The organism is Niastella yeongjuensis (assembly GCF_900110245.1).
GTDB classification, from domain to species: Bacteria; Bacteroidota; Bacteroidia; order Chitinophagales; family Chitinophagaceae; genus Niastella; species Niastella yeongjuensis.
This window is the reverse complement of the sequence record NZ_FOCZ01000002.1, coordinates 230,687-288,357: the sequence shown is the minus strand read 5'-3', so window position 1 is coordinate 288,357 and position 57,671 is coordinate 230,687. Positions and strand designations below refer to the sequence as shown.

The following is a 57,671-nucleotide window of genomic DNA, read 5'->3' as shown; positions in this document are numbered from 1 at the left end:
TGAAACTGGGCGCTATGGCCTTGTTTGGCGAAAAGTATGGTGATGTGGTGCGCGTAGTGATCATGGACCCCGCCTATTCGGTTGAACTGTGCGGTGGTACCCACGTAGGCGCTACCGGCGAACTGGGTCTGTTCAAAATAAAACACGAAACAGCGGTAGCCGCCGGTGTGCGTCGTATTGAAGCCATTAGCGGACTGGCAGCTGAGCAATACGTTAATGAACAATTAACCCAGCTGCACCAGGTGAAAGATGAGCTGAAAAGCCCGGCCGATCTGTTAAAGGCCGTGCAGAACCTGGCAGCTGATAACAGCGACCTGAAGAAAAAGCTGGAACACCTGGAAAACCGGATACTGGTAGGCGTGCGCAATGAATTATTGCATAAAGATGAGATCATCAATGGCGTTACGTTCGTTGGCGATGTTGTAGAAGTAAGCAATGCCGACGCCTTAAAGAAACTGGTTTTTGATATGAAGAACCACCTGAACGATCATGTGGTGGTATTATGCGCTAACATTGGCGGCAAACCCTTTGTTGCCGTTGGTATTGCGGATACGGTAGCAGCGGCCCGTTCGCTCGATGCCGGCAAGATCATTAAAGAGCACATTGCTCCCCTGATCAAAGGCGGCGGCGGTGGACAAAAAACCCTGGCTACAGCCGGCGGACAGGATGCCAGCAATCTGCAACAGGTGATCGATAAAGTCAAAAGCTTGTTGTAAATTAGGGCATGTGTCCTGGTTATACACGGCTATTCCTTATCGCTATCTTATCCTGGAATGTTACTATATGTACAGCCCAGACAGCAAGTATTGATTCTATTATAACGCCTTCGTCCCTGAAAGTCCTGGTGCAAACACTGGCGGCAGACAGCTTTCAGGGACGCCTTACAGGCACGATACAGGCTTCCAAAGCCGCCCTGCTCATCAGCGACGCCTTCAAAAATGCCGGTTCTTTAACTATAGCCGGTACCGATGGCTACATTATTCCGTTCAATGCATCTGATAAAGTAACCGCATTTAATGTGGTAGCCGCCTTACCGGGCCGTTCGAAAGGAAAGGAGTCGGTTATTTTCAGCGCACACTACGATCACATAGGCACCACAGACCAAACTATACTCACCCGGTTACCGGAACGGGGCAAACCCGAAAAAAAAGATAAGATCTATAATGGTGCCAATGACAACGCATCCGGCGTTAGTGCACTCATTCATTTAGCCAGGTATTTTGCCCAATACCCTAACCGGGAACGCACCCTGATTTTCATCGCTTTTTCAGGAGAGGAGGAAGGCCTGTTAGGCTCAAAAAACCTGGCAGAAGCTTTTGACCCCAAAGCGGTGACCGCCATGATCAATATGGATATGGTTGGCCGGCCTTTTTCCAACGATCATAAATATCCATTTATAACTGGCAGTGAGTGGTCAGATCTTCAGCAACTGATGAATAAAAAGCTGTTTGAGCTGGCCCCCCAATATGGCGGAAATTATTTCCATAGCGGCGTCTTTAAAGATGAACACCTTTACGCCCGCTCAGATAATTACCCCTTTTCCCGGCGTGGCATAATCGCTCATACCGTATTGACCACCTCCCCTTACGATATATACTATCATTCCCTAAATGATGAATGGGAAACCCTGGATTACCCTTTTATGGCCGATGTAGTTAAAGCCATTGCCCTTGCGTCTTCGGGGCTGGTAGATGGGTCAGACAAGCCAAAATAACTCCCCCAATCTTAACATTTCCGAAAATTTTCGTATTTCAATTAAATCCCTATATTTGATGTACGAAAGTCGACGTAGTAAATTATAAATACTTAAAAACACTCAATACAATGAGACGATTTCTGATTTCCTGCACCGCCATTGCAGCCGTATCCCTGCTGTGGTGCCAACCACTGGCAGCCCAGGACACAAAAGACAAAGACAAGGATAAGGACAAATCCAAAATGGAGGATAATGAAGAGATCATTATCAAAAGAAAAAGCGATAAAGACACCAAGGTCACCATTGAAATAAAAGGCGACGAAGTAACTGTGAACGGAAAACCGCTGGACGATTTTGATGATGACAACATAGTTATAAAAAAGGGCAGGACTATCATTTATGGGCCCGGCCACTCCCCTTTTACCGGCAGCAGTACCCTTAGTTTTGACAACCATGGCAACTTCTTTAACGACAACAGCGTGTTTTTGGGTGTAGCCACTGATAAAGCAGATAAAGGCGGCGCCGAAATCTCAGCAGTTACTGAGAACAGTGCAGCCGAAAAAGCGGGTTTAAAGGAAAACGACATCATCAAAAAAATAGACGATGAAACTATCAATTCACCCGAAGACCTTACCCGCATTGTTCGCAAACACAAACCTGAGGATAAAATAGAGATCACTTACGACAGAAAAGGTAAAACCGAAAAGACTACTGTTACGCTGGGCAAAAAAAGCCGTAGGATGACGATCACTTCACCCAATGCCCTGACTGTACCAAACTTCAATTTCGACTGGCAGGACCGTGGTGACTTCCCCCGTAATTTCAATTTCAACTATAATAACAAACCCCGTCTGGGCATAAAAGCGCAGGATACAGAGAATGGCAAAGGGGTAAAAGTGCTGGACGTAGACAACGAGTCTGCTGCCGAAAAAGCCGGCATCAAAAAAGACGACGTGATCACCGAGTTTGACGGCAAAAAAGTAGGCACTACAGAAGACCTGTTGACAGCCTCCCGCGAAGCAAGGGAAAAGCCAGCGGTTAAAGTAATGGTAAACCGGAATGGCAAATCGCAATCAATTGAAATAAAAACGCCTAAGAAGCTAAAGACCGCCAATTTATAAGTTTTCAAACATCAGCCCTATATTATAGCCGTTCTGCCCGTTTAGCTGGGCGGAGCGGCTTTTTTATTAAAAATACCATAACCAGAAATGAGGTATTTTTGTCTGATTTTTCACCATTTTAGGCAATTAGAATAATATGTCGACAAATTACGATGCATATGAGGTAGTTGTAGGTCTGGAAGTGCATGCCCAGTTGCTCACTGATAGTAAGTTGTTTTGCGGCGATAGCGCTGCTTTTGGCGGCGACCCCAATACACACATCAGTCCCATTACACTGGCGCACCCCGGCACCTTGCCCAAGTTGAATAAAAAGGCTATTTCCTATGCCGTTAAAATAGGCCTGGCCTGTAATTGCAGCATTACCCGGCATAACTATTTTGCCCGTAAAAATTACTTTTATCCCGACCTTCCCAAAGGCTATCAGCTCACCCAGCATACTACGCCCATTTGTGTGGGTGGCTATGTAACCATCCGTACACAGGATGGGGGAACCAGAGACATTCAGCTCAACCGCATTCACATGGAAGAGGATGCCGGTAAAAGCCTGCACGATGTTGACGCTAAAAACACCTGTGTTGATTACAATCGCGCGGGCGTACCACTCGTAGAAATAGTTACTGAACCTGATATACACAGCGGCGACGAGGCCTATGCCTATCTTACCGAATTGAGAAAACTGTTGCGCTATCTCGAGATCTGCGATGGGAACATGGAAGAAGGCAGCATGCGTTGCGATGCCAACATTTCGGTTCGTAAAAAAGGCGATACGAAACTCGGCACCAAAGTAGAGGTTAAGAACCTCAACTCTATCCGCAACGTAAAACGGGCTATTGAATTTGAAGCAAAACGCCTGATAGATATTACTGAAGCAGGCGAAAAGATCATACAACAAACAAGAAGTTTCGACGCCGGCAATGGCACTACCTTCGCCCTACGCACCAAGGAAGATGCCAACGATTACCGGTATTTTGCCGATCCTGATCTTACGCCGTTTGTGGTAACAGATGCCTTGCTGCAGGAAGTTACCAGTTCTATTCCGGCATTGCCCGAAGAACGTGTAGCACGCTATATTCAGCAATTACAGTTACCCGAATACGATGCCCGCGTAATAACCGATGAAAAAGAGCTGGCTGTTTACTTCGAACAGATCATCGATCATTCTTCCAATTACAAAGCAGCCGCTAACTGGATGCTGGGGCCTGTTAAATCGTGGTTGAATGAAACGGGTGCACCCATTACGGCTTTCCCCGTGCAGCCTGCAACGATCGCCGCACTGATAGCCCTGATAGATAGCAACCAGGTAAACTTTTCTGTGGCTTCTACCAAAATATTTGCCGCCTTGTTAAAAGAACCCGGCAAAGAACCGTTACAAATAGCAAAAGAATTGAACTTGTTGCAGGACTCTGACGAAGGCAATGTAGCTGCCTGGGTGGAAGAGGTGCTGAACAAAATGCCCGATAAAGTGTCAGAATATAAAAAGGGAAAAAAAGGATTGATCGGGTTATTTGTAGGTGAAGTGAAAAAAGTATCAAAAGGCAAAGCCGACCCAAAGCTTACCAACGATATCCTTTTAAAGAAACTGCAATAACTATAAACAAAAACCACATAGATGAAACGATTTTCGAACTGGCTATTGCCGATCATAGTAATGGTTACGGTGTGTGCCTGTGGCGCTAAAGAGAAGGGCACACTAGAGGTAACCGGCAATATTGCCAATCTTGATAAAGTAGCCAAGATGTACCCGCATGCAGTTAAAAATGGAATGGTAACCTTATTTCTGTATGAAGTGCCATTTGGTGGTGACCTGCCACCCGTTCAACTGGATTCAGTGACTGTTTCGGCTGAAAAAAGATCCTACACATTAAAAGGTCAGGCCCCCAATGTAGGCATGTATAACCTGGTAGTGTCCGATGGCCCCATGGTTCCCCTGGTGAATGATGCTCCCAACATTACTGTTGATATCGATATGGCCAATGAAAAATTCTATACCGTGGCCGGCTCTGTAGCCAGCCGGGAGTTACAGGATTTTATTTTCACTTACGATGTTAAAAGTGTAAGTGCCGAGCAAACCATGAACAAACTGGATAGCCTTAAACGCATTGGCGCACCCGATAGCACCCTGCTCAACCTTACCAACCAAAAGAATGCCGCATTAAATGAGTTGAACGAATATATGAAGCGCATGATGGGTGATGTAAGCCAACCCGTAGTGGCAGCCTTTGTATTGGGCCGTTCAGCGAAAACCCTGCCTCAAACCGAGTTTGAAACTGCTCTCAACAACTTAACGCAAAAGTACAATGGCGATTCAAACCTGGCAGAAATGAAAAAGCGTTACAACGCTTACAAAGAGCAGGTTGAAAAAATAAGAGCGCAGCAGGAACAACAAAATGCCTGGGTTGGAAAGAAAGCACCTGAATTGACCTTACCCGATGTAAATGGCAAAAAGGTTTCCATTTCAAACTTCAAAGGAAAGTATCTGCTGGTTGATTTCTGGGCAAGCTGGTGTCAACCCTGCCGGGCTGAAAACCCAAATGTAGTGGCTGCGTTCAATAAATACAAAGACAAGAACTTCACCATCCTGGGCGTATCGCTCGATAAAAAGAAAGAAAACTGGTTGCAGGCGATTCAAGAAGATCAGTTAAAATGGACACATGTGAGCGACCTCGCATTCTGGGACAGCAAAGCGGTAACTGTCTTTGGTTTCACCGGCATCCCTTATAATGTATTGATCGATCCGGAAGGCAATGTGATTGGTGAGGGTTTACGCGGCGAAGAGCTCGAAAATAAATTACACGAAATATTTCTGAAATAACTTTCATAGTGCTTTAAGTTGTATAAAGCAAAACGTCCCGGCTAATGTCGGGACGTTTCATTTTTATACTTAGTATCTAATCATCAATACCCATCATTTTGCTCCAGTACCTTTTTGCTTTTATCTACTTCCAGCTGTGGAATGGGGAAGACGTTCTTTGGGGCCCCAAATGGCTGAACAGGTAATTTCTTTTGTCCATCACTATCGTACTTATTGGTAACAGCAGCTTTTATCCGCATCAGGTCCCAGAAACGGTGACCTTCAAAAGCCAGTTCAATGCGACGTTCGCCCAATATATGATCGATCAAATCGTCTTTACTGGTAAAGCTGGCTATCGTATAGGGTAACTGGGAAACCAGGGCGCGGTTTCTTACCTGGTTCAATTTATCAATGGCATCAGCATCTATACCAGTAGCGGTACGAGCCTGCGCTTCTGCATAGGTCAATAACACTTCTGCATACCGGATAACAGGTGCCCAGTCGGCCCGGGTAGCTACATCCGGATATTTGTTCGTGAATTTAAGTGCACTTAAAGTACCTGGTCCGGCAATGATCATACTTCTTCTTTTATCATCCAGGGCAAAGTAAGGATTGGTGGCCACATTCAGGAAAGTGCTGGAAACGGCAATATCGGCTCTTGTTCCAAAAGGAGAATAATGCTGCGGCAATGAATAATTGGTACTCGCATTATCAGTTATGCTGGCAGGTATTGACCAAACGGCTTCACTGGTTTCGTAATGACCGGGGCCAAAGGCGCCATTGACAGTACTGTTTAAAGCAAAGGTGCCATACATTCCATTGATCACATCCTGCGCATACTTTTTGGCATTGGCATAATCACCTTTATACAAATAAACACGCGACAGGAAAGCAGAAGCAGAGGCCCTGGTGCCACGCGTCTTCTTATTATAAGTGCTATCGGAGGAAGCAGGATAATTCGTTGGTAAATCGGCCAACGCATCTGTAAAATCATTTATGATAGCTGTATACACAGCATCTACACTTGACCTTGGCTTATTGGCATCCGGATCATTTACAATATAGCTCGTTGTTATTAATGGAATACCGGGGTGTGATGCATCGGCCGTAAAATTATAGGGTTGTGCAAAAAAGTTAACCAGATAAAAGTTAGCCACTGCTCTTATGAATTTGCATTCACCTATCAGTGCTTTTGCTTTAGCAGCGGTGAGTTTACTGCTGTTAGCCGTAATACCAGCAATGGCCCTGTTAGCCCTTCCAATGGCATCATACCCTGCCATCCAAACATTTTGGGCAATAGAACTATTCGAAAGCAGGCCATACCGTGGCAGGTCACCGAAAGCCTGGTTCCGGTCATATACATCTTCACCCATCACGTCTACATAAATTAAAGCCCGTCCGGCTAAAAATTCAGGATTTTGTAATCCATCGTAACCGGCAAGGGTAGCAGCTTCAATCTTTTCGGGTGTGGTAAAGGCAGAATCGGCGAGGATCAGGTCCTGCGATTTGATATCGAGCACTTTCTTCTGACAGGAGCTGCCAGCGATAGCTATTAACAATAAACCAGAAACTATATGTCGCATAACTATTTTCAATTTTAGGTCTTTAATGCAATACCGGCTTATAAGCCCAGGTTAATACCCATTGTATAAGTACGGGAAAGATAAGGTCTGAGCTTGTCGATGCCCAAACCGATGTTGGTTTGCCCTACACTATTGGCTTCAGGATCAATGCCGGTATAACCGGTAAATGTATACAGGTTACTGCCCTGTACAAAAAAGCGTACTCTGCTAACCTTGATTCTCTCTGTAATTGTTTTGGGCAGTGTGTAACCAATTTGCACATTGCGGATCCGTAAAAAATCACCTTTTTCCAGCCAGCGGGTGCTTGCTGTATTCGTCCAGAAGTTATCGTTCCAATAGAGGCGGGGCACATTTGTATTTTCACCTGCTTTCGTCCAGGCATCGAGTATGTCCTCCGATTTGTTCCTTGAGTTGCCATATGCCATCAGGTTTTGCTTGGTTTGGTTATATACATAAAACCCAAGTGCATATTGCAGATCGAGGCTTGCATCAAACCTGAGGTAATTGAATGTTTGTGTTATACCGCCATAGATCTTTGGATAAGGTGAATTATCTTTCAATACCACCCGGTCTGTTGACCCGATCGCTGATGTGGCGCTGCCATCCTTAACCAGGGTCCAGGGCGTGGTTGCATTAGCCCGGTCATATTGCTTTTGATTGCCGTTTATATCTAAAAACGTAGGAAGGCCATTGGCAGGATTTACACCGGCCCAGCGGATGAGATAAAAAACTCCCAGCGGTTGCCCTGGCCGGGCAATGGAAAACTGGGCGGTAGCATCGTTGTTGTCATACAGGTCATCACCCATACTATTGGTAGCGATCACTTTCGTTTTATTCCAGGCCGCATTGAAATTAATGTTCCAGTTAAAATTTCCTCTGTGCAGTACCGGTGTACTTACAGCCAGTTCAATACCCCGGCTTTGCAGTTTACCCACGTTTTCTGCACGAATACTGTAGGGGAAGCCAAGCGTAGCCAGTACCGGGTTGTTTAGTATAAGATCCAGGGTTCTACGATTATAAAAGTCCACCGTAACACTGGTGTTCTTCCACAATACGGCGTCTATGCCTGCGTCGAATTGTAAATGCCGCTCCCAGCGTAAATCAGCATTGCCGGGGTTTTGTAGGGTGATCAATGCAATGTCGCCATAAGTGTCGGGGGCAAACGACCTTTGCGCCGGAAAATAACCAATGTTCGAGTTACCGGTTACACCATAACTGGCGCGTAACTTCAAATCGTTCACAAATTGACAGGGGCGCATAAAATCTTCCTCGGTTACCCGCCAGGCCAGCGACCCTGAAGGAAAGTAGCCCCACCGGTTGTCTTTTCCAAAACGGCTATCGGCATCTGTTCTAAAATTGAAGGTTGCCAGGTATTTTTTTCTGAACCCGTAATTGACAGAACCAAAATAAGAAGCCAGGCCATCATCTACTTTATCCATTCCACTGCCACCGCCTGTTTCCTGGTAGTTGGCGTCATTGATCATCAGCAGATCGGGATTGTTGATGCCCGCCCCAAAAGTGTAAACGAATGAGCTGGTACGACGGGTATATTCCGTGCCCGCCAATACATTCAGTTCATGATCGGCGCCAATTTGCCGGTTATAATTTAAGGTATTGAACCAGCTCCAGGTGTTTTTTACATTATCATCCAATTGCCGTATACCGCCCGTGCCTGATCCATCACCAATTTCTTTATCCCAGAATGCATCGATGAAGGCACTTGAATAATCAACGTTTACCTGGCTTTTAAACTTAAGTCCTTTTATCAGTTGCAGCTCGCCAAAGGCGCTACCAATAAAACGGCGGGCATCACGATCTTCATAATTCAATTGCGTCACCGCTTCGGGGTTAGGTGTTTGATAGCTGGTAACGCTGGTATTTCCGCCAATGCCTGTATAATAATTTCCATCAGGGCCCATTACCGGAATGTTGGGCAAAGCGGTTAAGGGACCAAAGGGAAAACCTGAATAAGAAGTTCCCACCCCTGAGCCCAGGTTACTGATCTTTGTTCGGGAATATTGTGTATTGACCCCTATCTGTAACCAGTCTGTAACTTTTGAGGTTATATTCAACCGGGCCGATCCTCTTTTTTGCGAAACCGATTCAATGTAACTCTGGTTTTCATTATAATTCACCGAAGCGAAATAAGTAGTTCTTTGAGAACCGCCGCTTACAGCCAGGTTGTGATTTTGTACCAGGCCCTTGTGAAGCACTTCTTTTTGCCAGTCGGTATTGACTGTGTCTATTTTCCCATCATTATCTATATCGCCCCAAAAAGCGGAGGGCGCTAACCCGGCATTGGTCTTTAACTTATTGATGGTGTTATTATAATCGGCTCCATTCAATACTTTCAGTTTACGCGCGGCTTCATTGAACCCTACATAATTATCATAGGTGAGGTTGCTTTGTCCGGCCTTCCCTTTTTTGGTGGTGATGAGCAATACGCCTGCTGATCCGCGTGAACCATAAATGGCAGTGGCGGAAGCATCTTTCAATACCTCGATACTTTCAATATCGGCTGGGTTTAATTCGGCCAGTGCATTGTACTTATTATACAGCTCCTGTTGATTACCCTGCGTGATGGGTACACCATCCAATACAATCAGTGGATTACCGCCCATGGAGATGGAAGCTCCACCTCTTATGCGAATGACTACATCATCACCAGGTAATCCCGAAGAGGTATTTACCTGCACTCCGGCGGCCTTACCGGTAAGGGCCTGATCGAAGCTCATTACAGGTCTGTTCAACATTGCGTCGCCGTTCACTTTACTTACCGAACCCGTTAATGACCGTTTGGCAATGGTGTTATACCCTACTATAACCACTTCATCCATCGATTCTTCCAGCGGCTTCAGGGTGAGACTGTAATCTGTCACGGTGCCAAGCTTAATTTCTTCCGGCTGCATATTAATGGAAGAAATGATAAGCATTTTGGCTCCTACAGGTACATTCAGGGAATACGATCCATCGGTATCCGTGATAGTACCCACTTTTGTTCCTTTAACAACAACAGAAGCATTGGCTACGGGTTTGCCGTTGGCATCAGTTACTTTGCCGGTTAGGGTACGCGTTTGGGCAATGAGGTCCCCTGAAAGGAGCAATAAACTGCACCATAGGGACATAAGGAGCTTTCTCATCGGAGTTAGTATTTATTATATAGGTTATAACAGTGAATAACAAAATAACAGTCAAAAGAAGGATAATTAAACCACAAGAGCGCTGCAACTGAATGTATCTATCATACATGATCTTACCATGACCGGATCGTACACCGGGTCACGATATTTTCCTGCATCAAGAACTTAATGGTTTAGTAACGGTTTATCAGGACGTTCCCGGTATTGCCTTATTGATCTTTCATAAAAGATATTGATCAAAAACAATTACCGAAATAGCGCTAGTACATCCTGCAAGGTTAACGGTAGGGGGGTCAAAGGTAAGGACTGGATCAATATTAAAGGGGTATATGATAAATTGTCAGCAGGTAACAGGCAATAAAAAACCGATATAGGTAGGAAATAAAATAAAAAACTTTTCTAAAGCAGGGGAAATATGTAGTAAATACAATTTAAAGTCGGAAAGCATCTGACCACATCAAAAAGAAGCGGGGCTGACCCAATAGGTCAGCCCCGCCTGTATTCAACACTATTTGATAATTAATTACGGTTGATAGCCATCATTCTGTTGTGATTTTATGTTCGGGTTGGCATCAATCTCAGTTTGTGGTATCGGCAACACCCTTCTGAAATTAGAATAAGGGATTGACCTTGCTGTAGCGGGATAATTAGCGTTGCGTACAAGGTCACGTTTCAGCCGTTGCAGGTCTGGATAACGATCGCCTTCAAAGGCCAGTTCTTTTCTACGTTCAATTATAATATCGTTATACAGATCAGTTCCTGTAGAAACAATTGCATTGGCGCCTCTGCGGCTTGTAACAGCGTTTACATAGCTACGAGCATCTGTTTCATTAGTGCCTGCGGAAGCTTCTGCTGCTATCAGGTACACGTCACTCAGGCGTAATACCTTGGTATCGCTGCGATCGTTACTGATGGCGGGATATTTATTGATAAAATAACCGGTGGCCCCGCCCTGGCGGGTTCCTTTGGGATACAATCCCTTTCTTACGTCATTAGTGCCAAATAAATTATACAGGGTATCGGAAACAAAGAAATCGCCATAACCACCTGCCTGACTGTATAAATAAGCCAGGGCATCGGTACCCAGGTTACTAACCGCATCAGATGAAACTTCAAACAGGGTTTCCAGTTTATCGGTGCGTATACCGGGGTCAGCCCAATACGATACATAATCCGCAGCTCCTACTAATTTGAATGGACCGCTGTTGATTACATCCAGCGCAGCAGTTTTAGCATTGTCCATGTCACCCATATTTAAGTAAACTTTTGCCAGTAACGCCTGGGCTGCATATTTACTAAACTGGGATGAATTGGTAAATTTCGTCATCAGGGTATAAGCCTGGGTAAGATCGTTTTGTATAAGCGTATACACTTCTGAAATTTTATTGCGCGTGGGTTTGCTATTAGCATCGTAAACCGTAACGATGGGCACACCCAGCTTACCGGGATCATCAGTATAAGGCCTTGCATAATAGCGTACCAGCGTAAAATAACACAATGCGCGAACCGCATAGGCCTCCCCCTTATACTGTTTCACATTGTCACTGGTAGCCACATCGGCATTGATGATGTTATTAGCTCTTAAGATCACCAGATACAAAGACCCCCAAAGGCCCAGGGCATTTGCATCGGAGGCAATGAATGTATAACCATTATACGCGGTGTACCGGTTCCCATTGGGAGTTGTTTGATACGCATTATCAGACATCACATCACCAATTACGGGAATGGTTCTGCCAAAGGCATCGGCAGCATAACTGGTAGTTCCAATTGACATACCTGTACGCAACCCCGCATACATACCACGCAAAGCCACCTGCAGATCAGATTCCGTTTTTAATGCCTCTTCAGGCGCTACCGAGGTTGGAGGATTGATCTCCAGAAAACTCTTTTTACAGGAAACAAAGGTGGCCACTAACACAGCCAGCCATAACACTTTATAATTAGATATAGATTTCATAGTAAATAAATTAGGTTGTTGATGTTAGAAACCAAGGCTAAGCCCAACAGTAATAGTTTTGGGAATAAATACATTCAGGTTCGCCTGGCTGCTGCTTCCCTGCTCAGGATCGAATGGTAAATTATCGTCTTTAACCCAGGTAAATAAATTGGTACCACGCACATACAATAAGGCGCTTCCCAATTTTGCTTTTGAAGCAAGGGAAGCAGGCAATGAATAACCCAACTGAATATTGCGTAAGCGAATGAAATCGGCTTTATTCAAATAAAACGTAGATACACTTTGGAACTGCTTATTGCCATTATAGATATATTTTGGTATATCAGTTGCATCGCCGGGCTTCGTCCAACGATTTAAAACGCGGTTCACCTTATTAAAACTGGGCGCATTACCTGCACCTACATAATAACTACCCCACAGGTCCTGCACATAGTTCCCCATACTATAATACAATTGCGCATCGAGAGTAAATTGCTTATACCGGAATGTATTGGTAAAAGAACCAAAGTATTTTGGCAATGAATTGCCTACAATACTACGGGTGGCAGCGGCATAGTTATTAGTAGTGGTTTGATGAGTACCGTCAGTATACCAAAGAGGGTCGCCATTGGCAGGATCTACCCCTGCATATTCCCTCATGTAAAATGATTGAATGGAGCTTCCCTGACGTAGCATATATACTGACGCTGTAATGATATCCTGGCCATCAGGCAGGCTAAGTATTTTATTCTTATTGCGTGCATAATTAAAATCAACATCCCATTGGAAATCTTTTGTCCTCACCGGTATACCATGCAAGGCAATTTCAATCCCCTTGTTTTCCATAGAACCCACATTGCGGGTAACCTTATTAAAACCGGTAGTCAGTGACAAAGGCATATCCAGTAACAGATCTTCCGATTTCCTGGTATAATAATCAACGCTCAGACTAATGCGGTTCTGCAACACCCCTACATCGATACCCACATTAAATGGTTTGTTCAATTCCCAGGTAAGGTTGCTATCACCCACATTCGAAGGGGCACTACCGGGTCCCTGGTTATAATTATAACCATAGCCATACAGTTTAAACCAGTCATAGTTACCAATACCGGCATTACCATTCACACCATAGGATGCACGTAATTTCAACTGACTGATAAAATCAATGTGTTCAATAAATTTCTCTTTATCAAGATTCCAGGAAGCACCAATTGACCAGAAGTTACCGTATTTGTTATTGGCGCCAAATTTTGAAGATCCATCCCGGCGAAAACTTCCCGACAGGATGTATTTGTCATCCATATTGAAATTGACCGATGAGAATTGTGATACGAACGAATAATCAGACAGGGTAGCTGCCGCAGTAACCGGTGAAGCCCCTACAGAAGGCATCGTCATGGAAAGGTTGGTAGGGAATATCTGCGTTTGAACAGAATTCTGGTAGCCGCTTGACTTCTGCGACTCATACCCTACCTGTAAATTCATCGAAACGTTATATGCCTTTGAGAGCAGTTGCTGGTAATCGATGGTATTGGTCCAAAGCCTGTTGAAATAACGTGTATAATAGGAATATGCCCTGCCCCCTACACCGAGGCCATCGCCATGTAATGGGTTATTATATTGGTCTTCTTCGAGCAGGTTCAGATCGCCGCTCAGACTTGTTCTGAATTTCAGATTTTCGAGGATCTTATATTCGGCAAACAGGTTACTCCTTAATCCTATTTCTCTTAATAAGCGCTTGTCGATTTCAGATAAAGCGATCACATTATGCAGGCCACCCAATGTACCGTTGGGTAGGTTATAGGTACCATCACTATTATATGGGCTATAGGAAGGCACCATAAACATGGAGGTGAGCACCGGGTTACCAAAAGCACCGCCGTTTAAAGGAGCGCGTTGGTTTGTATAACCGCCGGTCATATTAAAGCCTAATGTAAACCTGTCACTGCCTTTATGAGTGATCCGCACACTTCCAGTCGTTCTGTCGAGCTTGGAATTTATTGTAGAACCTTCCTGTAAAAAATAGCCGCCTGATAAATAAAAAGTGGTTTTTTCGTTACCACCCTCAGCACTCAGATTGTATTGTTGCTGTTTACCAGTTCTTTTTACGGCCTCATACCAGTTAAAATCATTGCCGTTACCTTCACCGAGGCCTTTTAACATAGCGTTGATAACTGAGTCAGTTCTGCCGCCCAGATTAACGAGCCCTTCCCGCGTTATGTCAAAATATTGCTGAGCATTTAACGGCTTGTATTTGTCGTTTTCATAAGCAATTTTATTACTGCCTATCTCTGTATCGAGTCTGTACCTTGTTTTTCCGGCCCGTCCTTTTTTGGTGGTAACAATGATCACCCCATTGGCAGCGCGGGACCCATATAAGGAACCGGCTGCCGCATCCTTTAACACAGAAATACTTTCAATATCGTTGGGGTTTAATGTGCTTAACAGGTTGGCAGTAGTAGTAAGGCGGGATACATCGCCCGTGTTAATAATAATACCATCAATTACCCATAAAGGCGCATTGCTGGCAGTAATAGAACTCATACCTCTGATAAGGATAGTTTGGGCGGCGCCAGGTGTTCCTGAGCTGGCAACAGATTGCAAACCGGGTATTTGTCCCTGTAATATTTTATCAACTGAGGAAAAGGGTTTGCTTTCGATATCCGGTGCCTTGATGGTGGCCACCACACCGGTCAGCTCTTTCTTTTTCTGAGTACCATAAGCCACAATAACCACTTCACTCATACTACCCGTGGTTGCCTTCAATACAGCACTTATTGTTGAAGAAGAGCCCACAGCTATTTCCTGTGATATCATTCCCACCGAACTGAACACTAATACTTTTACGTCAGCAGGAACATTGAGAGAATAGGTACCATCCTGTTTGCTGGTTGTACCTTGTGAAGAACCTTTTAAAGTAATGGAAACATTCGGGAGGGGGTTACCACTTTCGTCTGTTACCTTTCCGGAAATGGTTTTTGTTTGGGCAAGCAGTTGTCCATATAGGAGTAACATGCCGCATAGTAGCATTAGAATTTTTCTCATTTCATTTTATTTTGGTTGTAACTGGTATGGAGGACAGTGGATTCTAAAGCAGCGGATTTTTGCCGGGAATGACTCACAACTTTGAATCAGGCTAATATAAAATAAGTCCCAAAAAGGAGAAGCATGCAACACTAATGTTTCTAAATCAATATTTATCAGGTCGAAGTAAGATAGCTTGTATCCCCTGCGTGTGTAGTGCAGACAATTATAACTTCCTTTCTGGTTTATTTATACAGTGATCCTAAACGTTGATTATCAAACTCTTTTTCCGCCGATAGTGCTTAGTGTTAAACACTCATCGTTGCCCGCTAGCAACGATTGAACCGCTTGCGGAATTTTTTTGTAGCATTGGATGCTTCGGGTGCAGGGTGTTTCGTACGAACGTTGAAGAATGGGGTTGCCATAGTAACTTTCTCATATTTGGTCGATTTAATAGACTACAATCAGTTTCGTTTGTGACTCGGGCTTTATACAGGGACATAAATTAATGATTACTGCTGCTTTTTACTAATCAATTCACTGATTTCTTATCATGAATTTCAAGTTTTCGCATGTATATAGTGCTTATTTTTTATATCAGCCCACGTTAAATGCAAATTAAATTCAATTTAATCGTATTTGAACAATTTGCGTGTTAATGCGGGGGGAATATACTAAAAAAATAAGGCTGTTTCATTTAAGAAACAGCCTCATGTTAGAATCTAACATTTTTAAGCCTGGTACTACTTTTTTATCAGTGTCATTAACAAAGCTGGTAAAAATATCAGGTTGGTCAATGTTGCCAGAACGAGGGTAAGCGAAGTAAGCCAGCCTATTGCCTGTGTACCACCGAATCCGCTAAAACAGAAAATAACAAACCCGGCAATCAATACCAGCGACGTATAAATGATACTGATCCCTGTTTTATGAATAGTGTCTATTACCAGTTCGTGTGATGTTTTTTTACTGTTGAGGGAAAGCTCCTGTTTGTAATTCACCAGGAACCGGATGGTAATGTCGATGGCAATACCCAACGCAATCGAAAATACCAGTACGGTAGATGGTTTGATGGCAATACCTACCCACCCCATTACCCCGGCGGTAATAATAAGCGGGATAACGTTCGGGATCAGGGAGCATATTAGAATTTTGAATGATCTGAACAGGTACAACATACAAAGCGCTATAAGCAGGAAGGCCCACATAATACTTTCCTTCAACCCATTTATAATGAATGCGCTGCCTTCGAGGAAGGTGATGCTGGTACCGGTAAACTCAACATGGTATTTAGCCGTATCGAACAACTGACGGCTTCTGCCTTCAATAGTGTTGATCAACTCGGGCAGGCGTTGGCTGCCTACATCTTTCATATTGACACTTATTCGGGCCAGGCGACGGTTGCTATCCATAAACGATGCTACCACGCGGTTAAAGTTATTTGCCTTGCTATTGCTATCCGTTGATGCTTTGGTACTGAGGTATTGCGATAAAAAGAGCAGGTCCGCTTCATTGGGTGCTTTATAGTTACTGCTATCGCCATTGTAATACGCCTGCCGGGCAAATTTCAACCCTTCTACTATCGAAAGCGGCCGGGCCATTTCAGGCTGGGCGGCAATAAACTGCGATAAAGAATCTATCCGGGCAAAGGTTTGAACCGGGCTGCGTCGTAATCCCTGTTTCTGTTTGGTATCTACTACAATTTCCAGCGGCATCACCCCTTTGAAATGTTCTTCAAAATATTTCAGGTCTTTATAGATCTTATCTGTTTTTGGCAGGTCGTCTACAATAAACCCTACTGATTTCAACCGGAACATACCTGCCACCGATGCTACTAATATAAGGGCAGTTACTCCGTAAATCAGTTTTTTATGATGCGATGACCAGCGTTCAAGGCTATCCAGCAACGCCAGCAGCCATTTGTTCTCCAGGTACTTGGTGTGCCGTTTTTTGGGATCGGGTAAAAAGCTCAGTATCGCCGGTATAAACATGATGGAGATAAAGAACAGGGCCATGATGTTGATACCTGCCACAATCCCAAACTCTTTCAACACGGCGCTTTTGGTTAACCCAAACACCGCAAAGCCAATAGCGGCAGCAATGTTACAGAACAGGGTTACAATACCCATCCGGCTGATCATGGCTGTTAAGGCCACGCGCTTTCTGCTTTCATTGGTGAACACTTCCGCATTGATATCGTTGTAGGCCGTATGGTATTTATTGAGGAAGTAGATACAGTTGGGAATACCGATCACCACGATCAATGGTGGTATTACACCTGTGAGCAATGTTATCTTATACCCAAACCATTCGATAGTACCCATACACCAAATTACGCCAATGATCACTACTGCCAGTGACATAAGCGTAGCACTAAAGCTGCGGAAGAAGACTAACAGGATAATTGCAGAAAGAATAAGCGAGCCCAGCAGGAACCATTGCAATTCGGCAGCCACTTTGGTGGCCAGGTTGGTACGGATCAAAGGCAGGCCGCTGTAATGCATTTCCAGGTTGTGCTTTTTACCAAACGCATCGGCAATGGCAACAATTTCAGCGACTACTTTATTTCTGGCTTTTGAATTCAGTACGTCTTTATTAATTCGTATACCCATCATGTAGGTATGAGAGGTAGGATCGAACAACAAACCCTGATAAAATGGCAAACTGTAAAAGATGTTGGCCATGCTATCCAGCTCCGGTTGTGATAGTGGTCTGCTGGGGAAAACCGGAACGGCATTTAATTTTTCGTTAGCGGTATCCTTTACCAGGTTGGTAGCGGCGGGTACACTTAACACATCTTCAACTGCATTAACGCCTTTTATCTGTTTGGCCAGGGCTGCATAATCATTAAATACATCAGCCTGAAATAGTTTATCGGTGGTAATACCGATAGCCATCAGGTTCCCGTCTTCGCCAAACTGACTGCGAAATGCCTGATAGGCCTGGTACTTGGGGTTATCGGTTGGAATAGCTCTTGCAAACTCATAGCTCATTTGAACTTTGGAAGCATGATAGCCCATTAAACCGGTTAAAGCCAGTAAGACAATCAATAACATCCAGCGAGACCGTAGAATGAACCGGGCGATTTTTTCCCACATGTAGAATATAGAATTTACTGCTAAGAATATTAATTATTGGCAGCAAAGAAACTCATTTTAACAGGATTAAGGAAGTTTATTTGCCGCTAATAAAAGTCCCTAACGAACTTTTAATGTCAATGAATTAAAAAACTATTTTTTTATAATATGGCAGCTTGGTTGTTGCAACAGGTGTGCTGTTGAAACAGCCCTTAGTACGCATTTTTGTCATCCTTTAGTATTTATACTTCCAGATTTAATTGAAAGGATGTACCGGCACATTGGCCCGCGTCTTGTATATTACTAATTCAACCACATATAATTACCTTTGAAAACTATGCTACAACGGATCCTGGCCTTTTATTGCGCGGCGATCACCATTCCGTTCGTTTCGCTGGCACAATTGCAGCCTATTGGTCAATGGCGAGATCACTTACCCTATCAACAGGTTACAAGTGTTGCCAACACCGTCGATAAAATATGGGCAGCAACTCCTTATAGTTTATTTTCAGTTGAAGTGGCTGATAACACCATCGAACGCTGGAGCCGTACCAATGGTTTATCCGAAACCGGCATCAGCGCCATTGGCGCCGATCCTGCTGGCCAGCGGGTGGTAATTGCCTACAATAACAGCAATATCGATGTATTGGTTGATGACAAATTGATCAATATTAATTCCTTAAAAAATGCCACTATAGCAGGTGACAAAAGCGTAAAGACGATATTCATCGATCAGCAGCTGGCTTACCTGGCTACGGGCATCGGTATTGTGGTGATCAACCTTGATAAATACGAAATAAAAGATACCTACATCATTGGGAATGGTGGTTCAAAAGTGGCAGTGAATGCAATCACCAGCAGTGGGAACGCTGTTTACGCAGCTACCAGCGAAGGGTTGAAGAAGGCACCCGCCAATTCCAACCTTGCCGATTTCCGAAACTGGCAATTGGTTTCCGGCAGCAATGGTTTACCTGCCGGCAATGTACAGACCCTGGCTGCTGTTCAGAATAATGTAGTGGCAATAAGAAACGATTCATTATGGCTACAAGCTGGCAGTACCTGGAATCTATTGTACCGCGATGGCTGGGCCATTAACAATTGTACAGTAACAAATAACAAGATCCTCCTGAGTGAAACCAATAACAACACAGGCCGTATTGTGGTACTTACTTCATCGGGAACAACTGAGCAAACCATACAGGATGCTCAGCTCACCACAGCGCCCCGGCAGGCTGTTTTTTTTCAAAACGAATACTATATCGCCGATACATTGGCCGGGTTGTCTAACTACAGTGGCACTGCCTTCCATCGCCTGGTGCCTGATGCCCCGCCCGCAATAGCTACCGGCGCTGTGCAGGCGCTGCATAACACCATTTGGGCAACCGCCGGCGGGGTAAATGCCAATTGGGAACCGCTCAATAATAAAAATGGTTTGTTTTCATTTACTGATAATACCTGGAATTTTTATAACGGAATGCGTTTTCCAAAACTGGATTCACTTACCGATCTGGTAGCAGTAGCCGCTGACCCTGCTGACGAAAGCGTATGGGCCGGCTCCTTTGGCGGTGGACTTGTGAACATCAAAAAAGATAATTCCATCAGCATCTTTAAACAAAACTCGCCTGTTCAACCCGCTTATTTTAATGCAAAAAGCTACCGGGTAAGCGGCCTTGCATTTGATGGTGATAACAACCTGTGGGTGGCAAATTATGGTGGCCTGAATCCCCTGCTGGTAAAAAAAACGGATGGCAGCTGGCTGTCGTTTATTATTCCGTTTGCCCTTACTGAACAGGCGGTTGCCCAAATAGTGATTGATGACAATAATCAAAAATGGATAGTACTCCCTAAGAATAACGGCATTGCCTGTTTTAATCACGGCCAAAGCATCGATAACCCCGGCGATGACCAGTGGAAATTCTTCCGCAGTGGAAAAGGAAATGGCAATCTACCAGATAATGATGTTCGTTGCATTGCGAAAGATAAAAATAACTTTATTTGGGTAGGCACCGCCAAAGGCATTGGCATTATTCAATGCACGCAACAGGTTGTGACAAACAACAGCTGCGAAGCGGTGTTACCTATTGTGCAGCAGGATAACTTTGCCGGATATTTATTCAGTGACGAACAGGTGCAAACCATTGCTGTAGATGGCGCCGATCGCAAATGGGTAGGTACACAAAATGGCGTATGGCTACTAAGCCCCGATGCCAGTAAGATCATTTACCGTTTTACAGAAAGCAATAGTCCGTTGTTGAATAATGATGTAAAACAGATTGCCATCGATGGTAAAACCGGTGAAGTATTTTTTGCCACTGCCAAGGGCATTTGTTCATTTCGCAGCACAGCTACCGAAGCAACAGAAACTAATAGTGAAGTACTGGTATTTCCCAATCCGGTACCACCGGGTTACACCGGCACCATTGCCGTCAGAGGTGTAGCCAACAATGCCATTGTAAAAATCACAGAACTGAATGGCAGGCTGGTATACCAAACGAAAGCGATCGGCAGCCAGGCTGTTTGGAATGGCAAAGACTATAATGGCCGTAGTATTTCATCTGGTGTTTACCTGGTACTGGCCAGCGATGAAGAACACCAACAAAAACTGGTCACTAAAATTGTATTTATTCAAAAATGACACTCCATAATACCAAAGGCATTGTATTACGAACCGTAAAATATGGCGAAACCAGCGTGATCGTCACTATTTTCACTGAGCTGTTCGGCATACAATCCTACATCGTAAATGGAGTGCGTACATCCAGCAAAAAAGGAAGCGGCAAAGCCAACCTGTTTCAACCAGGTGCCATCCTTGACCTTACGGCCTATCATAACGACCTGCACCATCTGCAACGCCTGCGCGAGTTTAGATGGAGCTTTTTATACCAGCATATCTTTTTTGATGTAGTTAAAAACTCGATAGCCTTGTTTATGGTGGAACTGTTGTCGAAAACACTCAAACAACCGGAGGCGAACCCCGAGTTATTCTATTTTGCAGAAGATGCCTTCATGCATCTTGATAAAGCCGATGACCAGATAGCAGCTAACTTCCCCCTCTACTTTGCGTTACACCTGGCTTCGTTTTATGGCTTTCGTTTCAGCGACCGGTATACCGATCAAACCTCGTATCTCGATTTGCAGGAAGGAGACTTTGTACAGGAACATCCGGTTCACCCCAATTTTTTATCATATCCCTATAGCTACATCACGTCACAACTGCTTAAGGTAATGCAGCCGCATGAGTTGTCGCAGATAAAGCTCAACCAGGAGACCCGGCGCACCTTACTACACGCCTATCAAACCTATTATGCCCTGCATTTTGCGGATTTTGGCGTAATGAAGACGCTCCCCGTTTTGCAGGAAGTACTCGGATAATGCTTTGAAATGCCATTTCCTGCAGTAGAATGCCACTGGAATGCCACTGGAATCCCACTGGGACTCTCTAAGCAGTGCAACCCCAGTGGCATACTGAGGGTATATTTAGAGCCTATTCAGGCTATATTCAATAAGTTATAATAGGAATATGTTATACCAGCCGCTCAACTTTAGACAGTTGTTCATCAATCACCAGTACGCCCGGCTTTTTCCCCGTTTCAAAACTTCCAATCACATCATCAAGTTCGAGTGCTTTCGCGCCATTGAGCGTAGCCCATTGAAGTAACTCTCTTTTTTCAAGTTCCGGGAATTGCCGCTGAATCGTTTGTAATTCAGCCAGCACACTTAGCTGATGGTTTGAAGCCAGGCTATCGGTTCCCACCACAATAGCTGCCTGGTACTGACGTAACAGGTTAATATCCGGCAAAGGATTGCCGATGTACTCATTGGCATTAGGACATACGCAGAAGAACAAATTGGCAACTGGTAAATCGCCTTTGGCAATGTATTCCAGGTCTTCTTTATTGGTATTGGTATTATGTACCAGTATAAGCGACTGATTGGGCAGAAAGTGTGACAAATAAGCGGGCAAACTTCCGGTTGACCGGGGTTTATAAAAAGAAATGTCTATCCCCAGCGCCTGGTATAAACGGTGGAAATCGCCGGTACCATTTTCAATAAACTCTCGTTCGGCCCCACTCTCCTGGCTATGGATGGTGAGCAGGTGATTGCCAGGAAAATGGGTGATCATTTGAAACAATGCCGGTGAAACGGAATAAGGAGCATGTGGCACAATGGAATTGGAGTCCGCGGGATTGCGATACAAGCGCGCAAACTGCTCATAAACTGCCCGGGAAGCGTCAAAGCGCTGCGCTGCGGATTGCTCTATAAAACCCATTGTTTCAATAAAATTATGGTACAGCAGCCGGCCCTTCTTTTTCTGTTCTACCGTATTGGGGGTATTACAAATATCGCCTACCGCCACAATACCATTTTGAAGCATGCTGTCTTCTGCCTCTTCAATGGCTTTTTGAATGATCCCGCCCTCAAACCCGCGTTGCTGGATCACCCGCACCAAAAAATCGACCATGCCTGTTTTTTCAGGAATTACGCCTTTCATATGGCTCAGTTCCAGGTGGCAATGGCAGTTTACAAAACCGGGACTCAAAATTCCGGTAAGGGCCGTTATCCCTTCGCCGGCTGCTGCAGCTGGCACAATATCAATTATTTCCCCTTCGGTGCTGGTAATTAGAACGAAATCATTTGATAACCATTCTGAACCAGTAAATAAATGGTCGGCGGTGAACTTTCTGTAATTCATGTAAGCGCTGAAACAATTAACTTTGCAGGTTTTAATATCAGTCGGAAAAACGGACGGTCCGCTGGTCCGAAAGAAGGGGCAAAAGTAAGCACATTTCTTTCTTACAAATCGACCTGCCGCCGTTTTAGACTGTAACTGGTAAAATAAGTCAAAAATTATGTTAGACAAGCTGGAAGCCATAAAAGCCAAGTTTGAGGACCTGGGGGTTGCGTTAACCAATCCTGAAATTGTAAGCAATAACAGGAAATTCAGGGCCATGAGCCAGGAATACCGCAGCCTGGAAAAGATCGTGAAAGCTTACGAAGAGTATAAAAAAGTATTGGGAGACCTGGAAGTATATAAAGAAGCCCTGAACGGCGATGATGCCGAACTTCGGGAACTGGCCAAGGAAGAACTGCCTGGGCTGGATGAAAACAAGGAAAAACTGGAAGCACACATTCGTCAGTTGCTGATCCCCAAAGATCCGCAGGACGAAAAAAACTGTATTCTGGAGATCCGGGCCGGTACCGGTGGCGACGAGGCCAGCCTGTTTGCCGGCGACCTGTTACGCATGTACCTGCGCTATTGCGAAAAGAAAGGCTGGAAAACAGCCGTTCTGAGCGAATCGGAAGGTACCGTAGGGGGCTACAAAGAGGTTCAGCTGGAAGTAACCGGTGAAGATGTGTATGGCACCCTGAAATTTGAAAGTGGCGTACACCGCGTACAACGCGTTCCTGATACCGAAACTTCAGGCCGGGTACATACCTCCGCCGCTACAGTAGCTGTAATGCCCGAAGCCGAAGAGGTTGACGTAGAAGTAAAGGATAGTGATGTAAAAATGGAAACTGCACGAAGCGGTGGTGCTGGTGGACAGAACGTAAACAAGGTGGAAACCAAAGTGATCTTAACCCATCTTCCAACCGGTACGGTAGTTATGTGTCAAACCGAACGTACCCAGTTAGGCAACCGTGAAAAAGCAATGCAAATGCTTCGTACCAAATTGTACGAAGAAGAGGTACGCAAACAGGAAGATGAAATTTCAAGACATAGAAAAAGTCTGGTAAGCTCTGGCGACCGTAGTGCCAAGATCAGAACCTATAACTATCCACAAGGCCGTATAACCGATCATAGAATCGGACTTACCGTTTATAACTTAGACGATGTAATGAATGGCAACGTGCAGGAGTTTATCGATGCATTACAATTTGCTGAAAATGCTGAAAAGTTAGCTAAGCAGAATTAATAGTGTAAAAAACACATTCAATAAAAAAGGTCTCCCGGTTAAGCCGGGGGACCTTTTTTATTTTGCCCGGTATTAACAAAATGTTACTGCACAGGCACAATTGCTAAACGGCTGTAACGCAGATATAGCCCGCCTCAGGCGGGGTTCCACATAGTTTCACGATACCTATTTACCACGAGCCCCATATTACAAAATCCCCCTAAAAGCACTATTAAGAATTATGCATTAATTTTTCATTAATTAACAGGCTACCGAACTAGTGTACTACTGGCCGTTATAACGGCTTCTTTTACCGAAATAATAATGAATGAGTTACAAGGGGCTTAAATTAACGTTCGTTTGGTTTGCCTTGCGGACTTTTACGTGCTGTTGATCGGCACTTGATTTCTAAAAACACGCGAATGTTAACGTTTTACAAAAAGTCTTTGCAGATGAATGAAATATTGGAAATACGTAGTTCCTTTGCATTAGAAATTTATCGCGTAAGTTCTTTGTCAGTTAGCAGATGGTCCTTTTAATGTTACTTTAACGGGCTCCTCTATACTAATGGCATTTGATTTGCGTTATATAATAAAGTTCTTTTTTAACGACTCACACAAAGCAGTCAATTTTCTCATAAGCAGTTAGTTTTGGTTACGGCCCCTGTTTCTACAGGGGCTATTTTTTTGTATATAACTAACTGATTTACAGATTTTCTCCTTCTATTTTACTCTTACAAAAAGGTGATAAACAGCCGCGATTATGGCGCCGGTTGAATCGGCAATGATATCATATCCGTCAAAACTGCGATTTGGAATATAATCCCGTTGTAGAAATTCTAACCCAATTCCCAATGCTATACTGAAAAGTGTCAGTAAGACAATAATGAGCTGCCATTTTTGTTTGTCGTTACGACGAAAATACAGGTTGAAGCCCCACAGCAAAACAATGCCGCCAAACAAAATGGTGTGCACTACCTTGTCAATACCTTCTGTAGAAAAAACACCGGTACTGGGGATGGCAGAACCGGGCAGGCATAATAAGATAATGGTAATGGCTGTCCAGGCAAAAGGAATGATTTTCCAGGTACAAAGTTTTTTAACAAGACGCATCATATAGGAAGGGAAGATAGTTCAATCCTTCGACTTCGCTCAGGACTTTCTTATACTTTTTGGCATTATTGGGTATTACAGAAGTAGTTAATTACCGGGGTCGGTTTGCCGGCTAAACCTTCCCCATCACGTACATGGGTCCTTTAGGAGAAACACTTCCGCCCTGTTGTTCAAGAGTGATGGCGAAAAGTTGGGCGCGGGGGATATTTTTCATTTTAACCATCATATGGCCGTGGCTCATATCGAGCATGCCGGCATCAACGGGTTGGTTGTCTACAATAGCCCACAACTGATATTGTTTACCGGTTTCAGGCATGGGCAGGTTGTTTACCATCAGGTAAACGTCTTTGGTGCGGGTATCCCACAAAACGGTGGCTACGCTGCCGGGATCAGGACTGCCATTATCAGGAACGTCCTTACCTTCCATAGTAACCCTTGCCATATATGGATTGGTTAAACCCCGAATGGTTTGTTCGTAATTGCTCATGCGGGTTTGCATGGCATTATTATTTTTTGCCAGTTGGGTTTGGAGGGCCAGCAATTGATCGTAGCGCTGGTTGTAATCGCGGTATTTATTGAAGTAATAGATATTTAAAAGAGCACTGCCTGCCAGCAGAATAACAGCAGCAGCTGCTACGTACCGCATTGTCACCGGAACGGCAGACCGCCTGATAGGGCGCATTTGAACCACAGGGGCGCTTCTAATGGTTTCAGGAACAGTTTCTGCGGCTAATTGCTGCAAAATTGTTTCACGCAGTGGCACAGGAGGGGCAACAGCACCTGCCAAAGCTTGCTGTTCAATGGAAAGCTCAAAAGCATCCCGGGCTGCGCGTACTTCCGTATGGAGGGCGCACATTTGCTCAAACTCCACCCGTTCCGCTTCCCCGGCGAGCCCTAATACACAGCTTTCCACTATGCCACTTGATATGTATTCCTGTATATTCACTTCAAGTATTCCCTTAACTGAACCAGTGCATTCCTGATACGGGTTTTTACAGTTCCGAGCGGTAGTTTTTCCAGCTCAGCAATCTCCTCGTGTGTATATCCCTTAAAATAAGCCAGTTCTATCAAAACCCGTTGCTCCGCTTTTAGTTTTTCCAGCACTTTCCGTAACCCGATCGTATCAACCCCGGGCTGTAATACATCTGTAACCCGTATAGTATCTACGTTTTCCTGAATAGATTGGTTTTTACGGCTATTCTGGTAACCTTTCGACCGCAGGGTATCAATAGCGGCATTCCGGGCAATGTTCATCATCCAGGTGAACAACCGGCCCTTACTCATGTCGTACTGTTCCATCCGGCGCCAGATGTTTACAAACACTTCCTGTAAAACATCATTGGCCAGCTCTGCATCATTCACTATCTGCAATACAATACTGTACAGGGCCGATGCATAGTTATCATATAAGTATGCATAGGCCTTGTTGTCCCTATTGCGCAACAGGGACACCAACTCCTGTTCAGTATATGTTAGTGTTATTCCCAATGTAATTACCCGGAACCTGTGGCGTATTACAAAAAAAAGTGGTCTTAAACCACTTTCAATTTACGTAATAACAGCCGCATCGGATCTTATTTATTATTAGGCGCCTACCAGTTCGTTATAGGCAGCTGCATCCATCAGGGCTTTTACATCATCCGGATTGGTTACAGTCATTTTAACCATCCAGCCTTCACCGTATGGGTCGCTGTTAACCACTTCGGGGGAATCGGTCAACGCAGGGTTAACCTCGTTAATGGTGCCGGAAACTGGCAGATACAGGTCAGATACAGTTTTTACAGCTTCTACTGTACCAAATACAGCTTCAGCCATCAGGGCTTTACCCACTGTTTCTATTTCTACATAAACGATATCACCCAGTTCGCGTTGCGCAAAATCTGTAATACCTATAGTGGCAATGTTGCCTTCCAGTTTAATCCATTCGTGATCTTTTGTGTAGCGCAGATTTTCCGGAAAATTCATGTTTTCAATTTTTGTGCTGCAAGATTAAGAAATTTATGTTAGTCCCAACGGGCCAGATGCGGGAAAGTGTATAATTACGCCTTGTATTTCTTACATCATTGTCTCTTTATGAGGGTAGCTTTTATGATACGCACATCCTCAACCGGGCGGTTACGATCGCCTACGGGTACAGCAGCAATGCTGTCAATGATGTCAAGTCCTTTTATCACTTCACCAAACACGGTATATTTTGAATCGAGCGAAGGAGAACCGCCAATGGTTTTAAATACCTCGCGATGCGCCTCAGGGATCTTATACCCATTGAGCCGGGCTTCCACCTGGTTCAGGTCAGCATCATCATATACCCTGCCCTGTACAATGAAGAACTGGCTGCCATTGCTTTCTTTTTGGGGATTCACTTCATCGGGCGTACGGGCGGCGGCCAGGGCGCCTTTTTTATGAAACAAATCCGGTCTCATTTCGGCAGGGATGGTATAACCGGGACTTCCTCCACCCAATGCTTCACCAGGTTTGGCAGTTTTACTTTTGGGGTCGCCGCCCTGGATCATAAACTGGCTCATTACCCGGTGAAACAACAGCCCATCGTAAAAATGCTGGTTTACCAGTTTTATGAAATTATCGCGATGTTTGGGCGTAGAATCCGATAGCCGGATAACCATGGTGCCCTTGGAGGTCACCAGCTCCACATCTTTATTCAAATCTCCCTTTTTTACCTGGTAAGGATGCGGATCGCCAAAGGATGAAAAGAAAAATAAGGATACGAGAAGTGCAAATAGTTTATTCATAAGTAGTGTGATTTAAGCCGGAACGGCTACATGGTTTAGAACCCTTGCTGATCAAAATACAAAAGAATATGGTCTTTTAAAAAACTCTCCTGTTCGGGCAGGTTCATCACGGGCAGGGCCTTCAATTGCTTAAAATGCGGCCAGCCCTCTTCATCTACCCCTTCCAGTTCGTAATAACCGCTTTGCGACAGCAACGAACAGGTAGCAATATGCATCAGGTCCTGCTTTTGCTCTTTGGTAAACTTTGCCTTTATATCGCCAAATTCCTGAATACCTATTAAAAATAAAATGGTTTCCATGTCTGGCTTTTTGCCAAACCGTTCCATCAGTTTTTCTTCCAGCTTCCACCAACGGGTTTGTAAATCGTCATTTGCTTGCATGCCGCAAAGATAGCAACCTAATTTACTAAATTAGCCTATGAATTGGCACAAAGAAGATTACACCATCAGCACCGACAAAACGACGCTTTCCCTGGGATACATTCACCAGTACCTTTCTGAGCAATCCTATTGGGCGAAAGGAATTCCCTTGCCTACCGTAAAAAGATCAATAGAAAACTCTATTTGTTTTGGCGTTTATAAGGGCGCCCAAATGGTGGGATTTGCCAGGGTAATTACCGATTGCGCCACTTTTGGCTACCTGGCTGATGTATTTATCGACGAAGCCTATCGAGGCCAGGGCCTTAGCAAATGGTTAATGGAGGTGATCCTTTCCCACCCCGACCTGCAGAGTTTACGCCGTTTTATGCTGGCTACCCACGATGCGCATGGCCTGTATCGACAGTTCAATTTTACAGAGCTGAACAATCCTGAATACATGCTGGCGATCGTAAAGTCTGACTTATACAAAAAAAAATAGTTGATTGAATGCAAGACCTGTCAGGTGTACTTAAACCTGTTGAATAGGCAGGTTGGAGCCGTGACAGGTCTTGCACTTTGCCTAATTAACCTATCTTTGCCCAAACCTGATTTCACATGTTACAGATCGCATTTATTCGACAAAACACGGCGCTGGTAAAGGAACGACTGGCTTTAAAAAATTTCAGGGATCTTGCATTGGTAGATGAGATCATATCCCTGGATGATAACCGGAAAAAGTTGCAGCTTGAATTTGATACTACCCAGTCAAAAGTAAATGCAGCATCCAAAGAGATCGGGCAATTAATGGCAAAAGGACAAAAGGAAGCCGCAGAAACACATAAGCAGGAAGTGACTACCTTAAAATCAACTTTGCAACCAATAGCCGATCAACTGGCAGAAACAGAGAAAAAGTTGCAGGAGCAGATCGTAAAACTGCCAAACCTGCCCTCTGAAAAAGTACCACCCGGCAAAACACCTGAAGATAATATTACCATACGGGAAGGCGGTAAAAAGCCTGACCTGCATGCCGGTGCCGTTCCACATTGGGACCTCACCAAAAAATACAATCTCATAGATTTTGAGCTGGGTAATAAAATTACCGGCAGCGGTTTCCCTGTGTATATGGGCAAAGGCGCCAAACTGCAACGGGCACTCATTGCGTATTTTTTGGACTATAATACCAATGCCGGTTATCAGGAGGTTATGCCGCCGCATATGGTAAATGAGGCATCTGCTTTTGGTACTGGACAGCTGCCCGATAAAGAAGGTCAGATGTATTTTGTTACCGAAGACAATTTTTACCTGATACCAACAGCCGAAGTACCGGTTACCAATATTTATCGCGACGAATTATTAAAGGAAACTGAGCTACCTGTTAGAATGACGGCTTATACACCTTGTTTTCGCCGTGAAGCGGGCAGTTATGGTAAAGATGTACGTGGTTTAAACCGCCTGCACCAATTCGACAAAGTAGAAATTGTACAGATCGTTCATCCCGATAAAAGCTACGACGTACTGGAAGACATGGTAGCCCATGTGGAAAAACTGTTGCAATCACTGGAATTGCCTTATCGCATTTTAAAACTATGCGGCGGCGATATGGGTTTTGCGTCTGCGCTTACCTACGATTTTGAAGTATACAGCGCCGCACAGCAAAAATGGCTGGAGGTAAGTTCTGTATCGAATTTTGAGTCCTACCAAACCAACCGGATGAAAATACGGTTTAAAGATGCCAATGGAAAGAACCAACTGGTGCATTCATTAAATGGCAGCTCCCTGGCCCTGCCAAGGATCGTTGCGTGTTTACTGGAAAACCACCAAACCGAAACCGGCATTCAATTACCGGCTGCGCTTCATAGTTATTTTGGTGCGTCTCAGATCAACTAACAGCAATATCCGATAATTTCTCTTCAGATTTTCTTAACATAAATCTTTGCTAAAGGAAGTGTGCAATAGTGCATACTTCCTTTTTGCTTTTCATATTTGCTGTACCAAAAACCAAAGTAAATATGAAACAAAAACTTTTACTCTCCCTCGTATTCGTTTGTGCATTTATGGTAACTACCCGGGCCCAGATCAGCAAAGGCGCTGTATGGGTAGGCGGCAGTATTGGATATAGCAAAGGCAAATCAGGCGTTGATTCCCCCATTTTTAAATCGAATAACTTTAACATCAACCCGGCTATAGGCATGGTGGTTAAAGATAACCTGGTAGTAGGAATTTCATTACTATATAACCATGGAAAATCGGAATATAATGGGCAGACAACGAGTGAAAAAACTAATACCTATGGCGGCGGTTTTTTTGTACGCCAGTATATTCCTGTAGTAACCCGATTATACATTTTTGGGGAAGCCGATGCCTATTTTAATAGCTTAAAAAGAAATTCCATCTATGGTTCGGTTACGAATGGGGTCTCCAAATTAACAAACAAAATCTGGACTGCCGGGCTGAGTGTCACACCTGGTGTATCCTTTGCCGTTACCAAAAAATTCCATCTGGAAACTTCATTCAATAACCTGTTGGGTATAGCATATAATAAAAGTGAATCAAAAACAGAGCTTCCTGCCGGAAGTACTTCCGAACCTACGATTAATAAAAGCAACGAGTTTACAGCCGGAGTGTCAACTGGTGGAAGAGTCGAATTCAATGTTGGCTGCCGCTTTATACTTTAACACGAACGGATAACATATTCTCACCTTCAGGGGGTCCGCCGGTAATGGCGGGCCCTTTTTAATTATCAAGTTCATATTAATTTAAAACAATTCGTTAAACTTTTAATAAATGAGGTGGTCACAGGGCAAATTGTCCCATAATGATAGTAACACCCCAGTTGAAAAACCAACACCTGTTATGGCGTGCCGGCTTTGGCCCAATGGCCGAAGAATACCAGCAACTGGCAACCGCCACCCATAAATCGTATGTTAATGCCCTGTTTAAAGCATCGGCCAAAGGCCCCGAAATGATCGATGTGGCCGATAATGCCCTCAAAGGACTGGTAATGGGTATAAAGGAAGTGAGTAATGGGCAGAAGCGCGAACAAGACGAGGCCGAACGCAGAAAACGCCGCCAGCAATCGCGCGAAGACATTAAAAGTCTCAACGTTACCTGGCTGAACCAGATGGTGAACAGCGAACAACAACTGCGTGAAAAAATGGCCCTGTTCTGGCACGGGCATTTTGCCAGCCGTAACCTAAATATCCTTTACCAGCAACAACTGCTGGATATCATTCGTCAAAACGCTCTCGGTAATTTTGGCGACCTGTTGCGCGAAGTAAGCAAAAGCGCCTCCATGATCAACTTCCTCAACAACAATCAAAACAGGAAAGGTCATCCCAACGAAAACTTTGCCCGTGAAGTAATGGAGTTGTTTACCATGGGACGTGGCAACTACACTGAAAACGATATTAAAGAAGCTGCCCGCGCTTTTACCGGCTGGGGGGCCACTATCAGCGGGGAATTTGCATTCAAAAAGTTTCAGCACGATGACGGACAAAAGACCGTCCTGGGTAAAACAGGCAACTTTACTGGCGATGATGTACTGAACATTTTACTGGAACACAAACAAACGGCTACTTACATTACCCGCAAAATATATCGCTACTTCGTAAACGATGTGCCTGATGAAACGCATGTAACGTGGCTGGCCGATCGTTTTTATAGCAGCAGTTATGATATCAAGGAATTGATGAAAGATATTTTCACCAGCGATTGGTTTTACGATGCCAAAAATATCGGCTGTCGAATTAAATCGCCGGTTGAGCTCATCGTTGGTATTCGCCGTGTACTGCCCATGAAATTGGAGAATGAACAGGTGCAATTATTACTGCAACGGCTGTTAGGGCAACTCTTGTTTTATCCACCCAATGTTGCCGGCTGGCCTGGTGGTAAAAACTGGATCGACAGTTCTTCCTTAATGTTCCGGCTTCGCATACCGCAATTAATTTACGATAATGATGAGGTAGCCCTCAGCCCCAAAGACGATGATGACCAGATGATGGGCATGAAAGATATGGTTGGAAAAGGAAAAGGCATGGGGAAAAAGGGCATGAAAGGCGGTCAGTTTATTTCTGCTGCAGTCGATTGGCAAACCTACCTCAACAAGTTTGAAAAAGTTCCGCGCGAAAAATTAATGAGTGCTATTTCAGGCATCCTCATACAGGGTGTTGCCCCGGTTGATGAAAAGATAGTAAGCAAATACATTGATTCATCCAGCAGAGAAAGCTTCATAAAAAGTACTACTATACAATTAATGAGTACCCCGGAATATCAACTATGCTAATGTTGACTATTGATGTGAAGAATCATGAATTCGGAACTTGAAACTTTAAACTAACGAACTTTTTTTATGCTTATAAAACGTAAAGAATTTATCCAACTAGGTTCCCTCGCTACCGCATCGATGATGCTGCCAAAGTTTTTAAAGGCATTTGAAAAACCGGCATTGGTTCCGCAAGGGAATAAAGTGGTGGTGGTTTTGCAATTAAGCGGGGGTAACGATGGATTGAATACCGTAATACCTGTACGTAACGACATTTATTATAAATCACGCCCGCGGCTGGGTATTACCAAAGAACAGGCTTTATTAGTAACAGACGAAGTAGGCTTGCATCCGGCCTTAACTGGTTTTAAAGACCTGTATAGTGATGGCAGCCTGGGCATTTTGAACAGCGTAGGTTATCCCAACCCAGACAGATCACACTTTAGAAGTATGGATATCTGGCACAGTGCCAGCAATAGCAATGAATATGTTTACACCGGCTGGTTAGGCCGCTATCTCGATGCTCAATGTGCAGGCTGCGACAAACCTACTCAGGCATTGGAAATAGATGATGTATTAAGTTTGGCCATGAAGGGGGAACATGTAAAAGGACTGGCGATGAAAGATCCACGCCGCCTGTTCAACTCATCGAACGAAAAATACTTTAAAGAAGTAGCTGCCAGTCATACTGCTGATACTGATGAAAAACCGGTTGACTATTTATACAAGACAATGGCCGAAACGGTAAGCAGTGTCGATTACATTTATAAGCAAAGTCGGCTTCACCCAAGCAATACCGAATATCCGAAAACAGATATGGGCAACAGCCTGAAAACAATTGCCAGTCTTATATTTTCCGATATCAACACTAAAGTATACTATTTATCACTGGGAAGTTTTGATACACACGTAGGACAGGAAGGTCAGCAAAAAAGATTGTTTGCAGAAATGAATGATGCTATTGCCGCATTTGTGAAAGACCTCAAAGCCAATAATCGTTTTCAGGATGTAATGCTGATGACCTTTTCAGAATTCGGGCGTCGTGTATCACAAAACGCAAGTGGTGGCACCGATCATGGTACTGCTAATAATATGTTTCTGATAAGTGGTGGATTACAACAAAAGGGAGTGTTAAATGCAATGCCAGATCTGGCGGATCTGCAGGAAGGAGATCTTAAATACAAAGTAGATTTCAAAAATGTGTACGCAACAATCCTGAATAAATGGCTGCAGGCAGATGATAGAAAGATACTAGGCAACCAATACGAATACCTGAACTTTATTTGATCAGCCCAATAAGGTTGTGATTTACTTTCAAATAAGTCAAATGAGTCACATATTAATTGGCTCATTTGACTTACTTTCTATACTGACTGATCTATTAATTTTACTCCCAGCCTTGTTTTGCAATACCGGCTTTAATAGCTTCCAATGCTTTTGCCTCGCCCAATAAGGTGGTTAATTTATTTCCTTTACCATCGTGTCCTTGTGCCATATAAGCACCTTTTGCAGTTTTTGTAATAACCGCATCCTGAATGGGAACACCTTTCTCTTTTGTTTTTACGTTGTATGCAGTGAGTGTAATTTCAGACATAATTTGGTTCATTTACTTGGTTAGTATAATAATAAAAAAGTTGATCTAGTCTTACAAAATCTTAGCCAGAACATTAAAACAGGGTTTAAATATACGCCTTTTTTGTATTACCCTCCTTTAGCATTGATTTAGAATATGTAACAGCAACATTAATAACAAACCTGCTGGTAAAAATCACTACCGTTCAATAGTGTCTTTACTAACGGTGGCCTATGCGCTAAAAAACAAAATGTGCAAATGAATTTGTATTTCATTTGCACATTTTCATAAATATAAATATGCTATTTACACATCAAGGCGTGCATACTTAGCATGGCTTTCTATAAATTCACGACGAGGTGCTACTTCATCACCCATCAGCATACTAAAGATGCGATCGGCCTCGGCAGCGCTTTCGATAGTTACTTTTTTCAATGTGCGGCTGTCGGGGTTCATGGTAGTTTCCCACAATTGTTCAGCGTTCATTTCACCCAAACCTTTGTATCGCTGAATGCCAACGCTTTCTTCTTTTCCACCGCCCAGCTTTTCAACCAGTGCTTTGCGTTGTTCTTCATTCCATGCATAAGCCGACTCTTTACCTTTTTTAACCAGGTATAATGGTGGCTGGGCAATGTATACATAGCCCTGCTCAACCATTTCTTTCATATAACGATAAATGAAAGTAAGGATCAGTGTGGCAATGTGGCTACCATCCACATCGGCATCGGTCATGATAATGAGCTTGTGATAACGCAGTTTAACAAGGTTCAACGCTTTGGGATCTTCAGGTGTACCTACTGTTACACCCAGCGCAGTATACATATTACGAATTTCTTCATTCTCGTAGATCTTATGCTCCATGGCTTTCTCTACGTTCAGGATCTTACCACGAAGCGGCAGAATAGCCTGAAAGCTGCGTTCACGGCCTTGTTTGGCAGTACCACCGGCCGAGTCACCCTCAACCAGGAACAGTTCGCAACGCTCCGGATCACGATCACTGCAATCGGCCAGTTTACCGGGCAAACCGCCACCGGTCAATACCGATTTACGTTGCACCAGTTCCCGTGCTTTACGGGCAGCGGCCCTTGCCTGTGCGGCCAGAATAACTTTGGCAATGATATTTTTAGCTTCCTTGGGATTTTCTTCCAGGTATGCTTCCAATACTTTTGATACGGTTGAATCAACCACACCGCTTACCTCACTGTTACCGAGTTTTGTTTTTGTTTGTCCTTCAAACTGCGGCTCGGGAACTTTCACTGAGATGATAGCGCTTAATCCTTCGCGGAAGTCATCACCTTCAATTTCTACTTTCGCTTTTTCAAACAGGTTCTGGCGATCACCGTAGCTTTTGAAAACGCGGGTCAATGCCCGGCGGAAACCGGTAACGTGTGTACCGCCCTCGATGGTGTTGATGTTGTTTACGTATGAATAGATGTGCTCGCTGTAACTGTCGTTATAGGTCAACGCTACTTCCACCGCAACATTTGTTTCCTCGTCTCTTCCTTCAACGTTAATGATAGTGGGCAGAAAAGAGGTACGACCAGCGCTTTTATCGAGCATTTCAACAAACTCTGTAATACCGCCTTCGCTATAAAATTCCTTTGAATAGCTCTCCCCGTTATCATCTTTTTCACGCAGATCAATCAGAGTGATCCGAATACCCCGGTTCAGGAAAGCCAGCTCACGCAAACGGGCTTCCAGGATATCCTTTTTATAGACACTGACTGTAAAAATGGTTGTATCGGGCCAGAAGTGCACCAAAGTACCAGTTTGTTCGCTGGCACCTATTTCGCGCACTTCATACTGAGGCACGCCAATGTGATATTCCTGTTCGAAGATCTTGCCTTCACGTTTTACAGTAACATGCAGTTTGGTACTTAATGCGTTCACGCAACTCACACCCACCCCGTGCAAACCGCCGGAAACTTTGTAGGTGTTTTTATCGAATTTACCACCCGCATGCAGGATCGTCATTACCATTTCCAGGGCGCTCTTTTTCTCCTTGCTGTTGATGCCCGTAGGAATGCCCCGGCCATCATCATCAACTGATACGGAGTTATCGTCGTGTATGGTAACCACGATATTTTTACAAAAGCCTGCCAGGGCTTCATCGATAGAGTTATCTACTACTTCATACACCAGGTGGTGGAGACCTTTCTCTCCAATATCACCAATGTACATCGCAGGACGCTTGCGCACTGCTTCCAAACCTTCTAAAACCTGAATGCTATCTGCTCCGTAACTGTTATTGGCATTAATAGGGATTTCCGTAGTTTCTGTAGCCATAGATTCGTGTGGAATACTCAAGAAGTTTATAAAAAATTAATCCTGCAAATTTACTGAAAATAAAAGGGTTTAACCTCATTTAATGCCCCTTTTTATGAACTTTTTTACAAGCCTGAAATCCGCCAACAGCCTGTGTTTTAAAGGATAGAAGCCCAGGTTTTCCACATTGTTCCAGAATAGTTGATAAGTTCCATACACCGGCGTTTTTTTGCCGGTGTATCTTTACTGCACGATATTTGATAGCTTATACAATTTTACCAGGTTATCAATTGGATTTATGGACAACCGCAACTACTCCCAGATTACTTTTGAGTTCAGCAGTGAAGTGCCCGCAGAACAGGAAAATGCAGCCTCTGTGGGGGTAAGGGTAAAGTCATTGAAAACAGACCCTGAACCGATTAAAACCCCGGAAACCGAGGCGGAAACGCCTTTAGCAGAATCTGTCGTAACTCCGGTAAAAAAGTCCACCAGGGGCCGTAAATCGCTCAAGGCCCTCGATGCCGAGGCTGACCTGGTAAACATCCCTGATGACGAAACCCTTTTTCAACGCCAGTATTATTCCATTGGAGAAGTAGCCGATATGTTTGGCGTAAACCAGTCGTTGCTTCGTTTTTGGGAGAATGAATTCGATATCATTCAACCCCGCAAAAACCGTAAAGGCGACCGCCATTTCAGACCAATTGACATAAAAAACCTGGAGCTTATTTATGACCTGCTGCGCCGTCGCAAACTCACCATCGAAGGGGCGAAAGATTTCCTGAAGAAAAGCTCCAAAGCAAAAGAACATTTTGAGATGATTCAATCCCTGCAATCATTAAAAGGATTTTTACTTGAAATAAAAGCTGCTTTGTAGTAGAATAATTCACTATGTAATTAATACTCAATATGTGAGGTGAAAAGTTATTATGGCACATAGCGAAAAATCTGTAAATTCCATGTAACAACACTACCCTCTATGTGGAAATATCTGCTAATAGTTCTTACCCTGATTTGCCAGTATCACACCCATGCACAAACCGCCGTGAATGAAACATCCATCAACGGCATCTGGTACGTAACCCGTTGGGAAACTACCGACCGCCTGCTCGATTTTCAGGACACCCTTGCCAGCTTCCGATATATGGTTGAGAACTACAAACAAAAGAACAAACTACCTGGTGTTTTAAAGGCAGACAGCATACGTATAAGACAGGAACTTAGAAAAGTATTATCTGCTGCCGAAACCATTCGCTTTAAACTTGCGTTCAACAAAGACAAATCTTTTTTATGGAGTGGCAATACCGAAAACAGCGCCCAATTCAAAGGCACTTATGCAATGGGGCCTAACAACACAACCATTGTGTTAACCAGCTTCGATGGCCTTTCTAAAGCCTACCGTACCATGTCATTGAAAGTGCACTCTTTACAAACCACTCAAATGACCATCGAGATACCTTCTGAAGAACCGGGTTTTAAACAAAGCAAGTTTACTTTAAAGCGGCTATAGGGGAGAAATTCTTTAGTTTACACTACTTGTTTCCCATCTTCTTTCGTAGCCAGCCTGATATTTATTTCACCCATAAGGTTTATCAGCATGAGGTTTACCTGCTGACGCAGCTCATTAAAATCTGCTATAGGTATAGGTGCCGCAAAAAATTCAACATGAATAACGAATGCATTCTCCTGAATGTCTGAGAGGAACACGTTAAAATTCTCAACCTTATCTTTTCGTTGGGTTAAATAGTTTTTAACCCGTAAAACAAACTGGTTCACGGCATCATGTGGCGTATCGGCATGTAGTTTCAACTGTACAAATGCACGCCGCTGGGTACGCAGTGACAGGTTATCGAGTATACTATCCACCATTTGTTTATTGGGAACCGAAACATAGGTTTTTTGATCGGTTCTTATGCGGGTGCTGCGTAATCCAATGCGTTCTACAGTACCGGTAATATCGTGCACCTTTACCTGGTCGCCCATGGTAAACGGTCTGTCGAAAAAGATAATAAAGGAAGCGATCAGGTTCTCCAGGCTTTCGCGTGTTGCCAACGCAATGGCTGCCGTAGCGATGCTCAACCCCGTTAGCAGATTGCTGATGTTATAATGAAAGGCGAATTTCAGGATCAGCAAAATGCCAAAAATCACCAGCACCACTTTAAAGAAATCCTTGAAGAAGACTATCAGCTGGTTATCGGCTGCATCAGCTGTCTGATCGGCCCGGTGATGCAGGATCATTGCAATAAAGTCCATGATCCGCAGCAACAACCATATAAACACAATGATTAATACAATGATGGAAATGGCATCAACAAACTCACGTACATTGAATTTGTATATATCAACATTAAGGTTCTGCGGAAAAGTGAGTTTATTGAAGACAATTAAACTTAGTAAAACAAGCAGGAACACTTCCAGCGGCGAAACCACCAGTTTTATAAATGAAGTTCTGTCAACCCCGCGTACTACACGCCCCACAATAGCAAATAATACCCCTGCCACGTAGCGCGATAATAATCGCTTGAACAAAAATATAAGCAGTAATGAACCCGCTACTATCAGGTAGCTTCTAATAGAATTGTCGAGGATAACCTTATCTAAAAAAGATCCCATTTAAAATATTCGGTGGCTTTAAACTTTTCAAAGTTATAAACTTTAAAAAGTAATCGGTCTACAAATTAGTTACAATATCAGGAAAGCAATCAGTGATAAGAAAACACCTCCAGGCGGTTGTTACGCAGCACATATAAATTACCGGGCATGATCTTTATTTTTTGTGCATCCCGCATGGCTGCAGGTATGGGGTAGTTTTGCAAATTCAAGGTACCGGCTTCATAACGATACAACATATTGGCATCCCGGCCATAAATGGCATTGCCAATAACGGTAAAATCCGTCCAGCCCTTTAATTGAATCCGGTTTTTATAGGCTCCGTAATAATCAAACATATAAACGCCCTTCAACGAATCGTATAAATATACCAACCGGTTCTGGTCAACAATGAACTGGGGTGAAGGGGCAGTATCTACGATCATCCTGAAATCGGTCGTTTGATCGAGCACCCGGCCATCTTCAGCCACCCGCTTCAGTTTGCTCTCCAATTCATCATATACCCAAATATTATTATCGTACGACTGGCCAATGGCATTTACCTGAAACAACTGTTGTTTTCGAAGATCAATAGTTGCCCGGGGGTTCAAAAACCGGTCCAACACAACGATGGTACCAAAGTCGCGGAAGTACAACAATACGCGCAATGGATTGGTAACATCTATCAGGTACAGTTTTCCATATTGCCGCACATTATTAAATACTGCAATAGAATCACCTGCCGGCCCCATCTTTTTTATTTGTCCGGTATTATTCAGAATATACAGATTGCCGAGGTTATCAACCGTAAAATCGGTTACCTGTTGGCCGGCCAGTTTATTAAAAATAAAGGTAGTATCAGCTGTTTGTGCGCAGGCGGTTTTACAGCAGTACAAAAAAGAAGTTAATATGATCAGTATGCGAACCACTAATGGCGTACGATTTTGTTTTCAAGTTCAGGATAACGGGTGGTAAGGGTTAGCTGATCTCCATCAAAAACCGCATAGGTATAATATCTGATCCAGTCGCCCAGGTTAATATACCGGCTGCCGCCCTTTAAGGTGAAATCAATGGGCAGGTGCCGGTGCCCGAATACCAGGTAATCGTAATGCTGTTGTTTCAGCATGTCTTTACAATAAGTGATCAGCCATTCATTTTCTTCGCCATAAAACTTATCATCGGCTGCACCTGTTACGTGGCGGCTTCTGCGACTGAGGTAATTGGCCAAACCCATTCCCATATACGGCGGTAAAATACCGAAAAGCCACTGGCATATTGGGTTGCGAAAGATCTTCTTCATCATCTTGTAACCATGATCGCCAGGTCCCAATCCATCACCATGCCCCACCCAGAATTTTTTATTATTGAATTCAAATGCGTGGGGTTCAAAGTATACGGGAATATTCAGTTCCTTTTGAAAATAATCCTTCATCCACATATCGTGATTACCAACAAAGAAATGCAAGGGAATACCCGAGTCTGTTATTTCGGCCAGTTTTCCCAGTAAGCGCACATAACCCCGCGGTACAACGGTCCGGTATTCGTACCAGAAATCAAACATATCGCCCACGATAAATATTACCGCCGCGTCTTTTCGTATCTCTTCTAAAAACTCAACAATACGTTTTTCACGCACCAGGCTCGACGCATGGTCGGGGCTTCCAAGATGGAAATCTGACAGAAAGTATATCTTTTTACCGGGATTCACGCGTTCTTAGTTCTATGTTCTTGTTAACTTGTCAATTTATCAACTCTTTCAACCTCCCGCTCACTTCCCTATACCCATTTTATAAGCCACATAATCACCTGACTCTATCCTATGCTGGTTAATAATGTCTCTATTATACCAGTACATCCAGGCAATTACAGTAGAATTTTTGAATAACACATTTACCGGTTCCCTTCTGAATAAAGGAATGCCGCCGGGTTCAACCAACAGCCCTTCGTAGTCATCGAGTTGTTCCATCACATAGTCAAACTCTTCCTGTTGGGCAATATGATACAGTTCTCCGGTAATTAAACAATCTTCTGTACTGGGAATAGCGGCGGGATAGTCACCCATATCGAACAACTGACCCGGCACTGCCCCCACCCCATCAAATATAAAATACCGGCTTATATAGGAATATACAGGCAGATGACATCCACTTCGTAGTGTACCATATAAAAATAACCGGTAAATATTTGATTGCATGTGCGTGAAACGTAAAACATGTAATAGGGTCACCCGTTCAATAGCAGGCCTTATGCCGATTGCTATTTTTATTGATCCACCAGAAATACGTATACCTCTTTTGGACCATGCACCCCTACCACCAGCATTTTTTCAATATCAGCTGTACGGCTGGGGCCTGTTGCAAAGGTGATCAACGATGGAAGATTACCGTTGTATTTCTCCCGGGCTTTGGCCAATGCGTCTTTAACATCATACACGAGTTGACTGGTATGAGCAATGCAAATATGCACGGGCGTATATACACTTACCGTACGGCCACTTTCCTGGGCAGCTGACATAACAATGCTACCGGTACGGGCCACCAGCCATTCGCAGGTAGTGATAGCCGTATCGCAAGAAGCCAGATCGGTGTGAGAATAATTGTTGAATTGATTATCTGCGAGCGTTTTTCGTAAACCTTCCTCTTTACAATATACCTTATCCCATTTGTTAGCGGCAACAAGCTGGCTAAGCTGGGCAGCCAGCTCCTGATAGTTTTCGCAAAAAACAAATTTCCCCTGAAGTCTGGTAAACCGTTCTGCGAATTCTAAACCCAGGTCTTGCTGAGAAGGTTGATAAACGGAACTATTTCCTTCACTTGCCGGAAAAGGGAGAGGCGTTGAACTAGTCAACGCCTTTCGTATTTTTTTTAAAATATTTTCTTTTGCTGGAGAAACGTTCATAACATCAATTATGTAGCAGGGTGATTGGTAACGTTGCTGTCGTAAGGAGGAACACCTTCGCTGATGGCTCCTTCGGCATGGCCTTCGCCATCTACATCAAGTGTTTTCTTATCTGTAAAAGGACGTTTTCCAATCAATGCTTCTACATCACTTTGAAACAACACTTCTTTTTCGAGTAAAGCTTCGGCTAGTTTTTCAACCTGTGACTTTTTCTCGGTAAGCAATTCCTTGGTTTTTTCATACGCCACTTCTATCAGCTTACGCACCTCTTCATCTATGATTTTGGAAGTTTCTTCAGAGTATGGTTTGGTGAATGAGTTTTCCGCAGCAGGATCGTAAAAACTTACATTGCCCACTTTTTCATTCATGCCATATACAGTAACCATCGAATAGGCTATCCGTGTGATCTGTTGCAGGTCGTTCTGTGCACCGGTTGATATTTTACCGAAGAAAATATCTTCGCTCGCGCGACCGCCCAATGTCATACAAACCTGGTCCATCAGCTGATCGGTATTGTACAGGTATTGCTCTTTGGGTGTATACTGTGCATATCCCAGGGCGGCAACGCCTCTTGGTACAATAGTCACTTTCAATAATGGATACGCATGCTCCAGGAACCAGCCGCAAATTGCGTGACCAGCTTCGTGGTAAGCGATGATGCGTTTTTCGTCGGGAGAAATGATCTTGTTTTTCTTTTCCAAACCACCGATAACACGGTCAACGGCATCCTGGAAGTCGTCCATTTCAACGGATTGCTTTCCTTTACGGGCAGCTATCAGGGCGGCTTCGTTACATACGTTGGCAATATCGGCGCCGGCAAAACCTGGTGTTTGTTCAGCCAGTTTATGAATATCTACTTTTTCAGAGATCTTGATCGGTTTCAGGTGCACTTTAAAGATGTGCTCGCGGCCTTTCAGATCAGGTTTGTCGATAGAGATCTGACGGTCGAAACGGCCGGGACGCAGTAACGCACTGTCCAGTACATCGGGGCGGTTGGTAGCAGCCAGTACGATGATTCCGCTTTCGCCGCTGAAACCATCCATTTCAACCAGTAACTGGTTCAGGGTGCTTTCCCGTTCGTCGTTGCTCATGATCGCGTTTTTACCGCGTGCACGGCCAATAGCATCAATTTCATCGATGAAGATAATACAAGGCGCTTTTTCACGGGCTTGTTTAAACAGGTCGCGAACACGGCTCGCACCTACCCCAACAAACAGCTCCACGAAATCACTACCGCTCATGCTGAAGAAAGGAACCTGTGCTTCACCAGCCATGGCTTTTGCCAGCAGGGTTTTACCGGTTCCGGGAGGACCTACCAGCAATGCACCTTTTGGAATTTTACCACCAAGTGCGGTGTATTTCTTGGGATTCTTTAAAAAGTCAACGATCTCCATCACCTCTACCTTGGCTTCATCAAGACCAGCTACATCCGAAAAGGTAATGTTTACTTTCGTGCCTTTATCGAACAGGGTTGCTCTTGATTTGCCAATGTTGAAGATACCACCGGGGCCACTGCCACCGGAAGCACCGCCACCCATTTTCCGCATCAACATTACCCATATGAGCACGATCACTACAAGAGGTAACAGGAATTGAATGATAGAGCCAAACCACTCTCCTTCCTGAATGGGTATATTGGCAACCCGGGTAAGTTCAGGATGTTTATCGAAGTAGGCGTTCAGTTCTTTATTAAAATCATCAGCTTTAATAACCTTGAATTCGAAGTGCGGACCCTTATCACCAACGCTGGTCCAGTTATTTTTTGAAAGCTGGTCTTTGTATTTATCCAATCTGTCTTTCTTGATAAATACGCGAACCGTATTTTTATTGGTAACTGTGTTAAGCTTATCTACATCCCCATTATCCAACATTTTGTAAAACTCGAGATCGGTAATGGTTTTAGCGTCGGGAGCAAAGGAACCAAATAATTGAAAGCCTACTAAAACTGCGAAAATAATAGCCCAAACCCAGTAAATATTGAATTTTGGACCTTTCCGCTGTCCACCACCGTCATCACGGGGCCGTAAGCGAGGGAAATTGCGGTCGTTCTGTCTTGACTCGTCTTGTGACATAGTATATTGTTGCTTGTCCTTGGTTTTCTAGATAAAATAATTAATGATCGACGACGCTAAATTGTTCGCCTAAAAAGCTGTTAGTTAATCATTATTTCGCACAAACCGGCATTTTAACATTAAATTTTGCTGGTGAGCTTAATATTCTTCACCTTCAGCATCGTTCCACATTTCTTCCAATTTGTAAAACTTGCGGGTTTCCGGTTGCATTACATGCACGACAACGTTAACGTAATCGATTAATATCCAGTGGGCTGTCTGTTGTCCTTCGCTATGGAAAGGAGTTTCTTCAGCAGTTGCCCTAACATGCTCCTGTACAAAGTCGGCAATAGCCTTTACCTGTGTGGTACTGCTGGCTTCACAAATAATAAAAAAGTCGGCAACAGCTTCGGGGATTTTGCGCAGGTCCAACGACACAATATGCTCTCCCTTCTTTTCCTTTATGGCGTGAATGATTGCTTTGTAAATCTTTGAATTTTTTGTTAACCGGGCTACACTATTTCGCTTACGACGGGTAGCTAACAATGAAACTTGTTCCAATAATCCTGTGTTTTAATGATCAATGTGTTTTAGGTTCTGGTAGCGAGGAGCTCTGATTTCAGACTCGTTTCTTCCCTGACCGGGGAAGTGACTTCAGGTAATTAAAATACGAATAAATCCGCTTATTACCACATTTCTTACTAAACGCTCAAGGGCAATCCCTAATTTCGCACTTCCCAAAAATAATAATCTTTTGTCACATCCTGGTAAAGAGGCTCCTATTGGTCATCCTTATATAATATTACCAACAATAGACAGCACCAACAACTATGCCATGCGGCAAATACAAGCCGGATTGGCAACTCATGGCACCACCTGGTTCGCCCTGGAACAAACAGCCGGTAAAGGCCAACGGGGAAAAAGCTGGTTAACAACCCCTAATCAAAACATCATGCTTAGTGCGGTTATTGTACCCGGCTTATTGCCCAGTCGCCAGTTCTGGCTCTCTGCTACAGTAGCCCTCGCCTGTTATGATTTTTATAAAAAATATGCCGGGGATGAAACCGCTATTAAATGGCCAAATGATGTGTATTGGCGTGACAGAAAGGCAGGTGGCATTTTAATAGAAAATGTATTCCGCGGTACCGATTGGTTATTTGCCGTAGCAGGCATTGGAATAAACATAAACCAGGTTGTTTTTGATCCCAGTTTACCCAACCCGGTTTCATTGAAACAGATCACCGGCAAAGATTTTGATGCGGCTGCATTGGGTCAGGAACTGTGTCAGTCGCTGGAACACCGGTACCGGCAATTACAGGCAGGTGGTATTGAAACCATCATGTGGGAATATCAACAGGTGTTATTCAAATTACATCAGCCCGTTACCTTGAAAAAGGGCGCTGCTTTGTTTGAAACTACCATTATGGGTGTTTCAGATAATGGCCAGTTGTTAACCAAAGACGTGATGGAACGCGCATTTGACTTTGGCGAGGTAGAGCTTATTTTAAAATAAAAGCCTCCCGAAAAATCGGAAGGCCTATTTATTGTTCACTGGGTAAAAACGGCTTATTTTTTCTTTTTATTTACCTGAAACACGCGCGACAGGTTAAAGCCAAACCGGATATCACCTTTCCAGAAATCATCTCTGGTACCGGTTAAGAAGGCTTTTTCATTCATACCGGTGCTGTTACTAAAGTGTAACTGAAATACGTGACCGCCGGTCTCAATATCAAATCCCATAGATAAGGGGTCTTTGGTTCCGGGTTCACGTCCTGCCAGTATGGGATGATAATCTACTACAAAAGCAGTGCGTTTAGAAAGTTTCAACCGGCCACCAATCCCTAATGCCCAGGTATTGTTCTCCTGATCGGCTTTTGCAACCAGATTGCGGTGAACCATAATAGGGCTTACCTGCAAACTGAAGGCGTTGCTGAATTTGCGTCCGATGATTATTTGATGGTAATAAGCTACACGTGAAGAGAAATAGTTTTTCCGGGTGGTATCTGCCCAGGGCATGGTTTGAACCGTAACACCCGATACCCATACTACAGAAACCGGAGAACCGCCACCTGCACCCTGGCGTATTGGGCGGAATTTAAAAAAGCCATCCAATTCTTTATCCAGGGTACTTCTTCCCACACCTACACTTAAGTTATCAGTTATGCCATAGTCAAACCCCATACGCATACTGGCCTGGTCTAAACCAAAAAATTCTTTAGCGCCCTCGCTGATAAGGCCAAAACGGTGCAGAATACGCACGTCCAGCACGCCCTTGCCCAGCAGTTCCATAGACTGGCCGTTGATAACACGTGTTGATTTGAAGGCGCCGGTTGCATATTCTTTTTTTGCAGAATCCTTGACCATGCTTAACAGGTCCTGGTCCTGCGCCTGAATGGTATTGGCCGCCGTTATAACAAAACAGGCAGTCAGGAGTATGTAGGTTATTTTGCTCATATTGGTTGGTTATTTAGTTTGGTCTGTGCCGTTTATTGTTTCAATGGTTCCAGCGTACAGCTTACTGAAATGTTTATGGTATCTGACATGTTTTGCGCTACTGTACCGGGAATGTCAATGTCGTAATCAGACATCAGGATCTTGAGTTTGGAGGCAGCCTGCAGCTTGCCATCCTTCACCGTGATTTTGCCATCCGCTTCTACATCTTTTGTTTGTCCATGCAGGGTAAGCTTGCCTTTTATATGAACCGTATAGGTACCATCCTTTGTGTAGTTTACTTCACTGTTGTTAACTATTTGTCCGCGAAACTCGGCCTTGGGGTATTTATCGCTTTCTACGTAATTTTCATTGAAGTGTTCCTGCATCAATGCTTTTTTGAATTCAAAACCTTTCATGAGTACTGCAAACTGAATGTCACCGGTTTTTGAATCGAGTACACAGGTAACACTGCGATGCGTTGCTTCAATGGTTTCAATAGCGCCCTTTGAAGAAAACTGTATGTTTCCGCTTTTGGTGAAGAATTTGTCCTGTGCCATTAATGACGCCGCCATTAATATAAGGCAGCACGATATAATGCCTTTCTTTATCAAGAAACTCATAATAAAATATTTGGTTTTAACAATTGCTTAGTTGCCTATAACGCAGCGGTTTAATTGAACATCTGATCCTAACAGCCCTGTTTCATCTTTATTAAATCCGGTAATGGCTCCTTTAATAGTTATAAGGGCTCCTTTTTGTAGTGATCCTACCGTGGTATTGGCGGTGCTGTCTAATACGCAACGAACGCCCGACATATCACTGGTGTCGCCCAGTACAACGGTGTTCTGCGCTGCTTCCACGTTCTTAACTATGCCTTTTACCGATAAAATTTTATTCAGGTACTTTTTATTAGTGGCGTCTTCGCTACTAACAAATTCTTTGATCAGATCTGTAGCATTTACAGTAAAATCAGCACTTACATTGGCGAGCCCCTGAACGGTCCTGTTATATTGGTACCAGCCATAACCGGCAGCCAATGCAATAACTACTACGATACCACCAATGATTGTCCTTTTCTTGTTCATGGAAGATTGTGAATTTAATTGTTGGGTGCGCCTGAGTCAACCCAGCAGCTTATAGATTTTATTTGGCTTTGCGTTAGCGAGCCGTCTTCAGGCATAAAACGGGAAACCACCGCCGATTTTATTTGCGTAGCGGCATTTTTTATTTGTGTATATGATGTTAAGGCGCCTGGTCCATTGGTGCTTCCTGCTGCATGACAATCGGGTTTGGCACAACTGGATTGTATAATCGGGTTCACATCGGCTACAAACGATGCATTTACACCATCGCAGGTTGAAGCACCGTACAGGATCTCTTCCTTGTCGTTATAACAACCATAAAATAATATCATACCGCCTGCTAAAACGCCTGTAATTTTTTTAATCATAGTATAGCAATTAATTCAGCTGTTTAAGGAGTTTAGTTTTTCTATGAGTGACTGCATCCATGCTTTTTTCTATGGAGTTGTACGATTAACCGTTTCATTTGGTTGCCTTTCACTGATTTTCGTGGGTAACTTGTAACAACTACAATAAAAAACCCTGTCCTTAAAAGGACAGGGTAACCAAACCCTAAAACTAAAAAATAACCCATATACAAGTAAGCCGGTTACCCGGCCCACTTACAGATTTGAATCAGGGCTTAACCTCGATTACACTTTACCAGTTAATTACTTTTTTTTTTAATATAGCCCCTTCCGGGTTCTTAACCCAGCTGGGCAAGGAACGGGGATATTCTCAGCCAATGGCAGAATTTTCAGAAAACAATACGATAAAGAATTTAACAGAGTTGCCCCGGCATATATATTCGATCTGCTGCCATTACATTTAAACCAGGTTAAAGGAGCCAGACATTCAGGCCGTTGTATTATAGTATAGCAGCGAATGTGCTAAAACAACGATCTTGTAAAGGGTGATTTAACCTGACTTGTGCGGCTGCTTTGTGAATTGCTTTAAAGTTCAGGTACTTAACAGTAAATTTGATAAAAGTTCAGCAACAGTACATGACGGAAAAGAATCAACTGTATAGAAAAAAGATCATAAAGCATCTGTATTTTTCTAATATGCTATCCTGCGCTGACCTGAGCGACAAGATCCATAAAAGCTTACCCGTTACCACCAAAATGCTGGGCAAGCTTATTGAGGAAGGTTGGGTTACCGAAACCGGTTTTGCAGCATCTACCGGCGGACGGCGTGCCGTTATGTATTCCCTGTTGCCCGATATATTATATGTGGTATCGGTGGCCATGGACCAGTTGATTACCCGAATTGCCATTCTGAACATGCAGAACAAACAGGTAGCTGCCACTGAATTGTGCGAGCTTCCTTTACTAAAGAACCCACTGGCGCTTGATATGCTTACCGAAAAAATTGACGAGGTTATAACCCGGTCGGGCATCTCAAAAAACAGTATTGCCGGAGTGGGTATAGGCATGCCGGGGTTTGTTGATTCTGCCAAAGGCATGAATTATACTTTTCTGGAGCCCGAACAGGGTTCCCTCACCCAATACATTTCATCAAAGATCAAACTACCGGTATACATCGACAACGACTCCCGCCTGATTGCCCTGGCGGAGTTGATGTTTGGAGCCGCCCGCACCAAGAAAAATGCCATGGTGATAAACGTTGGCTGGGGGGTTGGTTTAGGTATGATCCTGAATGGCGACCTCTTTCGTGGACACAACGGGTTTGCCGGCGAGTTCAGCCACATTCCGCTTTTCCTAAATAATAAACTATGCAGCTGCGGCAAAAGTGGCTGCCTGGAAACCGAAACTTCCCTGTTGGTGGTTATTGAAAAAGCAAACAAAGGCCTGAAGGAGGGCAAAATATCGCTGTTGAATGAACTATCAGTAGAACATGCAGAACAGGCTTTCCAGGACATTATTAAAGCTGCAGGTAAGGGTGATAAGTTTGCTGTAGAAATTTTATCTGAATCAGGTTATAATATAGGTAGGGGCGTGGCAATCCTGATCCATTTACTGAACCCGGAACTGGTGATCTTAAGCGGTCGCGGGTCATCGGCAGGAAAGATCTGGCAGGCGCCTATACAACAGGCATTAAACGAACATTGCATTCCCCGGCTGGCCTCCAATACAGAAATTGAAATTTCTTCCCTTGGCTATCAGGCCGAAGTTACCGGCGCCGCCGCCCTGGTAATGGAAAACTTTGAGAAAAATGAGTTTAAAAAGGAACCGGCACATCCGGAGAAGTTGGTGAAGAAGTAATAGGGGGGCGCTATTTTTTTAGGAAAAGCATAAGCAAACCAAACATGGCCGCCATCTGACCAATCCAAAAAAGAAACATCCATTTTATCGTTTCCGCTCTATTGTTAGCGGCATCCTTTATAATGTCTGCTCTTTCCCGGGCCAGGTCTTCTTTTGTAGCAAGTATGGAAGTTTTTGTATCCACTTCTCCTTTTATTTTTTCCTCAATAAAAGTAGTCAAATTTTCAGCAGTTTCCTTGCCCAGTTTAACTGAAACAAGATCATAGAGCTTGGTAATGGTTATAGTTGGCATAAAGTACAAATGGAATACTAAAGATACCCATTAATACTAATATTATTAGTTTTTCTATAGCTTAATTTATTGACATCAATCAAGTTATTTCTCTGCCGCTACAATCTCCTCAGCATGCTGTTTATTCTTGGGGCGCAGGAATATTTTGCTGATCACTCCCTTTTCATTGATCACAAATGTGGTGCGGTGAACGCCCATATATTTATTACCAAACATTTGCTTTTCGCCCCACACGCCATACTTATTTATTACAGTATGATCAGGATCGGCCAGTAAAGTAAACGGCAGATTGAATTTGGCCTCAAACTTCTTATGGCTCTTTTCATCATTCGGACTAACCCCAATCACCTCAAAGCCATGTTTCTTCAACAAGGCAAAATTATCGCGCAAATTACAAGCTTGTATCGTACAGGTTGGGGTGTCATCTTCCGGATAAAAGTACAGCACCACTTTTTTGCCCTTGAACTCGCTGAGCGTTATTTTTTTTCCGTTCTGGTCTTTTCCGCTAAACGCCGGAGCTTTATCGCCTTCTTGTAGAGTGATCATATTAATTTGAAAATTAGCGGGTAAAATTATACGTTTTCGCGGTTACATTCCCGGCCTCATCTTCTGCACGGATCTTCAACTCATGCTGGCCGGCCATACACTTTTCATCAAACTGGTAAATAAAGATCTCCCCCTTGTCATTGCTAAACCGCAGCCATTTACCATCCAGTTCAGTTTTTACATTTTTTATCTCTTCCAAATTATCAGTTACTTTAAAAGTCAGGCGGGCGGCCTTACTTAGGTCTGCTCCATTTGCAAAACCAACCGGTGCTATTGCCGGGGGCTCAATATCAAGTACCAGCTGAAAACTTCCCATATCGCGGAACCGGGCCGATGCCCAGTTTCCCTGCCATTGCACTTTTTGCACTTCACTTTTAGTACCGGCAAACCACTGCATTACAGTCCGTGATCTTTCGGCATCGGTTAGCGTTCGCACAGGCTGAATGCGAACAAGCATGGAGTCCCGGATGGGAATATACGCAGCCCCAATGGTATGTATAGACGACACCACATGCGCATTTGAGTTGGCCGATTTAATATAACGTATGTGTACCGAATCGTATAAACAGCGCTCACCAAGGAAAAATTCACATTCGGGGTTTTCCAGACCATCCATCATTTGAGGATAAAAGGGTTTGCCAGCCGGTGCCGGCGCCTGGCTGCCTTTTATAAACCGCACTTTGCATCCAAGCGTACTGATATTTCCACTGGCGTCTTTTACCTGAATGGAAACCGTATGAACAACCCCATCGCTCACGTCGATGGCTCCATTGCCATTCTTGCATTTATAGATAGCATTCGTATAACCGGGCAATTCCGACAAATGCTGTAAAAAAGGTCCGCCCTGGGCTTTGTTCTTATAATCAATGTGTGCATTCAGATCGCGGGTATCGTTGTAACTGATATTATCCATTCTAAAAGCAACAACCGGCTGGTCATCAATCGTAAGAGTAGATTCATAGATCCCATTATGGTTGGTGGAACCGGTTTGGGTATCATAAGCCCCAATGGCAAAACTTATGAGGGGGGAAGAAACGGTGATCACCGAGGGCGTAGAGATATAAGTTGAACCGGAATAGGCCTTTACCGGGAATAATCGGGGCGATTGCTCATATACGCTACGTGTCCTGTCGTATATTGCCAGCCGTTGCAACTGAGGGGGGACGTTATCCGGGATCTGAAATCCGAACAAAAAAGGGTTCACATTCACGTCGCCGTCTGAGCGCCTCACCTCAAAATGCAGGTGCGGCGCCTGCGAGCCGCCGGTATTGCCACTATTGGCCAGGAAATCGCCTTTTTTTACCGGAAACAGATCGGGTGTTAATTCGAGAAAAACCTTCCACGATTGCTGTTGATATTGCTGGTCTTTTACCCATTTTTCCAAAGTGGGATTAAATGCATTCAGGTGGGCATATACCGTAGTAAAACCATTGGGGTGTGTGATGTAAATGGCCCGGCCAAACCCATAGGGTTCTATCTTGATGCGGCTGATGTAACCGTCTGCCGCCACATATACGGGCAGGTTTTCACGAGCATTTGTTTTTATGTCAAGGCCCATGTGATAGTGGTTCGGCCGCAATTCGCCAAAGTTGCCTGCAAGGCGAATGGGTATTTCAAGCGGGTCGCGGAAATAACCCTGCGGATAGCTAGTAGGTGGAAAAATTTGAGCAACCAGCGCAGAGCTGTTCAATAATAAAAATAGTGTGAGTATCCTCATGGGTGATTAATATGGTTGCAAAACTAAGTGGTTGGAAATAGTGAACAAAAGCCAATATTAAAAAAACATTAAGGCGGGTTACCTGCCCGGTTAAATCAGAATAAAACAGAAATAGAACTGCTAAAGGTTTTGAACTGTTAATTTTAAAAAAATACCCACATAGTGGTATGATTTTTATAAACATTGGAACAGCTTTTGGCGTATATAAGTTGTCTTAAATAATAATAAGTATAGTCTAGAAAAATTTTACAAACTCGGTTTATGAAAACGCTAAGGAATAGGATGATACTAGTATTGGCGCTGTCGGTTGGAACGATAGTAGGTATCTTTCGTGGAAATGAAGCTAAACAGAAATGGGTATTCCGTATCAGAAGTCGTTTTGACGAAAAACGTCAAATAGCCGAAGAGAAAAAACTGGTACGGGGTGGTGGCGTTGCGCTCGATGATATCGAATTAGCCGCTTTTCACAACAACTGATTTATCATATTTTCAGCCAGCAATTCAAAGCCTTTGCCGGATGGTAAAGGCTTTTTTTATTGCCTGTACTGTAATTCGTAAGCTGCCTGAGATAAACGACAAAGAAGATATTCCCCTGGAAAAGAAGATATTCCACGGTTCAGACTTTGTTACATCGACATCCCGGCATCCCATAAATCTCACGCATCCTGGTTCAGACAAAAAATTAATCGACAAAATTCCCCTCGCTGCCTTACTTTTGCGCAATTTATCCCGCCAATATGGCCACAAAAAAGTGTGCAGGAAAGGCGCCAGATAAAGGTTCAACCAAGGTTTAATTAAAAAAATCGCTCTTTACTCAAAATGCCAAAAGACACTTCTATCAAGTCAGTACTAATTATCGGTTCAGGTCCCATTATTATCGGCCAGGCTTGTGAATTTGATTATTCCGGTTCACAGGCAGCCCGTAGTATCAGGGAAGAAGGAATTAAAGTAATACTCATCAACAGTAACCCTGCTACCATCATGACCGATCCTATGATGGCCGATAAGGTTTACCTGTTGCCACTGACGGTAGAAAGCATTGAGCAAATTCTGGAAGAAAACCAGATTGATGCGGTGCTACCGACCATGGGCGGACAAACAGCCTTAAACCTGGCTAAAGAGGCAGCAGAATTAGGTGTGTGGGAAAAATACAACGTTCGAATGATCGGGGTTGATATTGCCGCCATCGACACAGCTGAAGACCGGGAAAAATTCCGCCAGCTGATGTTAAAGATAGGGGTAGCAGTTGCTCCTTCAAGAGTAGCTAACTCCCTGCTGGAAGGAAAAGAATTTGCCCAGGAAATAGGATTCCCCCTTGTAATTCGCCCTTCATTCACCCTGGGTGGAACCGGTGGCGGATTCGTTCACGACAAATCTGAACTGGAAGCAGCCCTCGACAGAGGGTTGAAAGCATCTCCTATACATGAGGTGCTGGTTGAAAAAGCCGTATTGGGTTGGAAAGAATACGAACTGGAACTGCTGCGCGACAAAAATGACAACGTAGCCATCATTTGTACCGTAGAGAACCTTGACCCAATGGGTGTTCACACCGGCGACTCCATTACCGTTGCCCCGGCCATGACCTTAAGCGATACCGCTTTCCAGGACATGCGTAACAAAGCCATCCTCATGATGCGCAGCCTCGGCAATTTCGCTGGCGGTTGTAATGTGCAGTTTGCCCTGGATCCTGTAACAGAACAACTGATCTCCGTTGAAATAAATCCGCGCGTAAGCCGGTCATCGGCCCTGGCTTCTAAAGCAACGGGGTATCCTATTGCTAAAATAGCGGCTAAACTCGCTATCGGCTATACGCTCGACGAACTGAAAAATCAGATCACCAAAACCACTTCAGCTTACTTTGAGCCTGCACTGGATTATGTGATCGTGAAAATGCCTCGCTGGAACTTCGATAAATTCAAAGGCGCCAACGATACACTCGGTCTGCAAATGAAATCGGTAGGTGAAGTAATGTCTATCGGCAGAAGCTTTACAGAAGCCATTCAAAAAGCCTGTCAGAGCCTTGAGAACAACGCGGTTGGACTGGGTTACTACGGAAAAAGCCAGATGCACGCTGAGGAACTGATCGAATACATCAAGACCCCAAAATGGGATCGCATCTTCCGCATTAAGGATGCCCTCATGGATGGTGTGTCAGTTAGTACCATTGCTAAAGCCACTCTCATCGACCGCTGGTTTATCAACGAGATCAAAAAGATCGTTGACCTGGAAAAAGAGATCGAGAAATACAAAATGGCCACCCTGCCTGTTGAACTGCTGAAAGAAGCCAAATTCATGGGCTTTAGCGATGAGCAGATCTGCAAGATCATGCAGGATGGTACGGATGATGAAGTATACGAAAAACGGAAAGCAGCAGGCATTACCCGCGTTTATAAAATGGTGGACACCTGCAGCGCCGAGTTTGAAGCCAAAACACCTTACTTCTACTCTACTTTCGAATCAGGTAATATTAGTGAAAGCAAAGCCAGTGATCGCAAAAAAGTGATCGTTCTCGGTTCGGGCCCCAACCGCATAGGTCAGGGTATTGAATTCGATTACTGCTGCGTACACGGTTTGCTGGCTCTGAAAGAGTGCGGTTACGAAGCCATCATGATGAACTGTAACCCCGAAACAGTCTCTACCGACTTCGACATGGCCGATAAACTGTACTTTGAACCCGTATTCTGGGAGCATCTGTGGGAGTTGATCGAACATGAAAAACCAGAAGGTGTAATTGTTCAGCTGGGTGGACAAACAGCCCTGAAGCTGGCTGAACGCTTAACCAAGAAAGGCGTTAAGATCATCGGTACTTCATTCGATAATATGGACATCGCAGAAGATCGCGGTCGCTTTAGCGATATGCTGAAAGAACTGGGCATTCCCTACCCCAATTACGGAACAGCCTATACAGTTGATGAAGCAGTTGAAGTAGCCAATAAAGTAGGTTACCCTGTATTGGTTCGCCCCAGCTATGTATTAGGCGGCCAGCGCATGCGTATCGTAATCAACGATGAAGAAGTAGAAAAAGCAGTAGTTAGTCTGCTGAAACATATCCCCGGCAACAAGATCCTTATCGACCACTTCCTCGATCGTTGCCAGGAAGCTGAAATCGATGCCATTTGCGACGGAGAAAGCGTACACATAATGGGTGTAATGGAACACATTGAACCCGCTGGCATCCATAGCGGCGACAGCAACGCCGTATTGCCTCAGTTCAACCTGAGCCCGCTGGTGGTGGAAACCATGGAAGAATACGCCCGCAAAATTGCGTTCAAATTAAACATCAAAGGTCTTATCAACATTCAGTTCGCCATTAAAGATGGTAAAGTGCATGTGATTGAAGCCAACCCGCGCGCGTCGCGTACCACACCGTTTATTGCCAAAGCCTACCAGATCCCCTACCTGAATGTAGCTACCAAGATCATGTTGGGCGCCAATAAACTACGCGACTTTAAGTTCGTAAAACGCCTGAAAGGCTATGCGATCAAAGAGCCGGTGTTCAGCTTTGAAAAATTCCCTGGCGTTAGCAAAGAGCTGGGACCTGAAATGAAAAGCACAGGTGAAGCCATCCGCTTCATAAAAGACCTGCGCGATCCATACTTCCGCCAATTATACAAAGACAGAAGTATGTACTTAAGCAAGTAGTTCATTGTAACACTATATAAAAAGCCCTCCCGATGCATCGGGAGGGCTTTTTTGTTGTTATAATAAATTAAAAGAATGATCTATATCTCTACCATGCTGTGTTTGATGGCATAGATAACCAATCCTACACGGGTTTTAACACCCAGCTTCTCAAACAGGGAGTTACGGTAATCATCTACCGTACGGGGGCTAACAAACATTTTGCCGGCAATATCCTTATAGGTCAACTCGGTACAAACCCATTTCAGGAATTCTTTTTCCTTTTCAGTAAGGTGAATGGGTTCCTGTGGTTTATCCATGTCCTTGTGCAACCCGCTGATGATCTTACCTGATATCAGCTCAGAAAGATAGAAGTCTTTATGCAGCACCGAATCTAACGCCAGTTTTAACTCCTCCGGTTCTGCATTCTTCATGATATATCCTTTGGCGCCCAGGCGCAGCATGCGAATAATTATATTTTCATCGCTGAACATAGAAAGTGCCAGGATCTTTACCTGCGGAAAATTCTTGTATATCCATTTAGCCGTTTCATACCCATCTATATCCGGCATATTTACATCAAGTAAAATAATGTCAGGTATAATATGATTTTTAAGCTTTTCCTTAACCTCCTGTCCATTGCTGGCTTCAAACAACACTTTATAATTCTCGAATGAGTTGATCAACCGCGCCAGTGCATTCCGCAACAAAGTGTGGTCATCGGCAACAGCTACCTGTATATTTTTGTTAACAGTCATTATGTTCGCGCATTCACTTATTTAATGAGGTATGGGCAACTGAATGGTAACAATAGTGCCTTTGCCAGGTTCACTTTGCATGTCTATATCAGCACCAATAAGTTTTGCCCGGTTGAAAATACTCTTTAATCCAACACCAGCCGCAGAGGACGTGGAATTTTTCTTTTCTGCCACATTGAAACCCACCCCGTCATCTATTATTTTCATTATGAATTTATCTTCGAGATAGGTTAAACCCACCTGAATTTTTTGGGCCTTTGAGTGCTTTAAGATATTGTTGAGGTTTTCCTGGAATATCCTGAATAACACTATACCCTTTTGATCATCGAAGCTTTGTTCAATACCAGCGTTCGAGAATTCAATATCCAGCAAACCGGTGCGGTTTATATTTTCCAATTCAAAGTGTATGGATTCCGCTAAGCCTATTTGCGCTATACGATCGGTATGAAGGCTCTTGGTAAGATTGGCCAAATCAATCATAGCTTTATTCAATACCTGCCGGGTGCCTTGAATGGGTTCATATGCCTCATGCTCTTTGTCCATAGGCAATACCGCCAGGGAAAGTTTTACCACCGATAACATTTGACCGATATTGTCGTGCAATTCCTGACCAATGTTCTTAAAGGTTTCTTCCTGTATCTCCAGTTGCGACTTCAGCGTTTCCCGTTCATATTCTTCTTTCATGCGGATTATCTCCGACTCCTGCCGGTGTTGTCTTCGTTGGTACAGAAAAAGAGTGGTAACAATAAAGCCTACCAGCAATACTGCCAGTATAGCGCCAAATATTATTACTATGTAAATATCTGGTGTCATATTAAAACGTTGCGGCAAGCAATTTAGCACAAAGTTTAACGATACAGGGTAGAAGTCTTACTGTTTTTATACAGGTGTATAAATC

Annotated in this window: 50 protein-coding genes (2 of these 50 running past the window's edge); 19 read left to right on the top strand and 31 right to left on the bottom strand. The window is 43.9% G+C overall.

The genetic code is table 11. The features are described from left to right. From alaS to BMX95_RS05855, 5 genes are all read left to right on the top strand, one after another. Window positions 1-716: the 3' end of an alanine--tRNA ligase gene (gene alaS, locus BMX95_RS05875; RefSeq protein WP_081201053.1), read on the top strand. It extends 1,921 nt beyond the left edge of the window; only the last 716 of its 2,637 coding nucleotides appear in the window; the start codon falls outside the window, past its left edge; the stop codon is at window positions 714-716. Between the two features lie 8 nt (window positions 717-724). Beyond that, window positions 725-1,714: a M20/M25/M40 family metallo-hydrolase gene (locus tag BMX95_RS05870; RefSeq protein ID WP_081201052.1), complete on the top strand. Its 990-nt coding sequence runs from the start codon at window positions 725-727 to the stop codon at window positions 1,712-1,714. 110 nt (window positions 1,715-1,824) lie between these two features. Beyond that, window positions 1,825-2,817 (top strand): PDZ domain-containing protein, encoded by a 993-nt coding sequence (locus BMX95_RS05865; protein WP_081201051.1) that lies wholly within the window; start codon window positions 1,825-1,827, stop codon window positions 2,815-2,817. Window positions 2,818-2,953: 136 nt separating this feature from the next. After that, a complete protein-coding gene (gene gatB / locus BMX95_RS05860; RefSeq protein WP_081201050.1) occupies window positions 2,954-4,405 on the top strand; it encodes an Asp-tRNA(Asn)/Glu-tRNA(Gln) amidotransferase subunit GatB in 1,452 nt (483 codons plus the stop codon). A 21-nt stretch (window positions 4,406-4,426) separates the two neighbouring features. Continuing rightward, the gene (locus BMX95_RS05855; RefSeq protein WP_081201049.1) at window positions 4,427-5,629 is read left to right on the top strand and encodes a TlpA family protein disulfide reductase; all 1,203 of its coding nucleotides are present in this window, start codon (window positions 4,427-4,429) and stop codon (window positions 5,627-5,629) included. An 83-nt stretch (window positions 5,630-5,712) separates the two neighbouring features. Here the strand turns inward: BMX95_RS05855 and BMX95_RS05850 are convergent, their stop codons facing one another. The 5 genes from BMX95_RS05850 to BMX95_RS05830 form a co-directional block, all read right to left on the bottom strand. Beyond that, the gene (locus BMX95_RS05850; protein ID WP_081201048.1) at window positions 5,713-7,191 is read right to left on the bottom strand and encodes a RagB/SusD family nutrient uptake outer membrane protein; all 1,479 of its coding nucleotides are present in this window, start codon (window positions 7,189-7,191) and stop codon (window positions 5,713-5,715) included. A 38-nt stretch (window positions 7,192-7,229) separates the two neighbouring features. Next, a complete protein-coding gene (locus tag BMX95_RS05845; protein ID WP_081201047.1) occupies window positions 7,230-10,331 on the bottom strand; it encodes a SusC/RagA family TonB-linked outer membrane protein in 3,102 nt (1,033 codons plus the stop codon). Between the two features lie 523 nt (window positions 10,332-10,854). Then, window positions 10,855-12,291, bottom strand: coding sequence for a RagB/SusD family nutrient uptake outer membrane protein (locus BMX95_RS05840; protein WP_081201046.1), 1,437 nt, complete (start codon window positions 12,289-12,291; stop codon window positions 10,855-10,857). Window positions 12,292-12,315: 24 nt separating this feature from the next. Beyond that, on the bottom strand, window positions 12,316-15,318 hold the full coding sequence (locus tag BMX95_RS05835) for a SusC/RagA family TonB-linked outer membrane protein (RefSeq protein ID WP_081201045.1): 3,003 nt from the start codon (window positions 15,316-15,318) through the stop codon (window positions 12,316-12,318). 722 nt (window positions 15,319-16,040) lie between these two features. Beyond that, entirely contained in the window at window positions 16,041-18,392 is a 2,352-nt protein-coding gene (locus BMX95_RS05830) for an efflux RND transporter permease subunit (protein ID WP_081201044.1), read from the bottom strand. A gap of 316 nt (window positions 18,393-18,708) precedes the next feature. On the opposite strand from BMX95_RS05830, the gene porZ reads away from it, so the two are divergent. Together porZ and recO are read left to right on the top strand one after the other, a co-directional pair. Continuing rightward, window positions 18,709-21,006: a type IX secretion system anionic LPS delivery protein PorZ gene (gene porZ / locus BMX95_RS05825; protein ID WP_081201043.1), complete on the top strand. Its 2,298-nt coding sequence runs from the start codon at window positions 18,709-18,711 to the stop codon at window positions 21,004-21,006. Continuing rightward, complete coding sequence (gene recO, locus BMX95_RS05820) at window positions 21,003-21,743, top strand: DNA repair protein RecO (RefSeq protein WP_081201042.1); 741 nt, start codon at window positions 21,003-21,005, stop codon at window positions 21,741-21,743. The genes porZ and recO overlap by 4 nt, the downstream gene beginning before the upstream one ends. 151 nt (window positions 21,744-21,894) lie before the next feature. Here recO and BMX95_RS05815 read toward each other — a convergent pair whose 3' ends face one another. Continuing rightward, the gene (locus BMX95_RS05815; protein ID WP_165758955.1) at window positions 21,895-23,064 is read right to left on the bottom strand and encodes an amidohydrolase family protein; all 1,170 of its coding nucleotides are present in this window, start codon (window positions 23,062-23,064) and stop codon (window positions 21,895-21,897) included. A gap of 157 nt (window positions 23,065-23,221) precedes the next feature. Here BMX95_RS05815 and prfA point away from each other — a divergent pair, with 157 nt between their 5' ends. Then, window positions 23,222-24,286 (top strand): peptide chain release factor 1, encoded by a 1,065-nt coding sequence (gene prfA / locus BMX95_RS05810; RefSeq protein ID WP_081201041.1) that lies wholly within the window; start codon window positions 23,222-23,224, stop codon window positions 24,284-24,286. Window positions 24,287-24,987: 701 nt separating this feature from the next. Here prfA and BMX95_RS05805 read toward each other — a convergent pair. The 6 genes from BMX95_RS05805 to BMX95_RS05780 form a co-directional block, all read right to left on the bottom strand. Continuing rightward, window positions 24,988-25,380 carry a VanZ family protein gene (locus BMX95_RS05805; protein ID WP_081201040.1) on the bottom strand — a complete coding sequence of 131 codons (393 nt, stop codon included), beginning with the start codon at window positions 25,378-25,380 and terminating at the stop codon, window positions 24,988-24,990. Between the two features lie 109 nt (window positions 25,381-25,489). Further along, window positions 25,490-26,290, bottom strand: a complete 801-nt coding sequence (locus tag BMX95_RS05800; RefSeq protein WP_133053946.1) for an anti-sigma factor — start codon at window positions 26,288-26,290, stop codon at window positions 25,490-25,492. 29 nt (window positions 26,291-26,319) lie between these two features. After that, entirely contained in the window at window positions 26,320-26,865 is a 546-nt protein-coding gene (locus tag BMX95_RS05795) for an RNA polymerase sigma factor (RefSeq protein WP_081201038.1), read from the bottom strand. Between the two features lie 96 nt (window positions 26,866-26,961). Then, on the bottom strand, window positions 26,962-27,342 hold the full coding sequence (gcvH, locus tag BMX95_RS05790; RefSeq protein ID WP_081201037.1) for a glycine cleavage system protein GcvH: 381 nt from the start codon (window positions 27,340-27,342) through the stop codon (window positions 26,962-26,964). 95 nt (window positions 27,343-27,437) lie between these two features. Beyond that, the gene (locus BMX95_RS05785; RefSeq protein ID WP_081201036.1) at window positions 27,438-28,127 is read right to left on the bottom strand and encodes a peptidylprolyl isomerase; all 690 of its coding nucleotides are present in this window, start codon (window positions 28,125-28,127) and stop codon (window positions 27,438-27,440) included. Between the two features lie 35 nt (window positions 28,128-28,162). Beyond that, window positions 28,163-28,507 (bottom strand): hypothetical protein, encoded by a 345-nt coding sequence (locus tag BMX95_RS05780; protein WP_081201035.1) that lies wholly within the window; start codon window positions 28,505-28,507, stop codon window positions 28,163-28,165. A gap of 37 nt (window positions 28,508-28,544) precedes the next feature. Here BMX95_RS05780 and BMX95_RS05775 point away from each other — a divergent pair, with 37 nt between their 5' ends. From BMX95_RS05775 to BMX95_RS05755, 5 genes are all read left to right on the top strand, one after another. After that, entirely contained in the window at window positions 28,545-28,985 is a 441-nt protein-coding gene (locus tag BMX95_RS05775; RefSeq protein WP_081201034.1) for a GNAT family N-acetyltransferase, read from the top strand. A 116-nt stretch (window positions 28,986-29,101) separates the two neighbouring features. Continuing rightward, window positions 29,102-30,373, top strand: coding sequence for a serine--tRNA ligase (gene serS / locus BMX95_RS05770; RefSeq protein WP_081201033.1), 1,272 nt, complete (start codon window positions 29,102-29,104; stop codon window positions 30,371-30,373). A gap of 122 nt (window positions 30,374-30,495) precedes the next feature. Further along, entirely contained in the window at window positions 30,496-31,161 is a 666-nt protein-coding gene (locus tag BMX95_RS05765; RefSeq protein ID WP_133053945.1) for an outer membrane beta-barrel protein, read from the top strand. A gap of 140 nt (window positions 31,162-31,301) precedes the next feature. After that, window positions 31,302-32,768, top strand: a complete 1,467-nt coding sequence (locus tag BMX95_RS05760; protein WP_081201031.1) for a DUF1800 domain-containing protein — start codon at window positions 31,302-31,304, stop codon at window positions 32,766-32,768. A 66-nt stretch (window positions 32,769-32,834) separates the two neighbouring features. After that, complete coding sequence (locus BMX95_RS05755; RefSeq protein ID WP_081201030.1) at window positions 32,835-34,034, top strand: DUF1501 domain-containing protein; 1,200 nt, start codon at window positions 32,835-32,837, stop codon at window positions 34,032-34,034. 100 nt (window positions 34,035-34,134) lie between these two features. Here BMX95_RS05755 and BMX95_RS05750 read toward each other — a convergent pair whose 3' ends face one another. Together BMX95_RS05750 and gyrB are read right to left on the bottom strand one after the other, a co-directional pair. Continuing rightward, window positions 34,135-34,341, bottom strand: a complete 207-nt coding sequence (locus tag BMX95_RS05750) for a hypothetical protein (RefSeq protein ID WP_014221898.1) — start codon at window positions 34,339-34,341, stop codon at window positions 34,135-34,137. A gap of 285 nt (window positions 34,342-34,626) precedes the next feature. Then, a complete protein-coding gene (gene gyrB, locus BMX95_RS05745; protein ID WP_081201029.1) occupies window positions 34,627-36,606 on the bottom strand; it encodes a DNA topoisomerase (ATP-hydrolyzing) subunit B in 1,980 nt (659 codons plus the stop codon). Between the two features lie 277 nt (window positions 36,607-36,883). Here gyrB and BMX95_RS05740 point away from each other — a divergent pair, with 277 nt between their 5' ends. Both BMX95_RS05740 and BMX95_RS05735 read left to right on the top strand, forming a co-directional pair. Beyond that, on the top strand, window positions 36,884-37,459 hold the full coding sequence (locus tag BMX95_RS05740; protein ID WP_090519313.1) for a MerR family transcriptional regulator: 576 nt from the start codon (window positions 36,884-36,886) through the stop codon (window positions 37,457-37,459). Window positions 37,460-37,561: 102 nt separating this feature from the next. After that, window positions 37,562-38,092, top strand: coding sequence for a hypothetical protein (locus BMX95_RS05735; protein ID WP_081201028.1), 531 nt, complete (start codon window positions 37,562-37,564; stop codon window positions 38,090-38,092). 17 nt (window positions 38,093-38,109) lie between these two features. Here the strand turns inward: BMX95_RS05735 and BMX95_RS05730 are convergent, their stop codons facing one another. The 7 genes from BMX95_RS05730 to rsfS form a co-directional block, all read right to left on the bottom strand. After that, window positions 38,110-39,195, bottom strand: coding sequence for a mechanosensitive ion channel family protein (locus BMX95_RS05730; protein ID WP_081201027.1), 1,086 nt, complete (start codon window positions 39,193-39,195; stop codon window positions 38,110-38,112). Between the two features lie 89 nt (window positions 39,196-39,284). After that, window positions 39,285-40,067 (bottom strand): hypothetical protein, encoded by a 783-nt coding sequence (locus tag BMX95_RS05725; protein WP_133053944.1) that lies wholly within the window; start codon window positions 40,065-40,067, stop codon window positions 39,285-39,287. Between the two features lie 32 nt (window positions 40,068-40,099). Next, a complete protein-coding gene (locus tag BMX95_RS05720; protein WP_081201025.1) occupies window positions 40,100-40,879 on the bottom strand; it encodes a UDP-2,3-diacylglucosamine diphosphatase in 780 nt (259 codons plus the stop codon). Between the two features lie 60 nt (window positions 40,880-40,939). Beyond that, window positions 40,940-41,365, bottom strand: coding sequence for a gamma-glutamylcyclotransferase family protein (locus tag BMX95_RS05715; RefSeq protein ID WP_081201024.1), 426 nt, complete (start codon window positions 41,363-41,365; stop codon window positions 40,940-40,942). A 68-nt stretch (window positions 41,366-41,433) separates the two neighbouring features. Beyond that, window positions 41,434-42,069 carry a LutC/YkgG family protein gene (locus tag BMX95_RS05710; protein WP_081201023.1) on the bottom strand — a complete coding sequence of 212 codons (636 nt, stop codon included), beginning with the start codon at window positions 42,067-42,069 and terminating at the stop codon, window positions 41,434-41,436. A gap of 8 nt (window positions 42,070-42,077) precedes the next feature. Then, window positions 42,078-44,141, bottom strand: a complete 2,064-nt coding sequence (gene ftsH, locus BMX95_RS05705) for an ATP-dependent zinc metalloprotease FtsH (protein WP_081201022.1) — start codon at window positions 44,139-44,141, stop codon at window positions 42,078-42,080. Between the two features lie 138 nt (window positions 44,142-44,279). Continuing rightward, window positions 44,280-44,681, bottom strand: coding sequence for a ribosome silencing factor (gene rsfS, locus BMX95_RS05700; RefSeq protein ID WP_081201021.1), 402 nt, complete (start codon window positions 44,679-44,681; stop codon window positions 44,280-44,282). 193 nt (window positions 44,682-44,874) lie between these two features. Here rsfS and BMX95_RS05695 point away from each other — a divergent pair, with 193 nt between their 5' ends. Beyond that, a complete protein-coding gene (locus tag BMX95_RS05695) occupies window positions 44,875-45,633 on the top strand; it encodes a biotin--[acetyl-CoA-carboxylase] ligase (RefSeq protein ID WP_242673141.1) in 759 nt (252 codons plus the stop codon). 53 nt (window positions 45,634-45,686) lie between these two features. Here BMX95_RS05695 and BMX95_RS05690 read toward each other — a convergent pair whose 3' ends face one another. The 4 genes from BMX95_RS05690 to BMX95_RS05675 are packed head-to-tail and all read right to left on the bottom strand — an operon-like array spanning window position 45,687 to window position 48,003. Continuing rightward, entirely contained in the window at window positions 45,687-46,574 is an 888-nt protein-coding gene (locus tag BMX95_RS05690) for a DUF5777 family beta-barrel protein (RefSeq protein WP_081201019.1), read from the bottom strand. Window positions 46,575-46,606: 32 nt separating this feature from the next. Beyond that, entirely contained in the window at window positions 46,607-47,173 is a 567-nt protein-coding gene (locus tag BMX95_RS05685) for a YceI family protein (protein WP_081201018.1), read from the bottom strand. A 27-nt stretch (window positions 47,174-47,200) separates the two neighbouring features. Next, the gene (locus tag BMX95_RS05680; RefSeq protein WP_081201017.1) at window positions 47,201-47,638 is read right to left on the bottom strand and encodes an OB-fold protein; all 438 of its coding nucleotides are present in this window, start codon (window positions 47,636-47,638) and stop codon (window positions 47,201-47,203) included. 14 nt (window positions 47,639-47,652) lie between these two features. After that, complete coding sequence (locus tag BMX95_RS05675; protein WP_081201016.1) at window positions 47,653-48,003, bottom strand: hypothetical protein; 351 nt, start codon at window positions 48,001-48,003, stop codon at window positions 47,653-47,655. A 615-nt stretch (window positions 48,004-48,618) separates the two neighbouring features. On the opposite strand from BMX95_RS05675, the gene BMX95_RS05670 reads away from it, so the two are divergent. Continuing rightward, complete coding sequence (locus BMX95_RS05670) at window positions 48,619-49,839, top strand: ROK family transcriptional regulator (RefSeq protein ID WP_081201015.1); 1,221 nt, start codon at window positions 48,619-48,621, stop codon at window positions 49,837-49,839. Between the two features lie 10 nt (window positions 49,840-49,849). On the opposite strand, the gene BMX95_RS05665 is transcribed toward BMX95_RS05670, so the two are convergent. From BMX95_RS05665 to BMX95_RS05655, 3 genes are all read right to left on the bottom strand, one after another. Beyond that, complete coding sequence (locus BMX95_RS05665) at window positions 49,850-50,131, bottom strand: hypothetical protein (protein ID WP_081201014.1); 282 nt, start codon at window positions 50,129-50,131, stop codon at window positions 49,850-49,852. A gap of 84 nt (window positions 50,132-50,215) precedes the next feature. Further along, window positions 50,216-50,677, bottom strand: a complete 462-nt coding sequence (bcp, locus tag BMX95_RS05660) for a thioredoxin-dependent thiol peroxidase (RefSeq protein ID WP_090519311.1) — start codon at window positions 50,675-50,677, stop codon at window positions 50,216-50,218. Between the two features lie 13 nt (window positions 50,678-50,690). Further along, entirely contained in the window at window positions 50,691-52,394 is a 1,704-nt protein-coding gene (locus tag BMX95_RS05655; RefSeq protein WP_081201013.1) for a M23 family metallopeptidase, read from the bottom strand. 282 nt (window positions 52,395-52,676) lie between these two features. Between BMX95_RS05655 and BMX95_RS05650 the strand changes: the two genes are divergently transcribed. Further along, window positions 52,677-52,871 carry a hypothetical protein gene (locus tag BMX95_RS05650; protein WP_081201012.1) on the top strand — a complete coding sequence of 65 codons (195 nt, stop codon included), beginning with the start codon at window positions 52,677-52,679 and terminating at the stop codon, window positions 52,869-52,871. A gap of 342 nt (window positions 52,872-53,213) precedes the next feature. Further along, window positions 53,214-56,036, top strand: a complete 2,823-nt coding sequence (carB, locus tag BMX95_RS05640) for a carbamoyl-phosphate synthase large subunit (RefSeq protein WP_081201010.1) — start codon at window positions 53,214-53,216, stop codon at window positions 56,034-56,036. Between the two features lie 80 nt (window positions 56,037-56,116). Here the strand turns inward: carB and BMX95_RS05635 are convergent, their stop codons facing one another. The 3 genes in view from BMX95_RS05635 to BMX95_RS05625 are tightly spaced (at most 35 nt apart) and all read right to left on the bottom strand, a layout consistent with a single transcriptional unit that may run on beyond the window. Further along, window positions 56,117-56,773: a response regulator transcription factor gene (locus BMX95_RS05635; RefSeq protein WP_081201009.1), complete on the bottom strand. Its 657-nt coding sequence runs from the start codon at window positions 56,771-56,773 to the stop codon at window positions 56,117-56,119. 21 nt (window positions 56,774-56,794) lie between these two features. Next, the gene (locus BMX95_RS05630; protein WP_081201008.1) at window positions 56,795-57,586 is read right to left on the bottom strand and encodes a sensor histidine kinase; all 792 of its coding nucleotides are present in this window, start codon (window positions 57,584-57,586) and stop codon (window positions 56,795-56,797) included. 35 nt (window positions 57,587-57,621) lie between these two features. Then, a protein-coding gene (locus BMX95_RS05625; RefSeq protein ID WP_081201007.1) for a hypothetical protein crosses the window boundary here: on the bottom strand, window positions 57,622-57,671 show its 3' portion. The gene runs 616 nt beyond the window's last position; only the last 50 of its 666 coding nucleotides appear in the window; its start codon lies off the right edge, out of view; the stop codon is at window positions 57,622-57,624.

Bases quoted from the DNA above. Each gene is read 5' to 3' on its own strand.
- BMX95_RS05870 (WP_081201052.1), top strand. From the start codon at position 725: ATGTGTCCTGGTTATACACGGCTATTCCTTATCGCTATCTTATCCTGG.
- BMX95_RS05865 (WP_081201051.1), top strand. From the start codon at position 1,825: ATGAGACGATTTCTGATTTCCTGCACCGCCATTGCAGCCGTATCCCTG.
- gatB (WP_081201050.1), top strand. From the start codon at position 2,954: ATGTCGACAAATTACGATGCATATGAGGTAGTTGTAGGTCTGGAAGTG.
- BMX95_RS05855 (WP_081201049.1), top strand. From the start codon at position 4,427: ATGAAACGATTTTCGAACTGGCTATTGCCGATCATAGTAATGGTTACG.
- BMX95_RS05850 (WP_081201048.1), bottom strand. From the start codon at position 7,191: ATGCGACATATAGTTTCTGGTTTATTGTTAATAGCTATCGCTGGCAGC.
- BMX95_RS05845 (WP_081201047.1), bottom strand. From the start codon at position 10,331: ATGAGAAAGCTCCTTATGTCCCTATGGTGCAGTTTATTGCTCCTTTCA.
- BMX95_RS05840 (WP_081201046.1), bottom strand. From the start codon at position 12,291: ATGAAATCTATATCTAATTATAAAGTGTTATGGCTGGCTGTGTTAGTG.
- BMX95_RS05835 (WP_081201045.1), bottom strand. From the start codon at position 15,318: ATGAGAAAAATTCTAATGCTACTATGCGGCATGTTACTCCTATATGGA.
- BMX95_RS05830 (WP_081201044.1), bottom strand. From the start codon at position 18,392: ATGTGGGAAAAAATCGCCCGGTTCATTCTACGGTCTCGCTGGATGTTA.
- porZ (WP_081201043.1), top strand. From the start codon at position 18,709: ATGCTACAACGGATCCTGGCCTTTTATTGCGCGGCGATCACCATTCCG.
- recO (WP_081201042.1), top strand. From the start codon at position 21,003: ATGACACTCCATAATACCAAAGGCATTGTATTACGAACCGTAAAATAT.
- BMX95_RS05815 (WP_165758955.1), bottom strand. From the start codon at position 23,064: ATGAATTACAGAAAGTTCACCGCCGACCATTTATTTACTGGTTCAGAA.
- prfA (WP_081201041.1), top strand. From the start codon at position 23,222: ATGTTAGACAAGCTGGAAGCCATAAAAGCCAAGTTTGAGGACCTGGGG.
- BMX95_RS05805 (WP_081201040.1), bottom strand. From the start codon at position 25,380: ATGATGCGTCTTGTTAAAAAACTTTGTACCTGGAAAATCATTCCTTTT.
- gcvH (WP_081201037.1), bottom strand. From the start codon at position 27,342: ATGAATTTTCCGGAAAATCTGCGCTACACAAAAGATCACGAATGGATT.
- BMX95_RS05785 (WP_081201036.1), bottom strand. From the start codon at position 28,127: ATGAATAAACTATTTGCACTTCTCGTATCCTTATTTTTCTTTTCATCC.
- BMX95_RS05780 (WP_081201035.1), bottom strand. From the start codon at position 28,507: ATGCAAGCAAATGACGATTTACAAACCCGTTGGTGGAAGCTGGAAGAA.
- BMX95_RS05775 (WP_081201034.1), top strand. From the start codon at position 28,545: ATGAATTGGCACAAAGAAGATTACACCATCAGCACCGACAAAACGACG.
- serS (WP_081201033.1), top strand. From the start codon at position 29,102: ATGTTACAGATCGCATTTATTCGACAAAACACGGCGCTGGTAAAGGAA.
- BMX95_RS05765 (WP_133053945.1), top strand. From the start codon at position 30,496: ATGAAACAAAAACTTTTACTCTCCCTCGTATTCGTTTGTGCATTTATG.
- BMX95_RS05760 (WP_081201031.1), top strand. From the start codon at position 31,302: ATGATAGTAACACCCCAGTTGAAAAACCAACACCTGTTATGGCGTGCC.
- BMX95_RS05755 (WP_081201030.1), top strand. From the start codon at position 32,835: ATGCTTATAAAACGTAAAGAATTTATCCAACTAGGTTCCCTCGCTACC.
- BMX95_RS05750 (WP_014221898.1), bottom strand. From the start codon at position 34,341: ATGTCTGAAATTACACTCACTGCATACAACGTAAAAACAAAAGAGAAA.
- gyrB (WP_081201029.1), bottom strand. From the start codon at position 36,606: ATGGCTACAGAAACTACGGAAATCCCTATTAATGCCAATAACAGTTAC.
- BMX95_RS05740 (WP_090519313.1), top strand. From the start codon at position 36,884: ATGGACAACCGCAACTACTCCCAGATTACTTTTGAGTTCAGCAGTGAA.
- BMX95_RS05735 (WP_081201028.1), top strand. From the start codon at position 37,562: ATGTGGAAATATCTGCTAATAGTTCTTACCCTGATTTGCCAGTATCAC.
- BMX95_RS05730 (WP_081201027.1), bottom strand. From the start codon at position 39,195: ATGGGATCTTTTTTAGATAAGGTTATCCTCGACAATTCTATTAGAAGC.
- BMX95_RS05715 (WP_081201024.1), bottom strand. From the start codon at position 41,365: ATGCAATCAAATATTTACCGGTTATTTTTATATGGTACACTACGAAGT.
- BMX95_RS05710 (WP_081201023.1), bottom strand. From the start codon at position 42,069: ATGAACGTTTCTCCAGCAAAAGAAAATATTTTAAAAAAAATACGAAAG.
- ftsH (WP_081201022.1), bottom strand. From the start codon at position 44,141: ATGTCACAAGACGAGTCAAGACAGAACGACCGCAATTTCCCTCGCTTA.
- BMX95_RS05690 (WP_081201019.1), bottom strand. From the start codon at position 46,574: ATGAGCAAAATAACCTACATACTCCTGACTGCCTGTTTTGTTATAACG.
- BMX95_RS05685 (WP_081201018.1), bottom strand. From the start codon at position 47,173: ATGAGTTTCTTGATAAAGAAAGGCATTATATCGTGCTGCCTTATATTA.
- BMX95_RS05680 (WP_081201017.1), bottom strand. From the start codon at position 47,638: ATGAACAAGAAAAGGACAATCATTGGTGGTATCGTAGTAGTTATTGCA.
- BMX95_RS05675 (WP_081201016.1), bottom strand. From the start codon at position 48,003: ATGATTAAAAAAATTACAGGCGTTTTAGCAGGCGGTATGATATTATTT.
- BMX95_RS05670 (WP_081201015.1), top strand. From the start codon at position 48,619: ATGACGGAAAAGAATCAACTGTATAGAAAAAAGATCATAAAGCATCTG.
- BMX95_RS05665 (WP_081201014.1), bottom strand. From the start codon at position 50,131: ATGCCAACTATAACCATTACCAAGCTCTATGATCTTGTTTCAGTTAAA.
- bcp (WP_090519311.1), bottom strand. From the start codon at position 50,677: ATGATCACTCTACAAGAAGGCGATAAAGCTCCGGCGTTTAGCGGAAAA.
- BMX95_RS05655 (WP_081201013.1), bottom strand. From the start codon at position 52,394: ATGAGGATACTCACACTATTTTTATTATTGAACAGCTCTGCGCTGGTT.
- BMX95_RS05650 (WP_081201012.1), top strand. From the start codon at position 52,677: ATGATACTAGTATTGGCGCTGTCGGTTGGAACGATAGTAGGTATCTTT.
- carB (WP_081201010.1), top strand. From the start codon at position 53,214: ATGCCAAAAGACACTTCTATCAAGTCAGTACTAATTATCGGTTCAGGT.
- BMX95_RS05635 (WP_081201009.1), bottom strand. From the start codon at position 56,773: ATGACTGTTAACAAAAATATACAGGTAGCTGTTGCCGATGACCACACT.
- BMX95_RS05630 (WP_081201008.1), bottom strand. From the start codon at position 57,586: ATGACACCAGATATTTACATAGTAATAATATTTGGCGCTATACTGGCA.